Genomic DNA, 44,075 nt, shown 5'->3' on the forward strand with positions numbered 1-44,075 from the left:
CAACGCCCACTTCCGAATAATCCTCAAAAATCCCATGTCTATCACTCCTGACGCCCCCGACTGCTTTGCGCAGGGGCAAGGTTGCACATGGGTCAATTCTCAATGACAATTTCTGCTGTTGCCGGGTCAGTTCTCAGTGACAATCAACAGCAACCGCACAAGACGCGACGCATCAGGTCGAAATGCTGAACGTTGACCCGGATGACCGCCAACAGCGGATGCTGTTCAAGCCCGGCGTGCTGCGGGCGCAGCTTGGCGACACCGTTAAATTTGTGGCAAGCGACCGGGGTCACAACGCCCAATCCATAGACGGGATGACGCCGGACGGGGCAGAAGACTTCCGCGGACGAATCAACGAGGAAATCGAGATTACACTAAGCGCGGAAGGAACCTACGGCTATCTGTGCCAGCCGCACCAGACCATGGGTATGATTGGTTTCATCCTGGTCGGTGATTTTACCACGAACCTTGATGCGGTGCGCGAGGCTGCCGGGTCCCTGCGTGGGCGCGACACCTCACGCAGGGTCGCAGAATACCTGGCAGAGATTGACGCGATCGCAACCGACGAAGGGCTGGCCTGATTGCCCCTGCCATAAGCCGGGTGCCGGGGTGGTAAATAACCGCCTCGACACCCGGCACCACGCCCGACAAGAGTGTGTGCCCGTCTTGATGGCCTTTCGCCAAAGCCTTGCGAATGCTCGCGCACGCGGTTCAACGAAAGTTCAGCCAAGCTTGGCCAGCTTGCAGTTCAAACTGCCTGCATGGCTTTGAGCTGCAATCGACGGCGGTGCAGGACAGGTTCCGTGTAGCCGGAAGGCTGTTCGCAGCCTTCGAATACAAGATCGCAGGCCGCCTGAAATGCGACCCCGTCAAACCCTGGAGCCATCGGGCGATAGCTTGGGTCATCCGCGTTTTGCCGGTCGACAACCACGGCCATTTTCTGCATGGCCGCCATGACCTCGGCCTTGGTGACAACACCGTGATGCAGCCAATTGGCAATGTGCTGCGAACTGATCCGGCAGGTTGCGCGGTCTTCCATCAGGCCCACATCGTTGATGTCGGGCACTTTGGAACAGCCCACGCCTTGGTCCACCCAGCGCACGACATAGCCAAGAATGCCTTGGGCATTGTTTTCGACCTCTTTCGCGATCTGGTCTTTCGACCATTTCTGAAAATTGGCAATGGGAATATCCAGCAGCGTATCGACAAAAGCGCGGCGGCCACCCGCCTTCAGTTTGCGCTGCACCGCGAACACGTCGACCTTGTGGTAATGCAATGCATGTAGCGTCGCCGCCGTGGGTGACGGCACCCAGGCGCAATTCGCCCCGGATTTGGGATGCTCGATCTTTTGTTCCAACATGGCGGCCATCAGGTCTGGCATGGCCCACATGCCCTTGCCGATCTGCGCGCGGCCAGACAGCCCGCATTCCAAGCCGATATCGACATTCTGGTTCTCATACCCGCCAATCCAGGCCTTGCGCTTTATGAAATCCTTGCGGCTGAACGGGCCAGCTTCCATGCTGGTGTGGATTTCGTCGCCGGTGCGATCCAGAAAGCCCGTGTTGATGAACGCCACACGATGCTTGGCTGCGCGAATGCAGGCTTTCAGGTTCACCGATGTGCGGCGCTCTTCGTCCATCACTCCGATCTTGACCGTGTATTGCGGCAAGCCAAGGACAGCTTCCACCCGGTTGAATATATCATCCGCGAAGGCGACCTCCTCTGGCCCGTGCATCTTTGGTTTCACGATGTAGATCGAACCGTGCACCGAATTGCCGCTGTCGCGCTTCAGGTCATGCATGCCGATCATGGTGGTGATCATGGCATCCATCAACCCTTCGGGAATGTCATGGCCGTCAGCGTCCAGAATGGCGGGGTTGGTCATAAGGTGGCCCACATTGCGCACCCACATAAGCGCGCGGCCCTTCAGGGTCAGATCGCTGCCATCGGGCGCGGTATAGTGACGGTCTGCTGCCATCCGGCGCGTGACTGTCTTGCCACCCTTGTCAAAACCGATCGAAAGATCACCTTTCATCAGGCCCAGCCAATTGGAATAGGCCAGCACCTTATCCTCTGCATCAACACAGGCGACTGAATCTTCACAATCCATGATGGCGGACACGGCGCTTTCAATCTGCACATCGGCCAGCAGCGCCTGATCGCGGCACCCAATGAAATGCGCGCGATCAAAGATCAACTCGACATGCAGGCCATTGTTGCGCAGCAAGACCGCGTCAGGAGCCTTTGGGTTGCCCCGGTAGCCGACAAATTTGGACGGGTCGACCAACGGGCAGCCATCGACCAACAATGCACCATCCTGCACATGATACCGCCGGACATCCGCGTGGCTGGCCCCGACCAGCGGGAACGCTTCGTCCAGGAACACCCGCGCGCGTGCCACAACCCGCGCTCCATGCCCGCGATCATAAGCACCCTTGGGTGGTGTGGTGCCCATTGCATCGGTGCCATACAGGCAATCATACAGGCTGCCCCAACGCGCATTGACCGCGTTCAATGCGTAGCGCGCGTTCGTGATCGGAACGACAAGCTGAGGCCCGGGCGTAGAGGCGATCTCTGGATCGACATTGCTGGTTTCGATCTCGAAATCCGGGCCTTCTGGCACCAGATAGCCGATTTCTTGTAGAAATGCCTTATAGGCTCCATGATCATGCGGTTGATTGCGGTGCCGCACATGCCATGCGTCCAGTTGGCTTTGCAAATCCTGTCGCGTCGCAAGCAGGGCTTTGTTGGTTGGCGACATGTCGGCAACCAAGGTGGCAAAACCGGCCCAGAAGTCGTCGCTGGACACACCTGTGCCGGGCAGCGCTTCGGCATCTACAAATCTTGCCAGTTCCTCTGCTACTTGAAGGCCGTGCTTTTCAATACGTTGCACCATGTCGCGTTCCTTTGCTTTCATTCTGCACAGGCTTGTCAATGTGTATAGGTCGCCAGACTACTATCGCCATAGCGGCCTGTCGGCAACAGAATTGGTCAAACTATCTTACCAGTATTCGTTCCGCTTTTCATTCACCTGGCAACTCAGAGCGGGCAATTCTGTCAGCACGGGGATGGATATGCAGTGTTGCGCAAGTTTACGAGCGGTGACAACTGCTGCCTTGAACACCAGGCGCCGTAAGGTTTCATGGCCGCATTCCAAGAGGCGGTCGGACCAATTCATTTCTCCTTATTGAGGCCTTGCAGGCGTGAAGCCCAGAAAGTCTCTCCGTTCTAAGCTTGCCGAAACTTCGAAGGGTCATCGAGCCGCGCAATAAAATTTCACGCGACGACTGCGCCAACACCGGGAACGGCCATCAGCCGATGGGCGACACAATGCGTCTTGGCTTTCTTCTTCACATGAGGCGCATGACCATTGGGCTAGGGCCTCAATCCTGCGGCAGTTGGGTCTGGTTGATGAACGTTGCATTTTGACTTTTGCAGATGCCGCCCCTACTCTAATTCCTATATATTTTATTAATTTAGCTTGGAGATTTCGGATGACAGTCTGCCTTGGACCTGACGGCCTTGTGTGTCATCGTGCAACATCGGCGTCCATCGAAGATTTTGTTGTTTATGGTGAACGCTCGTCTGGCACAAATGTTACCAAAAAGGTGATACGCGACGTCTACGGTCTGCGGCCAACAAAAGCCTATGGTTGGAAACATGGTGCACCGTCCTTCCTGTCTGCAAGCAAACGAACGTTGTTCGTTGTATCCCTGCGAAATGCCCTTGACTGGTGCGTCAGCATGTATGCGAAACCTTACCATGCCTGCGACAGGCTCCGATCTCTCGACTTCGATGAATTCATACGTTCTCCGTGGTTGTCTGTGATGAACGCACCGCGCCCGCATGGGTTGGAGCGTGAGCTGCATCTTGACCAGGTTTTGCAACCAGACCGCCACCCCATAGAGGGCCGCCCCTACCAGACCATATTCGAGATGCGGACACTCAAAACCCGGAGTTGGCTCGGGTTGTTGAACCGCGGGGTCAATAGCGTGGTCATACGTCACGAAGCGTTTCAGCATGATCCGAAAGTTTGTGCCAAGCGTGTTGCAGAAGAATTTGACCTGTCGGCAAAACGCCCGTTCAAAAAGCCAGACTACATTTTCAAGATCAGACAAGAAATCGAGGCGCGGCGCGCACATGCGCAAGAACGGTTGCCACATAACATGGATTTTATACGGGCGCAGTTGGACCCCAAGCTGGAAAAAGCGATTGGCTACGATATCGCGGCCCTATGATCCCCCTTGCCAAAGCAAGGGCGCGTTTCAGGATGATCGGGGCGCGCGTGGGCCGGTTCCATGTGGCCTTTGCGCAGAACGCGCCCTGCACCGATAATTAAGCCTCTTGAGGGGTAAGCGCGGCCCGCAGCGAGTTCACACGTTAATCGCAGCGCGCGCTCATACCTCCGTCTACGACAAGCTCGGTAGCGGTGACGAACCTCGCCTCGTCCGATACCAAGAACAACGCAGCATTGGCCGTGTCGCGTCCGTCGCCCATCCAGCCCAGCGGGATGCGCTTGACCCGCGATGCCAGAAGCGCGTCGACATCCCCACCCATGCGTTGCTCGGCCAGCCGGGTTTCCACAAGCGGCGTGTGTAACTGTCCGGGGATTACGGTGTTCACGCGCACGCCTTTGGGCGCATATTCAACACCGACAACGCGGCTGAACTGGATCACGCCCGCCTTGGCCGCAGCATAGGCGCATTGCGCCGCACCCGTCCAACGCAGCCCGGAAACCGAGGCGATATTCACCACCGCACCGCGCCCCCGCTCTGCCATGATCGGCAAGACCGTTTGGCAGGTCAGGTAAACCGATGTCAGGTTGGAATCCACTTGTCTGCGCCACGTTTGCGCGTCCATCTCGGCGGGGCCACCGCGGGCAGAGCCGCCAACATTGTTCACAAGGATGTCTACCGTCCCAAAGCGGTCCATGCAGGCCGCGACCATGTCTTTGACCGATGCTTGGTCGGTGACGTCGCACAGATGGGTTTCGATTTCGCCGCCCAAGTCGCGGACGCGCGCCACCGTTTCCTCCATCGTGTCGGCGCGCAAATCGACAGCGAAGACCTTGGCGCCTTCCTCTGCGAAGCGGACCGCTATGGCGCGCCCATTCCCCCAGCCCGGCCCGACGCAGCCCGCGCCACACACAATGGCGATTTTTCCATCAAGCCGCCCCGTCATCACGATAGCTCCGGCGGGTTGCCGTCGGGCGCAGACACGCGGAAGACATTCAGCGTCATGGATATCAACGAATAATACCCCAATACACCCACCAGATCGACCAGCCTGTCGGACCCAAGAACCCGGACTGCCTCTGTATAAAGCGGGTCCGGGACGGCGCGGGTTTCAAGAATTGCAATCGCCACAGCGTGCACGATGCGCTCCTCGTCATCGGCGTAGGGTGGGGCGGCCCGCGTGCGGATCGCTTCCACCAGCTCCGGGGACAGGCCGGCTTTCAGCGCTTCTGGTTTATGCGCGAACCATTCGAATTCCGCCGACCAGTGGCGCGCCATTGTCAGGATTGCCAACTCGCTCAATCGCGGATCAAGCGACGTGTCATAGCGGCAGTAGCGCCCAAGCTCTTGTGCGCGGGCGGCCAATTCGGGGCGGTGTAGCCAGATCGCCAAAGGTCCGCGCACACCGCCCCGCGGGCCAGATGCGATGGCCTCATGGATCTCTTGCTGGCGCGGGGAATACTGCGTCGGGTCGGGCGGCCCAAGACGCTGCGGCGGTCGGTGTTGGTCTTGTGTCATCTGATCCTCTTTCTGCTTTTTAGGAGTATGACAATCTTTACGGCTGTCGAAACCAGATCAACGGTCGGGCTGCCCGAAGTGGTCGTCCGTTGCGACGGGCAGGTGTTTGGCGCAGGTTCGGGACGGCAACAAAAGTGGAACGACTTGCAATGACCGATGCTTTCATCTGCGATTACACGCGCACACCCATCGGGCGCTACGGTGGCGCCCTGTCTTCTGTCAGAGCCGATGACCTTGGTGCTGTGCCGATCCGGGCACTGATCGCGCGTCATGACATCGACTGGGCCGCGCTGGACGAGGTAATCCTTGGATGTGCCAACCAAGCGGGCGAAGATAACCGCAATGTTGCACGCATGTCGGCCCTTCTGGCTGGGCTGCCCGACACCGTGCCGGGCACCACCATCAACCGTCTTTGCGGGTCAGGCATGGACGCGGTGATGACCGCAGCCCGCGCCATTCGCGCCGGCGAGATGGACATGGTTCTGGCGGGTGGCGTCGAATCCATGTCGCGCGCGCCGTTTGTGATGCCAAAGGCCGAAACGCCCTTTTCGCGCAGCGCTGAAATCCATGACACAACGATAGGCTGGCGTTTCGTAAACCCGGTGCTAAAGGCGCAATACGGTGTGCACTCAATGCCCGAGACGGCTGAGAATGTTGCCGAGGATTTCGATATTTCGCGCGCGGATCAGGATGCCTTCGCGCTTCGCTCGCAGGCCCGCGCTGCGGTCGCGCTGCAAAGTGGCCGGATGGCGCAAGAAATCACACCTGTCAGCATTCCGCAGCGCCGGGGTGATCCGCGGATTGTGGACACAGACGAGCACCCCCGCCCGCACACCACCGCCGAAGCATTGGCGGCGCTGAAGGCACCATTTCGCGCAGGCGGATCTGTGACCGCAGGCAATGCCTCTGGCGTCAATGATGGCGCGGCGGCGCTGATTATCGCGTCAGAAAAGGCCGCGCTGCGCCATGGATTAACCCCCATCGCACGAATATTGGGCGGTGCGACGGCGGGTGTTCCGCCCCGCATCATGGGGATCGGTCCTGCGCCTGCGTCCGAAAAACTGATGGCGCGGCTTGGGCTTTGTGCCAGCGATTTTGACGTGATCGAATTGAACGAGGCCTTCGCCAGCCAAGGTCTTGCCACCCTGCGCCGACTTGGCGTCGCGGATGATGATGACCGGGTTAATCGCAACGGCGGCGCGATTGCGCTTGGCCACCCCTTGGGCATGTCGGGCGCGCGGCTGGCAGGCACCGCCGCGCTGGAACTTGCGGTGACAGGTGGGCGGCGCGCGCTGGCCACCATGTGTATTGGTGTGGGGCAAGGGATCGCCCTCGCGCTGGAGCGGGTCTGACAGGTCCGCCTCCAATCAAGCCTTACTTAAAGTTATGCAATCACCACATCCCCTCACTTTTCGCAGCCCAAGCTTTGCCGCGATAATGCAGGTGCAGCGGGCGGACACCTTTGGACGCCCGCGACAATAAAGGAGCAGATCACGTGATATCCGGGCTTTCCCCTGAACAGACAGAACTGGCCCATGCCGTGCGGCGCTTTGCCGAAGGTGAACTGGCAGAGGGCGCTTTGGCGCGTGCCCATTCGCGCGAATATCCGTGGGACATTGCGGCGAAATTGTCGGACATGGGGATGCTTGGCATCACGATGCGGTCCGAAGACGGTGGCCTTGGTGGAACGTTGATGGATGCGGTCATTACGATTCAGGAACTGGCAATGGTCTGCCCTAAAAGCGCGGATATTGCGCAGGCGGGAAATTTCGGGCCAATCAGAACCTTTGTGGAATTCGCCTCGGAGGAGCAAAAGGACCGCTGGCTGCCCGATCTTCTGTCCGGGAAAAAGCTGATCTCGTTGGGAATGAGCGAACCGGATGCCGGTTCTGCGGTGACAGAGTTACAGACCAGCGCGCGCGAAGACGGCACGGATTACGTTCTGAACGGGTCTAAGGTGTTTTCCACCCATAGCCCTCATGCGGACCTGTTTTTGATTTATGTGCGGTTCGGGCCGGGGCTGGACGGGATCGGTTCGGTGCTTGTGGAGCGTGGCACACCGGGGTTCACTGTCGGGCAGCCAACACCATTCATGAGCGGGGAAGAATGGTGTCCGCTGTATTTCCAGGATTGTCGCATCCCCGCCGCGAATGTTCTGCTTGGCCCCAGCGGTTTCAAGAAACAGATTTCTGGCTTCAACGTCGAACGCATCGGCAATGCATCTCGGGCGCTGGCCCTTGGTCGGCACGCCTATGAGGTGGCGCGGCAACATGTGACCGAACGCACGCAATTCGGCCGCCCCTTATGCGAGTTTCAAGGACTGCAATGGAGTTTTGCCGAAATGATCGTGAAGCTGGAAGGCGCGCAGACCTTGTTGTATCGCGCGGCCTCTCAGGCTGATGAAAGCGGGCTTCCTACCGCTTTCGACACAGCTGTCGCCAAACTGGCCTGCAACGAAGCAGGGTTCGAGGTCGCCAATGCCGCGATGCAGGCGATGGGTGCTTATGGCTATTCGACCGAAAGCCTTGTGGAATACTGCGTCAAGCGCACGCGCGGCTGGCAGATCGCGGGGGGGTCCATCGAAATGCTCAAGAACCGCATTGCTGAGCAGGTCTTTGAGCGCCGTTTCAGCCAGCGACCTTCGTGATGGGTGGCAGCAATTGGCAAAAGGCGCTGCTGCATCCGGACAGCGTTGCTTTGGTGGGGGTCTCTGATGATCCCGCAAAGACCTCGGGTCGCCCGCTAAAATTTCTGCGCGCGGCTGGCTTTGCAGGTGATATCTTCGCCGTAAACCCCACGCGGGCCACGGTGCAGGGCGAAACAGCTTATGCGACCCTTTCGGACCTGCCGCATGTGCCGGATCATGCTTTCATCCTGACCGGCGCGGATCGCGCGCTGGACGCGCTGGAAGAATGTGAGGCGTTGGGGGTTCCGGTCGCAACCGTCCTGGCGACAGGCTTTGCCGAGGCCGGCGCCACAGGCAATGCCAACCTTGCACGCATCGATGCCTTGATCGCGCGCGGAAAGCTACGCGTTCTGGGGCCATCCTCTATCGGGTTGGCCAACCTGCGTCATGGCATGACACTGACCGCGAACGCGGCCTTTGCCGAACCCGAACTGCCGAAGGGGGGGCTCTTTGTGGCCTCGCATAGCGGCAGTCTGATCGGCGCACTGATGTCGCGCGGCAAACGCAAGGGACTTGGCTTCGCCGGGCTTGTCTCTGTCGGCGGAGAGCGCGACCTGTCCATCGGGGATGTCTGCATGGCGGCGCTGGACGACCCCAATGTAACGGGGTTTTTGCTGTTTCTGGAACATATGGGCCACGCGGACAGGTTACGAGCCTTTGCCCAAGAGGCTGCACGCCGGGGCAAACCCGTCGCCGCCTTCAAACTGGGAAGATCCGAGGAAGCGGCTGAGCTTGCGCAGTCGCACACGGGGTCACTTGCCGGGGCGGATGAGGTTGCGGACGAATTCCTGCGCGCCTGCGGTATTGCGCGGGTCACGGCCTTCGAAGCGCTTCTGGAGGTCGCGCCATTGCTGCGTCGGGTCGCGCCGGTAACGACCCCGCGTCGGGGGCGCGTCGGTGTTGTAACGACAACAGGCGGCGGGGCCGCGATGGCGGTCGATCAGCTTGCGGTTCACGGCGTCGAAATCACCGCACCGTCTATCGAAACACGCGCGCGGCTTGCCGATCTGGGCATTGATGCAGGCGACACGCGCATCCTTGACCTGACATTGGCAGGCACGCGCTATGATGTCATGCGGGGCGCGATAGAGGTGTTGCGCGCTGCCCCCGAGTTTGACCTGGTGCTGGTCTGCGTTGGTTCTTCGGCCAGGTTCAATCCTGACCTTGCGGTTCAGCCGGCGCTTGATCTGATCGACCTGCCCGGCCACCCGTTCGCGGTCTTTCTGGTGCCCGATGCACCCGGCGCGGTTCAGCGGCTGGCGCGCGCGGATGTGCCGGTGTTCGAAGACCCTGAAACCTGCGCGGATGCCGTGGCTGCGGCGCTTCACCGTCTTGTCCCGAACCTGCCCGCGTCTGTTATGCGCTGCGCCGATGGTTCTGCGCGGTATCTGGACGAGGCAGAGGCCTATCAACGGCTGCGTGATGTGCCGGTGGCAGATTGGCTTGCTATGGATGTTACCGCGCCGCTGCCTGACCTGTCGTTTCCGTATCCGGTCGTGGCCAAGGTTCTGGACGTGGCGATCTTGCACAAAAGCGATGCGGGTGGTGTGGTTATCGGGATAGATGGCCCCGACGCATTGGCGCAAGCGGTCACTGAAATTTGCGAGAACGTGCCGCGCGAATTGGACGGGCGTCAGGTCACGCGCGTGTTGGTTCAGCAGATGCGCAAGGGTGTGGGCGAAGTCCTGATCGGGATGCGCCATGACCCGGATGTGGGTCCGATTGTCGTGTTGGCTGCGGGCGGCGTTTTCACAGAGATTTATCGCGACGTTGTGATGCGCCTTGCGCCGGTCGACCTGGACACGGCTAGGCACATGGTCGACTCGCTGAAGCTGACGCAGATCCTTGACGGCGCGCGAGGACATCCGAAAGGTGATCTGGAGGCGTTGGCGCAAGCGGTTGTTGCCGTGTCGAAATTCGCACTCGATCACGATATCATCGAGGCAGAGATCAACCCGGTGATCGTCCTGCCGCGTGGGCACGGTGTGGTCGCAGTAGACGCGCTAATTTCCACGAGAGCGGGATGACGGGACAGGTCTTCGTTCAAAGGGACGATCATATCGCGGTGCTGGTTATCAGTAATCCGCCAGTGAATGCAGGGTCGCATCATATCCGCAAGGCGCTTTTGGCGGCAATCGCCGAAGTTGAAGCCAACCCGCGACTGACCGGCGCGGTGCTGATTGGGGATGGTAACAGCTTTATTGCCGGGTCGGATCTGAAGGAGTTCGATCTTCGTCTTGATCCGCCGCAGACCCCGCAGGTGATCGCGGCACTGGAATCTACCACCAAACCTTTCGTGGCGGCGCTGCATGGCGCCGCGCTGGGCGGTGGATATGAAATTGCGCTTGGCTGTGATGCCCGGATCGCGGCCCCCGGCACGGTGGTCGGCCTGCCAGAGGTGACGCTTGGGATCATTCCCGGCGCGGGCGGCGCGCAAAAACTGCCCCGGCTGGTCGGTAAACCCAAGGCGCTGCGGCATATCTTTTTTGCAGAACGCGCCGCCGCGCGGGGCAACCCGGATCGCAGCGCGAAACCGGTCAATGTCGCGCAGTTGGGTGTTGTTGGCAGCGGCACCATGGGTGCAGGGATCGCAACGGCGATCTTGCAATCCGGCAAGCCGGTGATCCTGATCGACACCAATGCAGATGCGTTGGAAAAAGGCTGCCGCCGAATAGTTCAGGCGCTTGAAAGGGCTGTAACGCGCGGCAAGATGACGGCAGAAGCCGCTGGTCAGGCGCAGGCCCGGTTGACCAGCGCAACCAATCTTGAAGCGCTTGCGCCTTGCGATGTGGTGATCGAAGCGGTCTTTGAAGACCTGGACTTGAAGGCGGATCTTTTTGGTCGTCTTGATGCCATTTTAGGGTCTGACGCAATCCTTGCCAGCAACACCTCCTATCTGGATATTGATGCGATGGCAGCGGCCACCACTCGACCGGACCGGGTGATTGGCCTTCATTTCTTTAGTCCTGCCCATGTCATGAAACTGCTCGAAGTTGTGCGCGGCAACGCCAGCAGCGACAGCGCTATGGCCACGGGCTTTGCGCTGGCCCGTATGTTGGGCAAGCAGCCTGTCGAAGCGGCCAATGCGTTTGGCTTCATTGGCAACCGGATTTATGCGGCCTATCGCGCGGCCTGCGAATTCATGCTGGAAGATGGCGCATTTCCACATGAAATTGATGCGGCCCTTGAAGCGTTTGGCTTTGCGATGGGGCCATGTGCCGTGGCCGATATGTCCGGGCTGGATATTGCGTGGCATATGCGTCGTCAGACGGCGGCGCAGCGGTCTGATGCTGACCGCTATGTGGACATCCCCGACCGGCTTTGCGAGGCGGGACGTTTCGGCCAAAAGACCGGTGCGGGCTATTATCGCTATGATGATGGCACCAAGGCGCGCGACCCGTGGGTCGAGGATCTGATCCGTGCTGTCTCTCAGGAAAAAGGTATCATGCGGACACCGTTTTCGGCACAGGATATCCAGACGCGCGCTTTGGCCGCTATTGTGAACGAAGCGGCGTTGGTCGTTGCCGAAGGTGTCGCCATCAGGCCAGAGGATATCGACGTTGTGCTGGTCAACGGCTTTGGCTTTCCGCGCTGGCGGGGTGGTCCCGTTCATTGGGCGCGGCAGCAAGATGCGGATGCGCTGAGTGCAGCCTGCGCCGCGTTCGCTGTGGCAGCAGGACCGGGGCGCAAAACCGGCGATTTCAGAGTTCTGGAACTTGACGCAAAGGACAAGGCATGACCGAAGCTGCAACCGCGCTGGAGGCGCTTTGGGCGCCCGAAAGCGTTGCCGTGGTGGGCGCGTCAGCGGACCCGGCCAAAACCGGCGGACGTCCGATGAACTACCTTCTGAAGCATGGGTATTCCGGGCGCATCTACCCGATCAACCCACGGGCCGAAACGATTGAGGGGCACCGCTGCTACACTTCGATTGCGGAGCTGCCCGAAGCGCCGGATGCAGCAATTGTTTTGCTGGGCGCAGATCGTGCTGAAGCTGCGGTGCGCGATCTTGCTGCGAAAGGCTGCAAGGTCGCCATCGTTCTGGCCAGTGGTTATAGCGAAAGCGGCGCTGACGGGTTGGCACGCCAGCAGGCCCTGCGTGATGCTGCGGGCAATATGCGTTTGCTTGGGCCTAATACGATCGGCGCTATGGATCTGACGCGCGGGATCGTCTTGTCGGCCAGTGGCGCACTGGAACTGAAAGATGTGCCGCGGGGCGGTATCTCTGTTGCGTCGCAAAGCGGTGGCATCCTTGGGGCGATTCTGTCGCGCGGGGCTGCGCGGGGCGTGGGGTTTTGCAAACTTGCCTCCACCGGGAATGAGGCCGATCTGGATCTTGCCGACCTGATCGACGCCTATGCGCGCGACCCGGACACGACGGTTATCGCAGCCTATATCGAAGGCATACGGTCCGTTGGAAAATTCCGTGCGGCTGCGCTTCAGGCGCGGGATGCGGGCAAGCCGCTTGTCGTCTACAAAGTTGGCCGTTCGAGTGCGGGTGCCCGTGCCGCGGTTTCGCATACTGGCGCTCTGGCGGGTGAAGACCGGGCCTATGACGCTTTGTTCCGGCAGGTTGGGGCCATACGCGCGCAAAGTTTCAACGATCTTCTTGACCTGCCTGCAATGCTCGCATCCGGGCGCAAAATGCAGGGCAATAACGTCGCGATCCTGACCTCTACGGGTGGCGCTGGCAGCCTTGTGGCCGACAGTTGCGGGATGCTTGGCCTGAACCTTCCCGATTTGGAGCCCCCGACGGGCCGTATTTTGGCCGATCTTCTTGGGCAATCCGAACCGATGACGAGCAACCCGGTAGATGTTACTCTGGCGGGCGTCGAACCGGCTATCATGACGGCCGCGACAAAGGCGCTTTTGGCTTCTGACAACGTCGATGGGGTAGTGGTCGTGGTTGGATCATCGGCGCTGGCCCGCCCGGATGTCACGGTTGGGGCCATCCTTGAAGGCGCAGCAAGCAGCGACAAGCCGCTGATCGCTTATGTCAGTCCGCATGCCCCGCATCTGGTTGATCTTTTGAACCGCAAAGGCGTGCCGGCCTTTGCGGCGCCGGAAACCTGCGCAACGGTGCTTGGGGCCGTGCGCGAAGCACCGCCTGTGGCTGATCTTCTGACAACAGAGGCGGCGGTGGCCCTGCCCAACCTGCGCGGTTCGCTGAACGAGGTAGAGGCGCTTGGTCTGTTCGATCTGTTCGGGGTATCCGGCCCTGAAACGCGCATTGTGACGACCGTGACAGACGCGCAAGACGCCGCGAGGGCGCTGAACGGCCCGGTGGTGCTGAAAGTCTTGTCGCGGCAGATTGCGCATAAATCTGATATTGGCGGTGTGCGGCTGGGTCTTGACCCCGACAGTATCGGGGCAGCGATGGACGAGATGGCCAAAGGGCTGGCGTCCAGCGATCTGCCAGAGCCAGAAGGCTATCTTGTCCAAGAGATGATCGGTGGCGGGATCGAGATGATCCTTGGCCTGCGTCGCGACCCTCAGCTTGGGCTTATGATCTTGCTGGGTGCAGGTGGCGTGCAGGCTGAACTGCTGGGAGATAGCAGCCTGCGGCTTTTGCCGCTTCGCCAGGGCGAAGCCCGCGAAATGGTCGCGGAGTTACGGATCATGCCCTTGCTGCAAGGCTATCGAGGCGCGCCACCCCATGACATTGATGCGTTGGTTGCCGCCATCGAAGGCTTCGCCCGCATGGGGCATGCTCTTGCCGACAGGTTGCTTGAAGCCGAGGTCAATCCTCTTTTTGTCCGCAAGAAGACCGAAGGCGTAATCGCCGCCGACGGTTTGGCAGTTCTGACAGACTAAGCGCGTCTAGCCTGTTGACCGTGTGATCCGCCAGACACCTTGCGCAGAGATCACGGGCATATCGCCGATAAAGGCAGTGCCCGTGACGAACACCAATCGGGTCGTCGCCTTTGTGATCTGCGGGGCAATCTGCACAAGATCGCCTATTTTGGCTGGCGTCAGGAATTGATGCGTCAGGCTGACCGTCGTGCCGCGTGGCGCACCGGTCGCAATGCGCGTTGTATGACCAAAGGCGCGGTCGATGAAGGTCATCAACATGCCGCCATGGATAACGCCGTTTCGGTTGGCATGAAAGTTTTGTGCCACAAAGGCAAATTCGGGTTTGCCGCCGATCTCGCGCCGCCATAAACCCCCGACATGCCCAATGAACCCGTCATCGGGATCAAGGGTCCATGTGCCGTCCGTCAAATCGGTTTCCATGCATGATGTGTGCACCCTGATCCACGCCATGACAAGCTAACCAGACAGAGCAAAGAGCCCAACCATTTGTTATGCTCGCCAGCGTTTTTAACTGTTGTTCGATAGCGGCGATGCCAAGAAGATTGCCCGATAAGGTAAAGCGCCTGACCACGGGGAGGGGACAGTGCTAGATCGCGACTACCGTGACATCGTAACCGGTTTGGCTTTGGCAGGGTTTGGTGGTGCAGCCGCCCTTTACTCTCTTGCCAACTATTCGCTGGGCAGCGTCAGCCGGATGGGGCCGGGTATGGTCCCGACAGCGCTTGGCGCCGCTTTGGTCGTCTTCGGGATTGTGATTGCAATCCCCGCCTTGTCGCGGCGCGGTTCGGGCGTGCATGTGCGGTTCCGGGTCGTGCTGGTGCTTGCAGCCAGTATCATCAGCTTTTCGCTGATGATCGATAGCGTTGGTCTGGTTCCGTCGGTCTTTGTAACAACGGTCATTGCAACCTTCGCAGAACGCAACGTCAAACTGTTGGGCGCTGTGGTCCTGGCCGCAACGCTAAGCCTGATTACGTGGGCGATCTTCATTGCAGGGCTTCGCTTGCCTCTGGCCTCTTTCGATTGGCCGTTTTGATGGATCTTCTCGCCAACCTCGCTCTTGGACTTGATGCTGCCCTGACGCCGACAAACCTGTTTTACTGCTTCGCCGGCGTGTTTTTGGGTACGTTCGTGGGTGTTATTCCCGGTATCGGGCCGCTTGCTGCGATCTCGATGCTGTTTCCGATCACCTTCTATCTTGATCCGACAGCGGCCCTGATCATGCTGGCCGGCATCTACTACGGCACGACCTATGGTGGGTCCACCGCGTCGATCCTTCTGAACATACCGGGTGCGACCTCTTCGGCAGTAACCTGCCTTGACGGGTATCCAATGGCGCAACAGGGTCGGGCGGGTGTCGCGCTGTTTATGACGACCATCGCCTCTTTCGTGGGGGGCTCCATCGGGATCGTTGTCTTAAGCCTGTTTTCCCCGATCATAGCGGAATACGCGTTAAGCTTTGGGCCTGCGGAATATTTCGCGCTTATGGCGCTGGGGCTTGTAGCGGCCTCGACAATTACGAATGCGTCGCCTGCCAAGGGCCTTTCCATGGTTATTCTTGGTATGCTGATTGCAACGGTCGGCACCGACAGCCAATCTGGAACGGCGCGCTTCACTTTCGGGTCGATGAGCGTTCTGGACGGGTTCGGCATTAGTGCGATGGCCATGGGCCTGTTCGGGATTGGTGAAATCCTTAGCTCTGTCGGGGCTAAGCGGAGCAACAAGATTGACCGCGAAAGCACGCGCTTTCGCAAGATGGTGCCAACGCGCGATGACATACGCCGGTCGTGGATTCCGGGTCTGCGCGGGTCGGCTATCGGGTCGTTTTTTGGGGCGCTGCCGGGAACCGGACCGTCGATTGCGTCCTTCATGGCCTATGCTGTCGAAAAGCGCGCATCGGACACGCCGGAACGGTTTGGCACAGGTGCGATCGAGGGCGTTGTCGCGCCAGAGACCGCCAACAACGCCGCCGACCAGACAGCATTCATCCCGACACTGACCCTTGGCATTCCGGGCAGTGCGACCATGGCCCTGATGCTGGGCGCACTTATGGTGCATGGCATCCAGCCCGGACCGACGCTGATCGTAGAGCAACCTTCGTTGTTCTGGGGTCTGGTCATGAGCTTCTGGATCGGCAACCTGATCCTGCTGGTGCTGAACCTGCCATTGATCGGTCTTTGGGTCCGTATGCTGCTGGTGCCCTATCATTACCTATATCCCGCGATCGTTGTGTTCGTGTGCATCGGGGCCTACAGCGTGCGCGCCAACCCGGCCGATGTCATCATGGTTCTGGGGTTTGGTGTGCTTGGATATGCGCTGCGCCTTGGCAATCTGCCTGCCGCACCGCTTTTGCTGGGCTTCGTCCTTGGCCCGCTGATAGAGACGCAGTTCCGCCGTTCAATGGTTCTGGCGCGCGGTGATTTCACCGCGATCCTTGAACGCCCGATGGCGGGCAGTGTGCTGGCTCTGACGGCAGTTTTGCTCATCTGGACGCTTGTGTCCGCGATCCTGCGGCGCAGGCGCAGGCTGGCCGAAGCAACCGACGCCTAAGGCAACAAGACGGGCGCGTGGGCGTTGGTTCGCCCGCGCAGTGGCCGCCCTAAAGGCCGCATCAAGCCGCCCTAGCGCGGGAAATGACGGAGGAGGAGAAGACCATGAAAACGATCATTTGCGCTGCACTTGGCGCGACACTTAGCATGACGGCCGCTTGGGCGCAGGAGGATTTCCCAAGCAAGCCGGTCACGATCATTGTGCCTTATGGCACCGGCGGGTCCACAGATACGACAGCACGCGCCATCGCAATCGAGCTGGAAAAGATCTGGGAGCAGCCGATTGTCATTCAGAACCAGCCTGGCGCCGGTTCGATGATCGGCACAACCGCCATGACGCAGGCGGACCCCGATGGGCACACCTTGCTGATCAACACGGCCGCGATTTCAACGGCCCCTGCCATACAGGGCGATCTGCAATACGATCCCGAAGAGGATGTCACACCCATCTCTTTGTTGGTCACAAGCCCCTATGTTCTGGTGGGCGGCGCCAATGTGCAATCCACCGACTTCAGCGGCTTCCTGCAAGAGGCTCAGGAACGGCCGATGTTCCTGGGCACCGCCGGCCCAGGCAGCTCCAGCCATTTCATGTCTGAACTGCTTATCAGTGCGGCAGACCTGCCTGCGGACGTGATCCACTTTTCGGGTGGTGGCGAAGCGCAGACGAACCTGATGGGCGGCCATTCTGACACCTACATCTCCACGACCGCAAGCGTTATGCCTTACGTCAATGACGGACGGGTCAAGGCGTTGGCGGTTCTGGCACCTGAACGCTTCGCGCTTTTGCCCGACATCCAGTCGAGCGGCGAGGCAGGCATTTCGGGTGTCGAGATTGACGGCTGGGTCGCATTGTTTGGCCCGGGCGGCATGGACCCGGCTTTGGCTGAACAGATCAACGCAGATTTTGCCAAAGCGATGGCGACAGACTCGATGCAAGAAATGCTGGAACGGAACTATGCTGTCGCGGGTGATCTAAGCCCGTCGGAGTTCCGCACAATCTACCTGCGCGACATGCAGACCTGGCAGGACTTGGCCGAGGCGCGCGGCATCGGGCAATAATCCCAAGCTGAAGACAACTTGGAAAACCGGCCCCAAGCGGGCCGGTTTTTTGTTAGGCGCTCAACACGCGGGCGGGCTTGCCATCCAGCCAGCCATCAAGGTTTTCGACCGTCTCGCCATAAAACGCCGCAAAGGTTTCGCGGACGCTGTAGCCAAGATGTGGTGTCAGAACTGTGCGCGGGGTGCGGCGCAAGGGGTGTTCCGCAGGCATGGGCTCTTGGTCATAAACATCTATCCCCGCGCCTGCGATCCTGCCCGTCGCCAAGGCTTGGATCAATGCGCTTTCATCCACCAGTGGCCCGCGAGCGGTGTTTATCAGGTAGGCATCCGGTTTCATGCGGGCGATGTCATCTGCCCCGATAAGGCTGCGCGTCGTCGGCCCAAGCACCAAATGCAGAGAGATAACATCGGCGCTGCTGAAAAGCGTGTTTTTGTCGACATATTGCGCGCCGCTGTCATCCGCGCGTTCTGGCGTCAGGTTGGGACTCCAGGCGATGACGTTCATGCCGAATGCCTTGGCAATCAGGGCCATCCGCGCCCCAAGCCTGCCAAGCCCCACGATCCCAAGGGTTCGACCGTAAAGCGCATGGCCCAATCGCGTCTGCCATGCGCCGTCCCGCATTGCAGCAGATTCGTCGGGAATGTGCCGCATCAAGCCGATGATAAGACCCCAGGCCAGTTCAACGGTGGCATAGACGCCATTTCCGCTGCTGCCCGTCGTCATCACCGGTATGCCAAGCTCGGCCGCGGTGGTGCTGTCTAGCGTCCGATTGCGCCGCCCGGTGGCGGAAATCGCCTTGAGGTTGGGCAATTGACGTATCACCTCACCGGGGAAATCGCTGCGTTCCCGCATCAGGCAGATGGCATCATAGGGCGCAAGTTCACTTGCCAAATCCTCGAGCGCGATGGGATCGCGCAGGAACGTGACCTCTGCACGGTCCTTCAGGATCGACCAGTCGGCAAGGCGCTCTGCAACGCCCATGTAATCGTCCAGCACGGCGATGCGCGCGGGGCGGTCTTTCGGCAAGGCGCGATAGTCGGTCATTTGTCGTTTTCTCCGTTGGTTTTGCGCTGTTCATGGCGCGTGATCAGCCGGACGATCCACGGGATATTCGGCATGAAAATGAAGATACGCACCAAGTGGAACGTCGTGATCAGGATGAAGTTCTGTTCCAGGAACTTGGCCGTCAGCGCCATTTCCACGACACCGCCGGGCGCTGCGCCCAAAACCATGGTGCGCCAGTCCACGCCTGTCAGGGCAGCAATACCAAGCGCGCTGATAATGCAGGCCCCAAGGGTCAATACCGCCGACAGCGCGCTGGTCAGTGTCAGCCGCCAGGCAGATGACAGAATTTCACGCCGAAAGATTGCCCCTAGCCAAGTGCCAAGCACGATCTGCGCCAGCGCCAGGATCGCTGGTGGGAACGGGGCAAGCCCCTGACCGCTGGCGGCAAGAGCGGCTGCGGCGGTCAGGGGGCCAAGGAAATTCGGGTTCGGGACGCGCAAGAACCGGAATACTTGCGCCGCTGCAAGGCCGATCACGGCCAGCATGATGATGTGCCAAGGGTCGGACATTGCAAGCGTGACCGGCTCTCGCCCGCCTTCAATGGCATAAAGCGAAAAGGGCAGGATAAGCACCACCGCGGCAAGCCGGAAGGTCTGCGAGAAGATTACCGGCACAGTCGGCACGCCCGCCGCTGCGGCCATTGTCGCGGCTTCGACCGGGCTGGTTGGCATTGCCGACATAAAGGCCTGCGCAAGGCCCTGACCGGTCAATCGCGTCATTAGCAGCGCCACAAAGAAAATGCTGACCCCCGTTGTCAGAGCGGTGCCGACAATCACGGGCGCGAAGGCTATCAGCATCTCCAGTGCCTCTGGCGAAAACGCAAGGCCCACCTGTGTGGCGACGACCACCTGACCAAAGGCACGCAGCTTCGTGGGCACGACAAGGCGCGGCGCTGGTCCCATGAACACCGCCGCAGTAAACACCAGTGGCCCGGTCATCCAAGGCAGCGGGGCGCCAATGCGCTCAAATACCCAGCCCGCGCAGGCGGACAACACGAAAAGCACCGTCAGTCCGACAATGTCCCGCCATTTCCCTGTCGGGGGCGGTTGCGTTTTCTTGTCTGAGAGCGGTGAGCGCATCCGAACCTGATCGGCCAAGATTCTCCACCATTGGCCACCTTGACGATTATCTTGTCCACAGACTAGCCTAACGGACGGTCTTGTAGACCGGCCTTTTTATCGCGCAAGGATAACCAAAGATCATGCAACGCCGCATCAGCTTGCCGCTCAATCCGCTCCGATCCTTCGCTGTCGCGTCGCGGCACAAGACCTTTACTGCCGCAGCGCAGGAACTGGGCGTAAGCCAAGTCGCCATTAGCCGGCAAATCGCGATCCTGGAAGATTTCCTGGATGTCAGCTTGTTCGAGCGCGGCGTGCGCTCTGCAAAGCTGACCGAGGTTGGACGTGCCTTCGGACTGGAGATTGCGGGCCTGTTCGATGATCTGGAACGCGCCACTCAAAGGATGATCAGCCGCGAAACCGAAGGAACGGTGAACCTGCGCGTGCATCCGACTGTTGCGCATCACTGGCTGATGCCAAAGCTTCTGGATTTCACGGCGCGCTACCCGGATATCCGGGTCCGCTTCGACACGCGGGTCGAACCGCTGGATTTCAGGGGCACGCATCTGGACGTCGCCTTGCAGCTTGGCAGCGGCGACTGGCGCGACACACGCAGCCGCAAGCTATGGGACGAACAGGTCGATGTGGTCTGTAATCAGGCCTATCTTGACAAGATCGGCGGCATTTCCAAGCCCGAGGACGTGACCAAGGGCGAGTTGCTTCATTCGCGCTACCGCCGCCGCGCGTGGGAGTTTTGGGCCAAGGCAGTAGGCGTGGATATTGATGTCAACAGCGGCACCGATTTCGAAACGTCACTTCTCAGCTTTTCGGCAGCGGAACAGGGTTTTGGCCTTGCCATCGGACAATTGGGCCTGCTGGACGACATTATCGCCGAGGGGCGGCTGGTGCGCCCGCTTGGGATGCGTATCCCGACCGGAGCATCCTTCTACATCATTTGGCCCTCGACCGTCTCGGTCAGCGTCAAGACCAAGCGGTTCGTAGACTGGCTGCTGTATCAAGTGGGGCAGCCGCATCAGTTCTTCGCCGCTGTTTCAGATGCAGAGCCCTGATTGGATCAAACTCAGGATTTGCCGAGCCTGATGTCTGCTCAGGATATAGCGGCGAATATGGCTGCTAACCTGATCTCGACTTAGAAAAAGGCGGTGTAGGTCATGGGCGAGCTTCTGCGCGACAAGATTGCAATCATTACCGGGGCAGGACAACAACCGGGTGCCACGCCCGGCAATGGGCGCGCGACTGCGATCCGCTTCGCGCAAGAAGGTGCCACCTGTGTGTTGGTTGATATCAACGGCGATTGGGCGGAAGAAACGCGCGAGATGATCGGCGGCGACCGCTCTATTGTTGTTGCGGGCGACATCACAAAAGAGACTACATGTCAGCACATCGTGCAGCAGACATTGGATCGGTTTGGCCGGATTGACGTTCTGCACAACAATGTCGGCCAGTCCAAGGGAGATCGCGCCACGCCCGACCTTGATGTGGAGGCGTGGGATGCCATCATGACCCTGAACCTCAAGGCGATGTTCATGCTGGTAAAGGCAGCGTTGCCATCAATGCGCGACACGGGCGCCGGGTCGATCGTCAACATCTCCTCGACCGCGTCCTTTTCGATGCGCCCGACGGTGGCCTACAAGACCTCCAAAGGGGCGATTAACACCTTCACACAGCACCTTGCCGCCGAAAACGCGCGGTTTGGCGTGCGGGCCAATGCGATCTTGCCGGGGCTGATCGACACGCCGATGGCGATTGAGCGGCGCGCGGTTGAAAGCGGTCGCCCGCGCGAGGATATTCGCGCCGAACGCAACGCCCTCGTCCCGATGGGTCACATGGGAGAGGCATGGGACGTCGCGAACGCAGCCGTGTTCCTTGCGTCGGACGAAGCAAAATATGTCACTGGCGCGTTGCTGCCCGTCGATGGCGGCTTGCTTGTAAAGCGAGGCTAGGAAATGACCGATAACCCTTTGATCCAACTCGCACAGGCGGCACATGCTTGGCAGACTCGCGATGTGCCTGTCGCGGTCGAACATGACACGCGCCGTGCGGTGCTGGACTGGTTCGGGTCGATGCTTCCCGGCTGTCTTGAGGGTCCGGCAGTTGCCTTGTCGCATGCTGTGGCGTCCGAACAGGGGCAAGGTGCGGCGGTGTCCTATGTGGATGGTCAGCGCGGGAGCGCGCGCCACGCGGCGCTTTTGAACGGAACGGCAAGCCACACCGCGGAGTTCGACGATATTTTCCGTGACGGCGGCTATCATCCCGGAAGCCCAACGATTTCAGCGGCGCTTGCCGTCGCACAGGCCGAAGGCGCGTCGGCGGATGCGTTTCGCCGGGCCGTTATCGGGGGCTACGAGGTCGGATGCCGGATCGCAATGGCGCTTCAGCCAAGCCATTACCGGGACTGGCACATCACCGCCACCGTGGGCACAATGGGCGCGGCTGTCTCCACCGCGATGATAAAGGGCTGCACCGCAGAGCAAATCGGCAACAGCATCGCGATTGCCAGCAGCTTTGCCGGGGGGCACCAGGAAAATTTGCAGGGCAAGGGGCAGACCAAGCCGCTTCACTGTGGACATGCCGCCGAGGCAGGCGTTCTGGCCGGATTGGCGGCAGCAGCCGGCGTTACCGGATCGCGTGACAGTCTGCATGCCGACCATGGCTACGCGGCCGCAAGCAGCGACACCACGGGGAACTGGGGTATGGCGCTTGCAGGTCTTGGCGACTGGACGCCGATCTCGCGGATGACGTTCAAGAACCACGGGTGTTGCGGCCATATTTTCCCAACACTCGACGGGTTGCGGGTTTTACAGGCACAGCATGCCTTCGGCCCTGCGGATATTGATGGGATAGAGGTGGAGGGATATGGCCCAACCGCGTCGATCTGCGACAGACTGGACGTGACGACGCCACAAGATGCGCGCTTCAGTGTGCAATATTGCGTGGCCGCGCTGTTGTATATGGGCGCAGTGCGCTTGGCGGCCTTCACGCCAGAGGCCTTGGCGCGTGCCGATCTGCGCGCCTTCATGCCCAAGGTTCGCGTTACCGAAGATCCGGAAATCGCAGCGGCTTATCCAAGCCGCAGGCAAGCGCGGCTTCGCGTGACCCTGAAGGATGGCAGCGTTCTGAAGCATTTCCAGCCCACGCGAAAAGGCGACCCGGATGACCCGCTGACCGATGCCGAGCTTGTCGCCAAATTCGACGAATTGGCCGGGCTGGCCGTGACGCAAGACGACGCTGCGCGGCTTAGGCGTTGTGTCATGGCCACCGATGAACTGCCCGGAAGCGTGCCACTTCACCCCGCAAACCAATCCGCCGCATGAGCCAAATTAACCAGCATCAGGACGTCCCGAAGATGGAAGAAACCAAATCCTCACACGGCTTTGCGGCCGATTTCATTGAAACCGAACTGCGTGGGACGGTAGCCATCATCCGCCTGAACCGACCCGAACTGCGCAATGCGATCAACGACCAGATGCGGCAGGAGCTTATTTCTGCCTTCGAATGGGCCGACCGGGATGCGACTATCCGCGCTGTGATCCTGACAGGCGCCGGCAAGGGCTTTTGCTCCGGCGGCGATATCGGGGGTATGCGCGACCGGCTGGAGGCTCCGCAAGGGGACGTTGCCTTCAATGGCTGGAAACGCCAGAAACAAACGCATCGCGGCGTTGCGGTCATCCATGGCTGCACCAAGCCGGTGATCGCGGCAATGAATGGCTCGGCCTTCGGCCTTGGCCTCGACATGGCAATGGCGTGCGATTTCATCGTTGCGGTCGAGGGCGCAACCATGTCGATGAGTTTTCTCAAGCGCGGGTTGGTGTCTGACGGCGGCGGCATGTATTTTCTACCGCGCCGTGTCGGTCTGCCATGCGCCAAGGAGCTGATCCTGTCGGGCCGCGTTGTGGCGGCAGATGAAGCCCTGTCGATCGGGTTGGTGGACCGCGTGGTTGCACCTGACACCTTGATCGATGCCGCCTGCACATGGGCCGAAGAGTTGACCCAAGGCTCGGCGGCATCGGTTGCCTTGACCAAGTCGATCCTAGACAAGACCTTCGAAAGCACGGATGAGGAAATCTTTGCCCTTGGCCGACAAGCGCAGGCGATCTGCTACACCACGACCGACCATCGCGCCTCGGTCGAGGCGTTCCTTGCCAAAATGGGCAACAAGGACTAGGGCATGTCGCGCAAAAATGGTTCCCGGTTTGCGCAAAAAGACATGCGATAACATAAGGTTAGAGTGGGTCGGGCGAATCCCAATGAATGCAACGCGCTCTGCTGCGCGCGGCGCAAGGCGGCGGCTGTTCCTATGATCCCGTAGCGGATGGGTCCGAAGCGAAATGCTTCAGCTGTGTCCCAAGACACTGTCAAGGTTCATGCAAGCAGCCTCTGCGGCGGCCAAGGCGCCTTCCAGAAAGCCGCCATCTTCGCTTGCGGTTTCGGAACCTGCGAAGATGACTCGTTCGGTTCGGGGGATTGCACGGTATCTTGGATGGCTCGCTGGTGGGGTTCGGTCTGCTGGCGTGGCCGTGGCGTGATCCGCGCTCCAGTCCTTGAAGATCACGTCAGTGGGGTTTCCAGCATCTGGCCCGAACAGGCGCGCCAGTTGTGCGACGGCGGCGTCGCGGAAATCTGGTGACTGTGCCGCGCCGGGATGGGCAAAGCCGAAGAGCGCGCCTGTCTGCGCATCGGCAGGCGACGCGTCGTGGATCTCTGCCAAGGGGCCACGATGCGAGATTGCATCCCCGTTGAAGCCATTGGTCCGCCAGAAGGGGGCCGCATAGGTCGCCACCAGCTTCGCGTGTCCGGCCATCCATGTTGGCACGTCCGGCGCAGTCGCGCCAATCTGCACCGCCAGCCGTGGGGGCAGCGCAAGAATGACGCGCCCGGCGCGGATGGTCTGGCCCTGTGCCATGACCGTCACGCCGGTTGCATCCTCGCTTAAGTGCGTGACCGGGTGCGACAGCCGCAGAGCGTCGCCAAGGGCTGCGGCCAGCGCATCTGTGACGCGCGCCAGGCCACCGGCAACGCGCAGCGCGCCGCCCATTGTGGCGAACTCCAGGTCGCGGCGGATGGCACCGGTCGCGTCCTCGAATACCAGACGTCCGGTTGTATGCTGTTCAAAGCTGCGCAAGCCCAGACGATCCAGAAGCGCCAACATGCGGCGGTTATGCGGCCATATCCATGACGGGCCAAGGTCATAGCCGTTTTGCGACAGCACGCGTCCGCCGGGACGGTCACGGGCGTCGAGCAGGATCAGGTCACGGCCCTTGGCGCGCAACATGGTGGCCAATGCAAGGCCCGAAAGCCCGGCACCGACAATGCAAATTTCGGTGTCAGGGATCATGCCGCAATCCCGATCACATTCCGCAAATGGCCTGACTTGGTCCAGATTTGCGCGCCTTCCGGGCCTGCCTGTGCGTGGAACTCTGACCCCACAGGCAGGCGCAGCCAGTCCCAGCGGGAAAGCGTATCTGTTCCGTCCGACAGGCTGCCGCCGATGACAAAAACTTCCAGCCCACCCGACGCATCAAGGCTGCGCACCGCCCCCGGCGCCCAATGTTCCATCGCGACGCTTTCACGGTCATCGCCATGCAAAAGCAGCGTGTCAACGCCCGGCGCGGTTTGCGACCATGCGGCGGCACGGCTGTCTAACTGGACCTGCGTGCGATCATCGGGATCGAACTGATGCAGTTTCACCAGGATCGTCGCGCCGTCCAGTGCCGCCGGTTTGTGCGACGAGGTCGGCGGGTTGCGCACATAATAGCCCGTCGGAAAATCGCCATCCTCGTCCTGAAAGGTGCCGTCGAGCACGAGGTATTCCTCGCCCCCGTCATGCGTGTGGGGCGAAAAGGCGCTGCCGGGATCAAAGCGCACGATGCTGGTGGCGCGCGCGACCTCTTCGCCGATACGGTCCAGCATCCGGCGCCGGACGCCGGGCATGGGAGAGTCCACCCAGTCATTCTCGTCAAAGCGCACAAGCGCGCGCTGGTTGAAATCTGCATTCAGCTTCATGACGGGCTACTCCGGTTTATCTTGCGCGTCTCCTATGCTGCTTAAATTGGGCGGGACGGCGGTCGCGTCAACTCTGAACCAGCGCGTCCTGCAAGCAGTTTGATGTGCTTTGCGGTCAGGATGCTCAAGAATGCGCGCCAGAAAGGATTTTCTGACGCCCTCTAGATGGACAGGCTGATACGATAAAGCGGCATGCAAGCCCGGAACATTAACCCCATGCCCCAAGCGAAGGAGCCTATGACACCCTTTGCAGATTGCAACGCTGTGCGACTGCCCGCTATACGCGCAGCTTGTCTGCACCAAAGAAGCTAAGCCGCTCCGGGTCGAATGAAAGGCCAACCTGCGCGCCGGGTTTGACGGGGCTATCGCCTTGAATGCGGGACATGACCTGTCCCAAGGCACCGCAATCCGTGACGATGAAGCTGTCGGCGCCAAGATATTCCACCACCTCGACCATACCCGAACATTGGCCAGCGCCGGGTTCGACGAGGCTGATATGTTCGGGACGAATACCCAGATTGACGGCAGGCGACGCGCCTGCGAAAGGCCCGGTGCCGCCACCCTCCAGAAAATAGGCACCTGCCTCTGTTCGGCAGGGAAGGATGTTCATCTTGGGGCTGCCGATGAATTGGGCCACGAACAGGTTCGCAGGCCGTTCATACAGGTCTTTCGGAGTGCCGACCTGCGCGATCTTGCCGAATTCAAGCACCACGATGCGGTCGGCCAAGGTCATGGCCTCGACCTGATCGTGGGTGACATAGATCATGGTCGCTTGCAGCCGATGGTGCAGCTTGGCGATTTCCAGACGCATTTCGACCCGCAAGGCGGCATCAAGGTTCGATAGGGGTTCGTCGAACAGGAAAGCCGTTGGGTCGCGCACGATGCAGCGCCCAATCGCCACGCGCTGACGCTGCCCACCTGACAGGTCTTTGGGGCGGCGGTCCAGATAGGGGTCCAGCTTCAACACTTCGGCGGCCTTGCCAACTTTGTCGGCGATCTCGGCTTTTGACGCCCCGGCGGTTTTCAGCGAAAACCCCATATTGTCGCGCACCGACATATGCGGATAAAGCGCATAAGACTGGAACACCATCGCCAGCCCCCGCTTGGAGGGCGGTTCTGCGGTGACGTCGCGTCCATCAATCTCTAGGCTGCCGCGACTGATATCTTCCAGCCCGCCGATCATGCGCAGCAAGGTGGATTTGCCACACCCCGAAGGCCCGACAAAGACCACGAATTCGCCATCGTTGATTTCCAGATCAATGCCCTTGATGACCTGCACGTCGCCGAACCATTTTTCGACTGCGTTCAAACGGATCCGGCCCATCATTGCACTCCTGCGGAAGGCGAAGCCCAGGCCAGCCAGACCGCTGCGGTCCATGTAAAGCTGTCGCCGCCTGCCGGGTCGCCCGTGAGCGGGTCGTAATATTCCGCGAAACCGTGTTGCGTCATCAGTGCAGCCGTGCGGGCACGCAGTTCTTCAGCTTCGGCATGATGCCCCATATCGATCAGGCCCAGCCCGATCAGCATATTGACAATGGCCCATGTTGGCCCGCGCCAATAGCGTTTGGCATTGAACCAGTCGCTGCCGACCTTTTGGCTGGGAACGGGGTAGGCGCATTGATCGAAGGCCCGATGCAGTTCGGCCAGCATCTGCGGGCTGTCCACCCCGCCCAACCAGCACAGAAAGGACGCGTTCGACACCGAATTGGTATGCTCGCCAAGGTTCAGATTGTATCCGTCGAATACGCCCTTGTCATTGCGCAGGGCTGCCGCGCCGGCTGTCAGTTCGGCGGTCCAGCTATCCAGTTCGGAACGGTCCTCGCCCAGCGCATCGGCCAGCGCTGCCAAGTCACGATTGGCGCGCAGCAAGACAAAGGTCATCAGCGGATCCGCGACCTTGAAGGGCTGGTCTTGCGCCACCGCTGCGTCATCCCAACCCAAGCCACGTGCGCGCTGCACCAGCCAGATATAGCGGTCGTAATCTTCCTTGGTGGGGCGCATTGAGGCGTCTACATGCGCGGTGTCGCGGCGCGTATACTCGCCCACGCCAACCGGGTCGATGGCCTGCATGGCGCTGTCCCAGTCAGGCGCGTTGTCGCGCCCGCCTTCCCATGGGTGGGTGATAAAAATCATCCCGTCCGCATTGCGCCAGCGCATGAACCAGCGGTGCCACGCCACCAGCTTGGGGAATAGCGCAGCCAAAGGTTCGCGGCCCGCATCCGGGTTCTTGTCATAAATCATGCGCGCAAATGTGGCGGCGACGGGCGGCTGCGAGATGCCAGAGGACGGGATTGGCCCCTTGTCCTCTGTGCCCCAGACATCAGGCCCCGGAAAATACCCCGGATCGGGCCTGTGAAACAGGATATGTGGCAGCATCCCGTTGGGCCACTGCCCGGTAAACAATGTGGTCAGTTCCAACCACGCGCGGTCGATGTCGAATTGCGCGAACCCCCAAGCGGCAAAGGCGCTGTCCCAGTTCCATTGGTAGGGGTAAAGCCCAAAGGTTGGCAGCGTATAGCCACCACGGTCATTTTTGCGCAGGATTGCGCGGGCGGCCTCGTCTAGGGCAAGATGGTCCATTCTTGTCATCCTTTAACAGAGCCTGCGGTCAGGCCCTTGGTCATGAAACGTTCCAAGCCAAGAAACAGCGCCATGATCGGAACCGTGGCGACCACGGCACCGGCCATCAGGTGTTGGCGCGGAATCTCGGATGAATTGAGCGACGCGATGCCCCGCGTCAGGGTAAATTTGGACGGGTCGTCCAGCAGCATGAAGGCAAGCAGGAATTCATTCCATGCGATCATGAACACATAAAGCGATACGCTGGCCAGCGCGGGCAGCGCCAGCGGCAGGGTGATCTTCCAGATAACTTGCAGCCGGTTCAGACCGTCCATCAGCCCGGCCTCTTCCACCTCTTGCGGCAGGCCACGGAAATAGCCTTGCAACATATACAGCGCGACCGGAATGGTCGTGACCGGGTAGATCAGCAATATCCCGAAGATGGTGTTGCGCAGCCCGGTCATGGAGAAACCGATATAAATCGGCAGCGCCAGCACGATGACCGGGACCATGTATATGAGCAGGATAGAGCGCGAGAACGCAGCCCGCCCCTTGAAGCGCAGTCGCGCCACTGCATAAGCACCGGGGATGCTGAACAAAAGCGTAACGGCAACCGTCATCACCGAGATGAACAGCGAATTCACCATATAGGTGCCGAAATTATAGCTTGTGAACAGCTCATAATACGACCGGAACAAGCCCCAGCCCTGCGTCAGGTCCAGCGAGAAATCGAGCGGGTTGGCAACCAGTTGTTGCTGGTTCTTCAGGCTGGTCATGACCATGACGTAAAACGGGATCGCCACGATCGCAGTGAAGAAGATATAGCCGAACCCTGTCAGGAAGCGGATGATCGCATCCTCGAATTCGTGCCTGCTCAGGGGACCGGGCCGGATTTCGGCGAAGATCACGTGCAATCCCCAGCCACAGCCAAGCCCCGCAAGCAGCGCCGCGACACCAAGAGCCATAGTGCCGACACCTTCGGTCAGCATCGGGCCAAAGCCCGCCCAGAGCGTGACGACAAAAAGCGCCACCCCGGCCGCCATGGCAAAACCACGTTGCGGGATGCGCAGCAGCACCACGCCAAGCACCGCACCCATCAGCAGGGCTTGCAAGATGGACGGGCGAAAGCCGTCACCGGTGGCAAAGCTCATGGTAATGGCGACGGTGGTGGCGATAACCATGGTCCACAACGCGCCGATCACAGCGGCGGTCAGATATCCACGACGGATAAGGGTCATAATCCTTCCTCCCGGCTCATGAACTTGAAGAAAAACACCGAGAAACTGAGCAGGCACAGGAAGATGACCACCGCCACTGCGGCGCCCGCGCCAATATTCGACACGGCAAAGGCCTGTTCATAGACATTCACCGTCAGCGTGCGCGTGCCCGCATTGCCACCAGTCAGCAGGAAGATGTCGTCGAACTTGTTGAAGGTCCAGATGAAGCGCAGCAGGAACAGCACGCTCAGAATACCCAGAAGCTGTGGCAGGCTAAGATACCAGAATTTCTGGAAGGGTGACGCGCCGTCCATATCGGCGGCCTCATACATATCGCTGTCAATGGACTGCATGCGCGCAAGAATAAACAGGAAGGATAGCGGGAAATAGCGCCAGATCTCGAACACCGTGACCATGATAAGCGCAAGCGGCCTGTCGCCGAAAAAGTTGATCGCGCCCTCTGTCACGCCCATCTGCACCAAAAGCGCGTTGGCAGAACCGGAAAACGGGTCGAACAGGATCAGCCAGGAAAAGGCGACCGCGATGATAGGGGCGACATAGGGAAACAGGTAAAGCCCACGCAATATGCCTTGGCCGCGAAACGACTTGTTCAGCAGTAGCGCCGCGAACAGACCGACGCCCAAGGCTCCTACGGTGCCAAAGACCGTGTAAAACAGCGTCACACCCAGCACGCCCCAGAATTCGGCACCGTTGAAGATGCGGGCGAAATTATCCAGTGTGAAGGTCGTGTTGGTCAGGATGCTGTCGGATTTGCCGGTGACGTTGGGCAGGCTGGCTTCGGCAAGAGCCTCTGTGCGGTCAGCATCTTCAGCGGCAAGCGGGATGATGATCCGTTCGTTATAGCCGCCTTCCAGGGTGCCGATGTCGCAACTAAGATCACGCCCTTGCAGGGTGCAGACTGCGGGTAGGTCGCCGCGCAGCGCAACACCTTCAGGCAATATGTCGGACAGGATGACACCCGTGACCTGCTTGTCTTGGCTGGAATTGCGCAGCCTGTATTCGACGCGCAGATCCTCCCCGGCGCCGAGCACGCTTTCGCGCAAGATGGGTGCAGGCGGGCGCAGATCGGCCAGCCCGATGGGCTTGAAGCTGATCCAGAAAATTGCAAGCAAGGGCAGCACCACAACCAGCGCGACACTTGTCAGCGTCGGCGCAAGCAAGCCCCAGGCAAGCCGGGCTTCGCGCCGCGCAAGCGGCGTGGTGCCGTTGGGAGGAACGGCTGTCATCGGAACACTCCTGTCCGGGAAGGGGCCGCCACCTGTCTGGCGGCGGCCCGGCGCGGGTTACTCTATTGTGGCCAGTTCCGCATTCATTGCGGCCACGGCAGCGGTGGCATCAACCCGACCGTCGATATAGTCGCGCATCACCCGGTTTATGATCTGGCTGTTGATCATCTTGGATGCCAGAGCAAGCTGGCCCTCGGCCACGCCCCAGCGCTGCGCCACATCCAGTCCGCCAACGATCTCGTCGATCATGGCCGCGTCATAAAGGTCGCCCAAAGGTGCCTTTCTGTCCACGCCAACCGGCAAAGTAGCCCACAAATCCTTGAACTTGTTGGGTTCGTCCGGCGTGCCTGCACGCACTGGGAATTTGCCTTCGGGTGCGATCGACAGGGTCTGACCATAGCCTTCATCGACAGAGAATTTGATGAATTCCATCGCGGCATCAGTGTCGGCATCGGTGGTTATCCCGAAATACCGCACATCGCCCCAAGCGGCCCCATCGGGGTTCGACGGGCCAGAGAAATTGGTCACGATGCCGGTCAGGCTGGCCAGTTCCGAAGATGTCGGGTCGTCATTGATGGTGGGTGGCGCGCTGTCGCGCAAACCGGCCAGTTCGTCCAGAATGAACGGCGACCATATAATCATCGCTGCGTTGCCGCTGAAATACAGCGTGCGCGACTGGTCCCAATACAGATCTCCGGGCGGCGAGGCTTCGGCAATGGCCTTGTAGAATTCCAGCACTTCGATGGTCTTGGCTTCATCCAGTGGCTGGAACCCGTCCGGCCCCACGGGTGATATGCCATTGGCCAGGAAAACATGTTCCAGAACCTGGCTCATGAAGTTTTCATCCACCTTGGTGGCAGCGACGAAACCATAAAGTTCCGGCGGGTTGTGCAGCGCCTCAATCGCGGCCAGCACGTTGGCGTAGCTTGTCGGCGCCTCTAGCTCGGCAGCTTCGAACAGGTCATTGCGGTACAGGATCATCTGGGTCCAGCCATCGACCGGCACCGAGGCGGTGCCGCCGTCATAGGCGGCCATGGCAATCGCACCGGGTGCGAATGTTTCGACGCCCAGATCCTCGATTACCTCGGTTGCGGCGTCGGTATCCAAAATGCCCGCTTCGGCCCATGGCAGCGCATATTGCAGCGTGTGATAGATCACATCCGGCAAATCACCTGCTGCGAAAGCAGCGGTCGCGCGTGTGCCCAAGTCGCTTTCAGTGACCGGAATCACGTCGACCTCTATCCCCGTCATCTCCAGAAACTGGGCGGCCATCGCTTCTTGCTTGGCCAGTCGCTCTGGCTGCTCTTCGGTGGTCCAGAATCGAATTGTGTCGGCGGACACCGCCAGTGCAGACAGGCTGAGCGCCAGCGCCGTCCCTGTCATCAGCTTCGGTAAACGTGTCATTTTCTCTCTCCCTTGGTGCAGTTAATTAGTGGATCACGACGTTTCCGGCGCGACCCCGTGTGACCCGCGCGACTGAAACGCCGCACGACCCAATTCGCGTAAATCTTCTGGCGCCGCGCCCCGGCAGCGCTTTATCAGCAGCTCTGCAAGCCGCGCGCCAGCGGCCCGCGTGTCGACCCGGTAGGTCGAAAGCGGCGGGTCCAAAAGCGTGGTTTCGGGGATGCCGTCATAAGAAATGACAGACAGGTCCGTGCCGATCTTCAAGCCCCGATGGCGTGCCGCGTCATACACGCCAAGCGCGGCCCCATCGACAGAGCAGACGATCGCGCTGGGCGGATCGGACAGGTCCAGCAGGGTCGCGGCAGCACTCGCGCCCGCAACGCGCGCCATCGCAGGCGCAGCAATCAAGTTCGGGTCATGTGGCAAGCCGCTGCGCGCCAGTCCGGTCAGATAACCGTCATGGCGCAGTTTGGCATATGTGTAGCCCTCTGCCCCGGGAACGAAGCCGATGCGGTGGTGCCCTAGTCCCGCCAATAGCGTGACCGCATCCTCGATGGATTTTTCGCTTTCGATATCGAACCACGCGCAGCCGCGCGTATCGGTCGTCCGGCCATACAGCACGAAAGGCACATCGCGCATCCGCAGAAAGTCGATGCGCGCGTCGGTCAACTTTGTGCGCGGCAGGATGAAACCATCGGCCTTTTTCTCTGCTGTCAGGCGATCCAGCAACTCCAGCGTCTGGGTGTCACTGCTGGCTGTGGCGACCGTAAGGGTCCAGTCCTCGGCAGAGGCGGCCTGCGACAATCCGGCCAGGAACTCTGCCACGAAAGGACGGTGCGCATCATGTTCATTGACTTGTAACACCAGCCCCAGCGACCGCACGCGCCCCGTACGAATGGCCTGCGCGTGGCTTAGAGGGCGATACCCTAACTTTTCCGCAGCCTTGCGCACGCGCATCCGGGTCCGGTCGGAAATATCGGGGTGATCGTTCAAGGCGCGACTGACGGTTCCCTTGGTCAGGCCAAGCTGCGCAGCGAGATCAACAAGGCGCACGCGTTTCGGGGCTCCCGATCGCGGTTTATCTCCGCAAGCTTGCATGTGATTCGTCCTCCCGAGGTCGAAATTCGTTTTCGAAACCGGTTTCGGCAACAGCTTTTACCAGATTTCTTCACGCGCTCCGTTTGGCGGACCAAGGGAAACGGGAAAAGCTGTCAGAGGGTTGCATGATGGTTTTTCGCAAGACAGGTCTGTGCGACATTGGCCATGTGGTGACAATGCCGGACCTGCGCATTCGAAACTGATGCCGATTTGTGAGCGGGGAAAACCGGGTCGCAAGCCCCATAGGTCAGGCGGCAACACAGGCACATCACGAGTGGAGCGCGCCACTGTGTGAAAACAGAAAACATCCCTGCCCGCCATGTTTCAAGACATGGGGGCAGGGTTTGCCGAGCCAGCGTTTAGTTTGAATCGACGATACTGCGGACCTGCAACAGCCCCGTCAGCGGTGTGACCAGAGCGCCGACCGTGTCATTCCAGCGGGTGATCGGGTCATTTGTGACGAACACGATATCCAGTGGTGCCATCTTGAAATCGGTAGCCAGCACAAGCGCCGTGGCCGAGTGCAAGTTGAACTGGAACACGTCAAAGCCTTCCGGCGTCATGGGGGTGCGGCGGAACACGAAAATCCCGCGCGAATCTGCCCGGATGCGGTCGATTCCGCCAACTTCGGCCAGCACCTCGGTCAGCGACACAGGCACGTCGGTTTCCAGCGCTATTTCCTGCGTCGCGATTTCACCGAAGGTGAAGATCTTGTTGTCACGCATGGGCGGCACGTTAACGACGTCGCCCGGCAGAATAATCGGGTTCTGGCGCGTGTCGCCATGGTCGATAAAGGCTTTCAGGTTTACGTTATGCGCGGCACCTTTGCGGCGCACCAAAACATTGGAGAGATCACCGTCTGCCGTCATCCCGGCTTTGTTCAGCACATCGAGCAGGCGCTGTGGCACATTGGTGATCGTGACCGGCCCCGGCGCGCCAACTACGCCAGTTACAGTCGCTTGATGTGCGTTGAAACGCAGCACCGACACTTCGACCTGCGGGTCTGAAATGAAATTGCGCAACTGGTCTGTAAGGTCGGCGCGAATCTGGCTGGTGCTGCGTCCGGATGCGCGCACGGCCCCCACGAATGGGTAGAAGAACTGGCCCTGCTCGTTCACGATGATCCCGCGTTCAGTATCGGAACCGCCAGTTCCGGCGGCCTGAGTGCGCTCTGGGTCTGACCAGACCATGACGCGCAGTTCATCTCCCGGTCCGACACGATATGTGTAAGGGCTGGGGTTGCCCGGAGGGTTGGTCGCTTTGGCGCGGTTGGAACGGTAATTTGGCGTGCGATATTGGCCAATGTTGTCCGTTGTGATTCGCACCACGTTGATGTTTTGATCGGCGAGCGCATCCTGCGCTTCCTGAGACACCGGGAACCGCATTTGGCCCGCACATCCTGCCAGAACAAGCACCAGCCCGGCCAGAATAGCCCCCCGTTTGATCCCGTTTCGCATGTTACCCGCCTGTTATTTCAACCGTTGAAAATGCCGCCGACCCCCGTGGCGCAATAGCGCCAATCGTGCCCTAGCCGCACCTGTTTGCGAAGTTATGCGATATCCGGCACGGGAAATCCAGAACTCAGACACGCATAACGACAGCTTTCCTCGAACATGATGCAACCAAGTGCCAGTCCTATTTAGTGGGCTGCGGGGAACGGGATACAAAAACTGGCTGTTTATCGCGCTGCTGCGACCTTGTATCCAGAAGAGCAAGGCAGATGCCGGTTGCTCGACCAGCGGCAATCGGCGTATCAACCATAGGGATAATGACCGGACTGCGCTCCGTCTGGGTGGGGCGTGCAAGCTGCGTCATAACCGTCGCGCCAGACCGGACAGCAACAGGAAAATCTTGTAGATGCCCCATGACATTCATCCGCTTTTGCTGTGTGGTGGCAGTGGCACGCGATTATGGCCCTTGTCGCGCAAAAGCTATCCCAAGCAGTTCACGCGCTTGACCGGGGCAGAGAGCCTGTTTCAGACCTCGGCGCGCAGGCTGTCGGGGCCGGGCTTTGCGGCGCCCATTGTCGTAACCGGGGCGGATTACCGTTTTGTCGTGACCGAGCAGCTTGCAGGCGTTGAAATAGCGGCGGCTGCCACGCTTATCGAACCAGAGGCGCGCAACACCGCCCCCGCGATCCTTGCCGCGACGCTGCAACTTCATGCCCATTCGCCCGGTGCGTTGATGCTGGTCGCTCCGTCCGACCATGTCATTCCGGACGCGGCGGCATTTCGGGCGGCGGTTCAGGCGGCTATCCCCGCCGCGCAGGCGGGCCAGCTTGTGACTTTCGGCATCCGCCCTGACCGCCCCGAAACAGGCTATGGCTGGCTAGAGCTGACCGCGCTTCCCGACACGGCGTTCTCTCCCAAACCGCAACCCTTGCGGCGCTTTGTCGAGAAGCCCGATCTTGCGACAGCAGAGGCTATGCTGGCAGGAGGGCTGCATTTGTGGAACGCGGGCATCTTTCTGTTCACCACGGATATTATGCTCGCGGCCTTCGAGCAGCATCAAACGCAGTTGCTAGGCTCGGTCAGATCCGCTTTCGAGCGGGCCGAGACCGACCTGAACTTTCTTAAGTTGGCACCGAACCCGTGGGCTGTTTGTGCGGACATATCGATCGATTATGCGGTCATGGAAAAGGCAGACAACCTTGCCGTGGTGCCCTATGGCGGCTCTTGGTCCGACCTTGGCGGATGGGACGCGGTCTGGCGCGAAAGCGGGCCGAATGACGACGGGGTTGTGACTTTTGGGCCAAGCACAGCCATTGATTGCTCTGATAGCCTGTTGCGGGCAGAGGATGGTCAACAGGCGCTGGTCGGCATTGGTCTGACCGACATCATCGCGGTCGCCATGCCAGATGCCGTCCTTGTTGCGCATCGGGACCGGGCGCAGGACGTGAAGCTGGCGGTCGAGGCACTGCGCAAGCAAGGCGCGGCGCAGGCTGAAACGCTTCCACGCGACTTTCGGCCATGGGGCTGGTTCGAAAGCCTTGCGCTTGGCGGACGGTTTCAAGTTAAACGTATTCATGTCCATCCCGGTGCAGCGCTTAGTCTGCAAAGCCATCACCACCGGTCAGAACACTGGATCGTGGTCGAAGGCACTGCGCGGGTTACAATCGGCGATGATGTCACTCTTATTTCCGAAAACCAGTCGGTTTACATTCCGATCGGGGCCAAACATCGGCTGGAAAATCCCGGCAAGGTTCCGATGGTGCTGATAGAAGTGCAGACCGGAAGTTATCTTGGTGAAGATGATATCATCCGCCATGACGACATATATGCGCGCGGTCAGGGGGCGAAAGGGTGAGCGCCCTGACCTGCTTCAAAGCCTATGATATCCGGGGGCGCTTGGGCGTGGATCTGGATGCGAGCATCGCATATCGGATTGGGCGCGCATTTGCACAGGTGCTTGGCGCCCGGCGGGTCGTGCTGGGCCGCGATTGTCGCCAGTCTTCGCCCGAACTGGCTGCGGCGGTTGCGCAGGCGTTGGTGGATGAAGGGATCGAGGTTCTGGACCTTGGTCTGTCAGGCACCGAAGAAATGTATTTCGCCACATCACATTTCGGTGCCGATGGCGGCGTGTGCGTGACCGCCTCGCACAACCCGATCGACTGGAATGGGCTGAAGATGGTGCGGGCTGGGTCCGCTCCGCTTGATCCCGTGGCGCAGTATGCCGCAATGCGGGATCTGGCCGAGCGCGGTGCGTTCGGCGCCGAAAGGCCGGGTGGCCGGGTGAGTGATGTCGCGCAGACCGCGCGGGCCGCCTATGTTGCACGCGTCTTGTCACTGGTCGAGGTAACGGCCATGCGCCCGCTCACGATCCTCGTCAATGCGGGGAATGGCGCCGCTGGGCCGACCTTTGACGCGCTTGCCGCGGAATTATCGCGCCGCGACTGCCCGCTGCACTTTCTGCGTATGAACCATACGCCCGATGGCCGGTTTCCCAACGGCATTCCCAACCCGCTTTTGCCAGAAACCCGTCCCGCCATGGCAGAGGCTGTTCGCACCAGTGGCGCAGATTTCGGCGTGGCGTGGGATGGCGACTTCGACCGCTGTTTCTTGTTCGATCATACCGGCGCGTTCGTGGATGGCGAATATGTCGTGGGCCTGCTGGCCGATGCTTATCTGCGCAAGCACCCTGGCGAGACGATCATTCACGACCCTCGGATTATCTGGAACACGCAGGACATTGTGGCGCAGGCCGGGGGGCGTGCCGTGCACGCACGCACCGGGCATGTCCATATAAAGCAGGCCATGCGTGACGAAAATGCCGTCTATGGCGGTGAAATGTCGGCCCATCATTACTTCCGTGATTTCATGTTTTGCGACAGCGGCATGATCCCTTGGTTGCTGATCGCTGAACTGGTCAGCAGGGATGTCGGGCTTGCTGATCTTGTCGGGGCGCGCCGCGCGGCATTCCCGTCTTCCGGGGAGATCAATTTCACGCTGGATGACCCGCAGGCGGCGATGGATCGCGTTCTGTCCGAATTTGGAGCAAAGGCCATCCGTATCGACCGCATCGACGGGATCGGGATTGATCTGGGAACTTGGCGCTTTAACCTGCGCCTGTCCAACACAGAAGCCATGATCCGCCTGAATGTCGAAGCCCGAGAGGATGCCACCCGCGTCACCCAAGGAATTGCGCGTGTCAAAACCTGCCTTTTCGGTTAGGTCATCGCCGACACGGCCAGCGCATAAAAGGTGCCCGTTATGAATACCCTGTTCTTCATCCTGTCCAAACTCGTTTGGGGGGCCTTGAACCCAGGCACATGGCTGGTGATCGGATTGGCGCTGGTTATTCTGGGCCTGTGGCGCGGCTGGCTACGGCTCGCTCGTGGCGCAGCCCTTGTAACCTTGTGTTTTGTGGTATTGGTGTCCGTGGTGCCGATTGGCCAAATCCTGCTGCGCCCGCTCGAAACCCGCTACCCGGTTGGCCCGGATATGCCTGCGCCCACTGGCATTATCGTTCTTGGGGGTGGTGAGCATATCGCGCGCTCGGCTTTTTGGAAGCGGCCTGAACTTAACAATGCAGCGGAACGCTTTACGGCAACCATGGCTTTGGCCCGGCAATATCCTGATGCAAGGGTCATTTTTACTGGCGGAAGCGGCGCGCTGGGGGATTTGGGCAACACGGTTTCGGGCGCTACCGTCGCGCGGGCCTTTTTCGCCGAGCAGGGGCTGGACCCTGACCGGCTGACATTGGAAGGCGCCTCTCGCAACACTGCCGAAAACGCCACGCGCAGTTTCGACCTGATCCAGCCAGAGCCATCGCAACGCTGGGTTCTGATTACAAGCGCATTCCACATGCCCCGCGCGATGAACAGCTTTACCCGCGCGGGCTGGACCGGAATCACCCCCTGGCCGGTGGATTTTCGCAGCGCCGCAATACGGTTTCGTTTGACCTGGTCATTCGTCGAGCATCTGCCCGTGCTGAACACCGCGCTTCGCGAATATCTTGGGCTGTTGGCCTATCGGGTGACGGGCCGGTAACGCGTTGCGAAATCGGCGCTGTTCGGACGCACCGCCACAGTAACCCATGCCCGAACTTATCGTAAGAAGAGCGCAACCCGCCCAGCCGAATATCCTATATAATTCAGAGTCTTATCTGAAAAACATGGTGCCCAGGAGATGCGCCAAGCATATGTTTTAAAATGTTTTTATATGTACAGCCTTGCCGCTATCCACCTTCCTACAAGGCAAAACCTGCCCGAAACTGTCTTGACCTGTCCGAGCCTATCCAACAAGCTAGGGTGGATATTTAGGGGGATAGGAAATGCGGGCGAAAAACAGACTGACGGCGGGTTTTCTAAAATCGCCCCCGGCTGGCAAGCATTGCGACGGGGGCGGGCTTTGGCTGGTGGTGCGCGAAGATGGCGGCGCGCAATGGGTACTGCGCGTAACCGTTCACGGGCGGCGGCGCGAAATGGGCTTGGGGGGCTATCCGGCACTCGGATTGGCTGAAGCCCGCAAGCAAGCGTCACGCTGGCGCGATATGGCGGCGGCGGGTCGTGACCCGGTCAAGGAACGCCAAGCAGAAGAACGGGCGGCACGGCGCGAAGATATATCGCTGGCAATCATTACCGCTGATGCCTTTGAGGCCCGCAAGGCCGAACTGAAAGGAGACGGCACGGCAGGCCGGTGGCTGTCACCGTTGGCCCTTCACGTTCTACCGAAGCTTGGCAAAGTGCCTGTCACCGACCTCGACCAACGCGACATTCGCGACACGCTGGCACCACTTTGGCATACTAAAGCAGAAACCGCACGCAAAGCGCTGAACCGGCTTGCAATCGTGATCCGCCATGCGGCGGCGTTAGGCTTGGATGTGGACCTGCAAGCGACCGAAAAGGCCAAGGCGCTACTGGGCCGGTCCCGCCATGTGCCCCAAAGCATACCCGCGATGGCTTGGGCCGATGTGCCCGCTTTCTATGCGAGTCTTGAAGAACCGTCTCCAACGCATCTAGCATTACGGCTCTCAATACTGAATCCCGGCGTGCGCTCGAAACCCTTGCGCCATATCAGGCTCGATCAGATCGAGGACGACGTTTGGACGGTGCCGGGCGAGGATATGAAGGGCCGCAAAGGCAAAACCCCTCCTTTCCGCGTGCCGCTCTCGACGGAAGCCCTGCGCATTATCGAACTGGCGAAACCGCACGCCCGTAACGGCTTTCTGTTTCCAAACCGAAATAAAGGCGTGATTAATGACATGACCCTTTCGCGATTTATGGAAAGGCGTAGGCTAGAAGCGCGTCCGCATGGCTTCCGCACGTCGATGCGCACTTGGCTATCAGAGATGACCGACGCCCCGCACGAAGTTGCAGAAATGATGATTGCCCATGTTTCGGACAGCGCCGTGGTGCGCGCGTATCGCAGAACCGACTTTCTGGAACAACGCCGCGTGCTGGCCCAACGGTGGGCTGACTATGTCACCGGCGGCGCTGCGCGGGTGGTGAAGCTGGAAAGTGAGGGCTAATGGCAAACAAAAAATGCAAAAAAACGAGCCGAAAGCTGGCTCCAACCCCACAGAAAGCCGCGATCCAGCATTCAAACGAATGGGGCATTCCAGACTGGTGTGATGCGGCAGCCTATGGTGACGTTTCTAAGTGGAACCTTAACCGATGGCGCTGGGAGTTTTACAGGCGCCGTGATGATCTACGGGCTTTCTTTGATCGGTGGGCATGGGAGACCTACGAGCGAGATATTCCCCGCAATGAGGGCCAGAAACCTGATGAGCCTGGATTTATCGCATCGCCCGACGCCGGTGAAGGTGTCGCAAAAGAGATGCTTGCTTTCGGATATGCCGGCATACCAAACCCACGTATCGGAGAGCAAAAAGACATTACCATCATGCCGTTTGAGCAACTCGTGAAGCGGATAAATTACATCGACCCGCGACACAAGAAGCCAAGACGCATAAGCATTGCGGATGCAATAAGAGGCATCGAAGGCGACCTCCATGAGATAAGGCTTAATGAGCATCATTTCGCAGTAAGATTTGATCTCGACAAGCCACTCAGACCACAGATCGACCAAGCAAGCCGAGTGCTTAAAGCAGCCCAAGTCCGGCTTCATGGCAAAACAATTCAGCGCAGGTATCCAACCGATAAGTGGCTATCTTATCTGAGAACATTGGATGCTAGAAGTGAACTTCCGGGCGCGTCATGGCGGCGGTTCACCGATCGCCTGTACGCTGAAAACCTATTGGACAGGCACAAAGACCCCGCCGGGAACTATTGCATCCCGCCGCCCCAAGCAGGACGAGACAAGTGGGAGGCAGCCAATGCCTTGCGATTTAATTTTTGATTTTTGCGCACAATTCCTCCCAATGTAGAGGCGTGCAATTCGAGGCCATCCCGAACAAAGAAGGATGGTCACTATGACCCAGCAATATCTGACGTTCCGCGAGCTTCGCATGAAGTTGGGCAAGCGTTCGCGTTCTGCGATCTATGATGATTTGAAGACTGGCCGTTTGCCAAAGCCCATTAAGCTTGGCGGCAAAAACTACTGGCCTGAAGGTGATCTTGACGAACACCTTAAGACCCTTCGCGAGGAGGGATCCTGAACAATGGTGGAAAAGAAAAACCCCTGCGCGCTGGCGGGCGCGACCGGGGCGGGATTGCTTTGCTATGCGAAAGCCCCTTCTAACCAAAGTGTAGCACTTTCCCAACAGAGCGACAATGCGTTCAACCGCGCCAATGGCGTGTTTGAAATGGTCAACCCAGCAAATCAATCCACGCTTTGGCTGGCAACTGCCCACTTCCAGGGGGCGTGGGCATGACCGATGCAAAAGAACTCTCCCTAGCACTTGGTGGGCGCTGGCATGGGCAATATGGCGTCGCGCCCTGCCCGATTTGCCAGCCTGAGCGCCGCAAAGACCAAAACGCATTGACGTTGGCGGATAGTCCCGATGGACGGCTGATGCTGAATTGCAAGAAATCAGCCTGTAGCTTTCTCGACCTGCTGGCGGTGGTCGGCTTGCGCTCGGGGGATTATACGCCACCGGATGCTGCAACCCTTGCCAAGCGCGAACGCAAAGCCACAGCCGAAGCCCAGCGCAAGGCCGAACAAGCGAGGCGGCTTTGGCAGGACGCCCAACCAATAGCGGGCACGGTGGTGGAAACCTATTTGCATCGGCGCGGTATAACTTGCGAATGGCCCCGCACGCTGCGCTTTCATTCTGATGTTTGGCACGGTCCGACAAAGAAACGGTATCCCGCCATGATTGCGGCGGTGCAAGGGACGGGCCTGCCCGCTGTGCACCGCACTTACCTTCAACGCGATGGCTTGAACAAGGCGGCAATTGACCCAGACAAGATGATGCTGGGAGCCACATCTGGCGGCGCAGTGCGCTTGTCTGATGGGCCTTCGCGGCTGGTAGTGTCTGAAGGCATTGAAAACGGCTTGTCACTGCTTTGCGGGCTTCTGGATAGCCCTGCGACGATATGGGCAGCGCTGTCAACTTCTGGCTTGCGCAGGCTGCGTCTGCCGCCGCAGCCGGGGCGGCTGACAATCGCAACCGATGGCGATGGGCCGGGGCGTGAAGCTGGACACGCGCTGGCCGTACGGGCGCACGCCTTGGGCTGGCAAGTTTCAATTCTCGACCCCGGAACCGGCCGAGACTTTAACGACATTTTGCAGGAAAGGGCGACGGCATGGATGCGAAACCCCATATAAAAGAAACCGACTTTACGCCCGAAGGACCGCAACCTCTTGTGCGCGAAATCGCTCCTGGCGCAGCCTATCCGGTGCACGCGCTCGGGCCGCTGCGCCCGGCGGTGGAAGCGGTGCAAGGCATGACACAAGCCCCCATGGCAATCCCGGCGCAATCTGCGTTGGCGGTGGCTTCCCTGGCCGTGCAAGGCTTCGCGGATGTGGAAACGTTGGACGGGCCGCGCCCAACTTCGCTTTACGCGATGACAGTCGCCCGGAGCGGCGAACGCAAAAGCTCTTGCGATGCGCCCTTTATGGCTGAGCTTCGTGCTTATGAGCGAGAACAGTCCAAAGCCTTTCGTGAAGATTTCCGGGCTTGGGAAAACGAGCAGGCGCTTTGGGATGGTGCGCGTAAAAAGATTCTGGACGATTCCAAAAAAACGAAAGGCGAAAAGCACACGGAGGTACAAGCCGACCTTGAAGCGCTTGGGCAAGCCCCAATTGCCCCAGTTGTACCAGACCGAACAGTGACAGAACCGACCTTCGAAGGACTGACAAAGCTTTTCGCGCATGGGCAGCCCAGCCTTGGGCTGTTTTCGGATGAAGGCGGGCAATTTTTGGGCGGGCACGCCATGAAGTCGGAAAACAGGCAAAAGACGTTGGCCGCATTTAATGACCTTTGGCAAGGCAACCCGATAAGGCGCACGCGCTCAGGCGATGGACACGCGACGCAATTCGGGCGGCGGCTGGCGGTGCATCTGATGGTGCAACCGACTGTGGCGCGGGACTTCATGGCTGACCCGCTGGCGGCTGACACAGGTTTTCTGCCCCGCTTTTTGATTTGCGAACCGCCCAGCACTATTGGAACTCGGATGCAAGCGAACGCCCGGCGCAATGACAAGGCGCTGGCAAACTTTGCGGCGCGGCTACGCCACATTCTGGAAAGCCCCCTTCCGATGGACCCGGAAACCCGTGAACTGCAACCACGAACGCTGCACCTGACACCTGATGCGCGCACTTTGCTGGAGGCCTTTGCTGACGCTATTGAAGCGGCTCAAGCCCCCGGTGGTAGCCTGGCACATATCACGGGCACGGCGTCCAAGGCAGCAGAACAAGCAGCACGAATTGCAGGGGTGCTGACCCTGTGGCGCGACCTGCAAGCCCCGGCGGTGGAAGCCTGCGACATGGCAGACGCAATCGCTCTTGCGCAATTCTACCTTTCAGAAGCTTCACGACTGGCAAGCGCTGCAACGGTATCGGCTGAAATGGTAATCCCCCCCGAAAGTAAGGGGCTGCATAAGTAGAATTTTCTCGGCATGATGAACGAGGAGATTTCGAATGAAGACAAGCAGATACACTGAGGCGGAGATCATCGCGCTCCTGCGTCAGGCCGAAGGCGGG

The 44,075-nt window shown here is 59.9% G+C and carries 38 protein-coding genes; 23 read left to right on the forward strand and 15 right to left on the reverse strand.

Features of this window, described 5'->3' with window-relative positions; translation table 11 throughout:
• Nucleotides 1–182 precede the first annotated feature (182 nt).
• A complete protein-coding gene (locus M3N55_RS14440) occupies nucleotides 183–581 on the forward strand; it encodes a pseudoazurin (protein WP_249060332.1) in 399 nt (132 codons plus the stop codon).
• Nucleotides 582–748: 167 nt separating this feature from the next.
• Here M3N55_RS14440 and M3N55_RS14445 read toward each other — a convergent pair whose 3' ends face one another.
• Nucleotides 749–2,896, reverse strand: a complete 2,148-nt coding sequence (locus M3N55_RS14445) for a malate synthase G (protein WP_249060335.1) — start codon at nucleotides 2,894–2,896, stop codon at nucleotides 749–751.
• A gap of 598 nt (nucleotides 2,897–3,494) precedes the next feature.
• Between M3N55_RS14445 and M3N55_RS14450 the strand changes: the two genes are divergently transcribed.
• Nucleotides 3,495–4,238 (forward strand): hypothetical protein, encoded by a 744-nt coding sequence (locus tag M3N55_RS14450; RefSeq protein ID WP_249060337.1) that lies wholly within the window; start codon nucleotides 3,495–3,497, stop codon nucleotides 4,236–4,238.
• A gap of 142 nt (nucleotides 4,239–4,380) precedes the next feature.
• Here the strand turns inward: M3N55_RS14450 and M3N55_RS14455 are convergent, their stop codons facing one another.
• Together M3N55_RS14455 and M3N55_RS14460 are read right to left on the reverse strand one after the other, a co-directional pair.
• Nucleotides 4,381–5,181, reverse strand: a complete 801-nt coding sequence (locus tag M3N55_RS14455; RefSeq protein WP_249060338.1) for an SDR family NAD(P)-dependent oxidoreductase — start codon at nucleotides 5,179–5,181, stop codon at nucleotides 4,381–4,383.
• Nucleotides 5,181–5,753 (reverse strand): carboxymuconolactone decarboxylase family protein, encoded by a 573-nt coding sequence (locus tag M3N55_RS14460; RefSeq protein ID WP_249060340.1) that lies wholly within the window; start codon nucleotides 5,751–5,753, stop codon nucleotides 5,181–5,183. Before M3N55_RS14460 ends, M3N55_RS14455 begins: the two co-directional genes overlap by 1 nt.
• Nucleotides 5,754–5,902: 149 nt before the next feature.
• Between M3N55_RS14460 and pcaF the strand changes: the two genes are divergently transcribed.
• The 5 genes from pcaF (at nucleotide 5,903) to M3N55_RS14485 (ending at nucleotide 14,250) form a co-directional block, all read left to right on the forward strand.
• The gene (pcaF, locus tag M3N55_RS14465) at nucleotides 5,903–7,105 is read left to right on the forward strand and encodes a 3-oxoadipyl-CoA thiolase (protein ID WP_249060342.1); all 1,203 of its coding nucleotides are present in this window, start codon (nucleotides 5,903–5,905) and stop codon (nucleotides 7,103–7,105) included.
• A 143-nt stretch (nucleotides 7,106–7,248) separates the two neighbouring features.
• A complete protein-coding gene (locus tag M3N55_RS14470; RefSeq protein ID WP_249060344.1) occupies nucleotides 7,249–8,400 on the forward strand; it encodes an acyl-CoA dehydrogenase family protein in 1,152 nt (383 codons plus the stop codon).
• On the forward strand, nucleotides 8,400–10,466 hold the full coding sequence (locus tag M3N55_RS14475) for an acetate--CoA ligase family protein (RefSeq protein WP_249060345.1): 2,067 nt from the start codon (nucleotides 8,400–8,402) through the stop codon (nucleotides 10,464–10,466). The genes M3N55_RS14470 and M3N55_RS14475 overlap by 1 nt, the downstream gene beginning before the upstream one ends.
• Entirely contained in the window at nucleotides 10,463–12,178 is a 1,716-nt protein-coding gene (locus tag M3N55_RS14480; protein ID WP_249060348.1) for a 3-hydroxyacyl-CoA dehydrogenase NAD-binding domain-containing protein, read from the forward strand. Before M3N55_RS14475 ends, M3N55_RS14480 begins: the two co-directional genes overlap by 4 nt.
• Nucleotides 12,175–14,250 carry an acetate--CoA ligase family protein gene (locus M3N55_RS14485; RefSeq protein ID WP_249060351.1) on the forward strand — a complete coding sequence of 692 codons (2,076 nt, stop codon included), beginning with the start codon at nucleotides 12,175–12,177 and terminating at the stop codon, nucleotides 14,248–14,250. Before M3N55_RS14480 ends, M3N55_RS14485 begins: the two co-directional genes overlap by 4 nt.
• Nucleotides 14,251–14,256: 6 nt before the next feature.
• Here the strand turns inward: M3N55_RS14485 and M3N55_RS14490 are convergent, their stop codons facing one another.
• Entirely contained in the window at nucleotides 14,257–14,670 is a 414-nt protein-coding gene (locus tag M3N55_RS14490; protein ID WP_249060353.1) for a PaaI family thioesterase, read from the reverse strand.
• A 163-nt stretch (nucleotides 14,671–14,833) separates the two neighbouring features.
• Here M3N55_RS14490 and M3N55_RS14495 point away from each other — a divergent pair, with 163 nt between their 5' ends.
• The 3 genes from M3N55_RS14495 (at nucleotide 14,834) to M3N55_RS14505 (ending at nucleotide 17,855) form a co-directional block, all read left to right on the forward strand.
• On the forward strand, nucleotides 14,834–15,283 hold the full coding sequence (locus M3N55_RS14495; protein ID WP_249060354.1) for a tripartite tricarboxylate transporter TctB family protein: 450 nt from the start codon (nucleotides 14,834–14,836) through the stop codon (nucleotides 15,281–15,283).
• The gene (locus tag M3N55_RS14500; protein WP_249060357.1) at nucleotides 15,283–16,797 is read left to right on the forward strand and encodes a tripartite tricarboxylate transporter permease; all 1,515 of its coding nucleotides are present in this window, start codon (nucleotides 15,283–15,285) and stop codon (nucleotides 16,795–16,797) included. Before M3N55_RS14495 ends, M3N55_RS14500 begins: the two co-directional genes overlap by 1 nt.
• 104 nt (nucleotides 16,798–16,901) lie before the next feature.
• A complete protein-coding gene (locus tag M3N55_RS14505; protein WP_249060360.1) occupies nucleotides 16,902–17,855 on the forward strand; it encodes a Bug family tripartite tricarboxylate transporter substrate binding protein in 954 nt (317 codons plus the stop codon).
• A 52-nt stretch (nucleotides 17,856–17,907) separates the two neighbouring features.
• On the opposite strand, the gene M3N55_RS14510 is transcribed toward M3N55_RS14505, so the two are convergent.
• Together M3N55_RS14510 and M3N55_RS14515 are read right to left on the reverse strand one after the other, a co-directional pair.
• Nucleotides 17,908–18,900: a D-2-hydroxyacid dehydrogenase family protein gene (locus tag M3N55_RS14510; RefSeq protein WP_249060362.1), complete on the reverse strand. Its 993-nt coding sequence runs from the start codon at nucleotides 18,898–18,900 to the stop codon at nucleotides 17,908–17,910.
• Nucleotides 18,897–20,018, reverse strand: a complete 1,122-nt coding sequence (locus tag M3N55_RS14515) for an AbrB family transcriptional regulator (RefSeq protein ID WP_249060363.1) — start codon at nucleotides 20,016–20,018, stop codon at nucleotides 18,897–18,899. Before M3N55_RS14515 ends, M3N55_RS14510 begins: the two co-directional genes overlap by 4 nt.
• A 104-nt stretch (nucleotides 20,019–20,122) precedes the next feature.
• On the opposite strand from M3N55_RS14515, the gene M3N55_RS14520 reads away from it, so the two are divergent.
• From M3N55_RS14520 to M3N55_RS14535, 4 genes are all read left to right on the forward strand, one after another.
• Complete coding sequence (locus M3N55_RS14520) at nucleotides 20,123–21,049, forward strand: LysR substrate-binding domain-containing protein (protein ID WP_249060365.1); 927 nt, start codon at nucleotides 20,123–20,125, stop codon at nucleotides 21,047–21,049.
• 102 nt (nucleotides 21,050–21,151) lie between these two features.
• Nucleotides 21,152–21,943 (forward strand): SDR family NAD(P)-dependent oxidoreductase, encoded by a 792-nt coding sequence (locus M3N55_RS14525; RefSeq protein ID WP_249060368.1) that lies wholly within the window; start codon nucleotides 21,152–21,154, stop codon nucleotides 21,941–21,943.
• Between the two features lie 3 nt (nucleotides 21,944–21,946).
• Nucleotides 21,947–23,314: an MmgE/PrpD family protein gene (locus tag M3N55_RS14530; protein ID WP_249060369.1), complete on the forward strand. Its 1,368-nt coding sequence runs from the start codon at nucleotides 21,947–21,949 to the stop codon at nucleotides 23,312–23,314.
• A gap of 32 nt (nucleotides 23,315–23,346) precedes the next feature.
• Nucleotides 23,347–24,165, forward strand: coding sequence for an enoyl-CoA hydratase/isomerase family protein (locus M3N55_RS14535; protein WP_249060371.1), 819 nt, complete (start codon nucleotides 23,347–23,349; stop codon nucleotides 24,163–24,165).
• Nucleotides 24,166–24,333: 168 nt separating this feature from the next.
• On the opposite strand, the gene M3N55_RS14540 is transcribed toward M3N55_RS14535, so the two are convergent.
• The 9 genes from M3N55_RS14540 to M3N55_RS14580 form a co-directional block, all read right to left on the reverse strand.
• Nucleotides 24,334–25,335 (reverse strand): flavin monoamine oxidase family protein, encoded by a 1,002-nt coding sequence (locus M3N55_RS14540; protein ID WP_249060374.1) that lies wholly within the window; start codon nucleotides 25,333–25,335, stop codon nucleotides 24,334–24,336.
• Complete coding sequence (locus tag M3N55_RS14545) at nucleotides 25,332–26,003, reverse strand: cupin domain-containing protein (RefSeq protein ID WP_249060376.1); 672 nt, start codon at nucleotides 26,001–26,003, stop codon at nucleotides 25,332–25,334. The genes M3N55_RS14540 and M3N55_RS14545 overlap by 4 nt, the downstream gene beginning before the upstream one ends.
• 277 nt (nucleotides 26,004–26,280) lie before the next feature.
• Nucleotides 26,281–27,327, reverse strand: coding sequence for an ABC transporter ATP-binding protein (locus M3N55_RS14550; protein ID WP_249060415.1), 1,047 nt, complete (start codon nucleotides 27,325–27,327; stop codon nucleotides 26,281–26,283).
• Nucleotides 27,327–28,583, reverse strand: a complete 1,257-nt coding sequence (locus M3N55_RS14555) for an MGH1-like glycoside hydrolase domain-containing protein (RefSeq protein ID WP_346429277.1) — start codon at nucleotides 28,581–28,583, stop codon at nucleotides 27,327–27,329. The genes M3N55_RS14550 and M3N55_RS14555 overlap by 1 nt, the downstream gene beginning before the upstream one ends.
• A gap of 5 nt (nucleotides 28,584–28,588) precedes the next feature.
• Nucleotides 28,589–29,800, reverse strand: a complete 1,212-nt coding sequence (locus tag M3N55_RS14560; protein WP_249060383.1) for a carbohydrate ABC transporter permease — start codon at nucleotides 29,798–29,800, stop codon at nucleotides 28,589–28,591.
• Nucleotides 29,797–31,026 carry a carbohydrate ABC transporter permease gene (locus tag M3N55_RS14565; protein ID WP_249060386.1) on the reverse strand — a complete coding sequence of 410 codons (1,230 nt, stop codon included), beginning with the start codon at nucleotides 31,024–31,026 and terminating at the stop codon, nucleotides 29,797–29,799. The genes M3N55_RS14560 and M3N55_RS14565 overlap by 4 nt, the downstream gene beginning before the upstream one ends.
• Nucleotides 31,027–31,083: 57 nt before the next feature.
• Nucleotides 31,084–32,430 (reverse strand): ABC transporter substrate-binding protein, encoded by a 1,347-nt coding sequence (locus M3N55_RS14570; RefSeq protein ID WP_249060388.1) that lies wholly within the window; start codon nucleotides 32,428–32,430, stop codon nucleotides 31,084–31,086.
• Between the two features lie 33 nt (nucleotides 32,431–32,463).
• On the reverse strand, nucleotides 32,464–33,483 hold the full coding sequence (locus M3N55_RS14575) for a LacI family DNA-binding transcriptional regulator (RefSeq protein ID WP_249060390.1): 1,020 nt from the start codon (nucleotides 33,481–33,483) through the stop codon (nucleotides 32,464–32,466).
• Nucleotides 33,484–33,887: 404 nt separating this feature from the next.
• Entirely contained in the window at nucleotides 33,888–34,985 is a 1,098-nt protein-coding gene (locus M3N55_RS14580) for a polysaccharide biosynthesis/export family protein (RefSeq protein WP_249060391.1), read from the reverse strand.
• 400 nt (nucleotides 34,986–35,385) lie between these two features.
• On the opposite strand from M3N55_RS14580, the gene M3N55_RS14585 reads away from it, so the two are divergent.
• From M3N55_RS14585 to M3N55_RS14625, 9 genes are all read left to right on the forward strand, one after another.
• Complete coding sequence (locus M3N55_RS14585) at nucleotides 35,386–36,834, forward strand: mannose-1-phosphate guanylyltransferase/mannose-6-phosphate isomerase (protein ID WP_249060395.1); 1,449 nt, start codon at nucleotides 35,386–35,388, stop codon at nucleotides 36,832–36,834.
• Entirely contained in the window at nucleotides 36,831–38,198 is a 1,368-nt protein-coding gene (locus tag M3N55_RS14590; protein WP_249060397.1) for a phosphohexomutase domain-containing protein, read from the forward strand. The genes M3N55_RS14585 and M3N55_RS14590 overlap by 4 nt, the downstream gene beginning before the upstream one ends.
• A 39-nt stretch (nucleotides 38,199–38,237) precedes the next feature.
• Nucleotides 38,238–39,017, forward strand: a complete 780-nt coding sequence (locus M3N55_RS14595; protein ID WP_249060399.1) for a YdcF family protein — start codon at nucleotides 38,238–38,240, stop codon at nucleotides 39,015–39,017.
• 283 nt (nucleotides 39,018–39,300) lie between these two features.
• Nucleotides 39,301–40,497 carry a tyrosine-type recombinase/integrase gene (locus tag M3N55_RS14600; protein WP_249060401.1) on the forward strand — a complete coding sequence of 399 codons (1,197 nt, stop codon included), beginning with the start codon at nucleotides 39,301–39,303 and terminating at the stop codon, nucleotides 40,495–40,497.
• Nucleotides 40,497–41,327, forward strand: coding sequence for a hypothetical protein (locus tag M3N55_RS14605; RefSeq protein ID WP_249060402.1), 831 nt, complete (start codon nucleotides 40,497–40,499; stop codon nucleotides 41,325–41,327). The genes M3N55_RS14600 and M3N55_RS14605 overlap by 1 nt, the downstream gene beginning before the upstream one ends.
• Nucleotides 41,328–41,400: 73 nt before the next feature.
• Nucleotides 41,401–41,586, forward strand: coding sequence for a helix-turn-helix transcriptional regulator (locus tag M3N55_RS14610; RefSeq protein ID WP_249060405.1), 186 nt, complete (start codon nucleotides 41,401–41,403; stop codon nucleotides 41,584–41,586).
• A gap of 3 nt (nucleotides 41,587–41,589) precedes the next feature.
• Nucleotides 41,590–41,802, forward strand: coding sequence for a hypothetical protein (locus tag M3N55_RS14615; protein ID WP_249060407.1), 213 nt, complete (start codon nucleotides 41,590–41,592; stop codon nucleotides 41,800–41,802).
• Nucleotides 41,799–42,698, forward strand: coding sequence for a DUF7146 domain-containing protein (locus M3N55_RS14620; RefSeq protein WP_249060409.1), 900 nt, complete (start codon nucleotides 41,799–41,801; stop codon nucleotides 42,696–42,698). Before M3N55_RS14615 ends, M3N55_RS14620 begins: the two co-directional genes overlap by 4 nt.
• On the forward strand, nucleotides 42,677–43,978 hold the full coding sequence (locus tag M3N55_RS14625) for a YfjI family protein (RefSeq protein ID WP_249060413.1): 1,302 nt from the start codon (nucleotides 42,677–42,679) through the stop codon (nucleotides 43,976–43,978). The genes M3N55_RS14620 and M3N55_RS14625 overlap by 22 nt, the downstream gene beginning before the upstream one ends.
• Nucleotides 43,979–44,075 lie beyond the last annotated feature (97 nt).

Origin of the sequence: Roseinatronobacter domitianus, assembly GCF_023336755.1 — a bacterium.
GTDB classification, from domain to species: Bacteria; Pseudomonadota; Alphaproteobacteria; order Rhodobacterales; family Rhodobacteraceae; genus Roseinatronobacter; species Roseinatronobacter domitianus.

Bases quoted from the DNA above. Each gene is read 5' to 3' on its own strand.
- M3N55_RS14440 (WP_249060332.1), top strand. From the start codon at position 183: ATGCTGAACGTTGACCCGGATGACCGCCAACAGCGGATGCTGTTCAAG.
- M3N55_RS14445 (WP_249060335.1), bottom strand. From the start codon at position 2,896: ATGGTGCAACGTATTGAAAAGCACGGCCTTCAAGTAGCAGAGGAACTG.
- M3N55_RS14450 (WP_249060337.1), top strand. From the start codon at position 3,495: ATGACAGTCTGCCTTGGACCTGACGGCCTTGTGTGTCATCGTGCAACA.
- M3N55_RS14455 (WP_249060338.1), bottom strand. From the start codon at position 5,181: ATGACGGGGCGGCTTGATGGAAAAATCGCCATTGTGTGTGGCGCGGGC.
- M3N55_RS14460 (WP_249060340.1), bottom strand. From the start codon at position 5,753: ATGACACAAGACCAACACCGACCGCCGCAGCGTCTTGGGCCGCCCGAC.
- pcaF (WP_249060342.1), top strand. From the start codon at position 5,903: ATGACCGATGCTTTCATCTGCGATTACACGCGCACACCCATCGGGCGC.
- M3N55_RS14475 (WP_249060345.1), top strand. From the start codon at position 8,400: ATGGGTGGCAGCAATTGGCAAAAGGCGCTGCTGCATCCGGACAGCGTT.
- M3N55_RS14480 (WP_249060348.1), top strand. From the start codon at position 10,463: ATGACGGGACAGGTCTTCGTTCAAAGGGACGATCATATCGCGGTGCTG.
- M3N55_RS14485 (WP_249060351.1), top strand. From the start codon at position 12,175: ATGACCGAAGCTGCAACCGCGCTGGAGGCGCTTTGGGCGCCCGAAAGC.
- M3N55_RS14490 (WP_249060353.1), bottom strand. From the start codon at position 14,670: ATGGAAACCGATTTGACGGACGGCACATGGACCCTTGATCCCGATGAC.
- M3N55_RS14500 (WP_249060357.1), top strand. From the start codon at position 15,283: ATGGATCTTCTCGCCAACCTCGCTCTTGGACTTGATGCTGCCCTGACG.
- M3N55_RS14505 (WP_249060360.1), top strand. From the start codon at position 16,902: ATGAAAACGATCATTTGCGCTGCACTTGGCGCGACACTTAGCATGACG.
- M3N55_RS14510 (WP_249060362.1), bottom strand. From the start codon at position 18,900: ATGACCGACTATCGCGCCTTGCCGAAAGACCGCCCCGCGCGCATCGCC.
- M3N55_RS14520 (WP_249060365.1), top strand. From the start codon at position 20,123: ATGCAACGCCGCATCAGCTTGCCGCTCAATCCGCTCCGATCCTTCGCT.
- M3N55_RS14525 (WP_249060368.1), top strand. From the start codon at position 21,152: ATGGGCGAGCTTCTGCGCGACAAGATTGCAATCATTACCGGGGCAGGA.
- M3N55_RS14530 (WP_249060369.1), top strand. From the start codon at position 21,947: ATGACCGATAACCCTTTGATCCAACTCGCACAGGCGGCACATGCTTGG.
- M3N55_RS14535 (WP_249060371.1), top strand. From the start codon at position 23,347: ATGGAAGAAACCAAATCCTCACACGGCTTTGCGGCCGATTTCATTGAA.
- M3N55_RS14540 (WP_249060374.1), bottom strand. From the start codon at position 25,335: ATGATCCCTGACACCGAAATTTGCATTGTCGGTGCCGGGCTTTCGGGC.
- M3N55_RS14545 (WP_249060376.1), bottom strand. From the start codon at position 26,003: ATGAAGCTGAATGCAGATTTCAACCAGCGCGCGCTTGTGCGCTTTGAC.
- M3N55_RS14550 (WP_249060415.1), bottom strand. From the start codon at position 27,327: ATGGGCCGGATCCGTTTGAACGCAGTCGAAAAATGGTTCGGCGACGTG.
- M3N55_RS14555 (WP_346429277.1), bottom strand. From the start codon at position 28,583: ATGGACCATCTTGCCCTAGACGAGGCCGCCCGCGCAATCCTGCGCAAA.
- M3N55_RS14560 (WP_249060383.1), bottom strand. From the start codon at position 29,800: ATGACCCTTATCCGTCGTGGATATCTGACCGCCGCTGTGATCGGCGCG.
- M3N55_RS14565 (WP_249060386.1), bottom strand. From the start codon at position 31,026: ATGACAGCCGTTCCTCCCAACGGCACCACGCCGCTTGCGCGGCGCGAA.
- M3N55_RS14570 (WP_249060388.1), bottom strand. From the start codon at position 32,430: ATGACACGTTTACCGAAGCTGATGACAGGGACGGCGCTGGCGCTCAGC.
- M3N55_RS14580 (WP_249060391.1), bottom strand. From the start codon at position 34,985: ATGCGAAACGGGATCAAACGGGGGGCTATTCTGGCCGGGCTGGTGCTT.
- M3N55_RS14585 (WP_249060395.1), top strand. From the start codon at position 35,386: ATGCCCCATGACATTCATCCGCTTTTGCTGTGTGGTGGCAGTGGCACG.
- M3N55_RS14595 (WP_249060399.1), top strand. From the start codon at position 38,238: ATGAATACCCTGTTCTTCATCCTGTCCAAACTCGTTTGGGGGGCCTTG.
- M3N55_RS14600 (WP_249060401.1), top strand. From the start codon at position 39,301: ATGCGGGCGAAAAACAGACTGACGGCGGGTTTTCTAAAATCGCCCCCG.
- M3N55_RS14605 (WP_249060402.1), top strand. From the start codon at position 40,497: ATGGCAAACAAAAAATGCAAAAAAACGAGCCGAAAGCTGGCTCCAACC.
- M3N55_RS14610 (WP_249060405.1), top strand. From the start codon at position 41,401: ATGACCCAGCAATATCTGACGTTCCGCGAGCTTCGCATGAAGTTGGGC.
- M3N55_RS14615 (WP_249060407.1), top strand. From the start codon at position 41,590: ATGGTGGAAAAGAAAAACCCCTGCGCGCTGGCGGGCGCGACCGGGGCG.
- M3N55_RS14620 (WP_249060409.1), top strand. From the start codon at position 41,799: ATGACCGATGCAAAAGAACTCTCCCTAGCACTTGGTGGGCGCTGGCAT.
- M3N55_RS14625 (WP_249060413.1), top strand. From the start codon at position 42,677: ATGGATGCGAAACCCCATATAAAAGAAACCGACTTTACGCCCGAAGGA.